This window comes from Micromonospora sp. CA-111912, assembly GCF_050948415.1.
Classification (GTDB): domain Bacteria; phylum Actinomycetota; class Actinomycetes; order Mycobacteriales; family Micromonosporaceae; genus Micromonospora.
Window position 1 is genome coordinate 335464 of the sequence record NZ_CP192007.1, and the last position, 56066, is coordinate 391529.

Here is a 56066-nt window from a genome sequence, read left to right on the forward strand (position 1 = left end):
GGCGCACCTCGACCACCTCGGCCATCCGGTCGTCGGTGAGCCGGCGGGCCACCACCGGGGCCAGCTCGTCGGTCGACACCACGTACGTGCCGGAGCCCTGACGGCACTCCAGCACCCCGCCGTGCACCAGGGCGCGGACCGCCTCGCGGACTGTGTTGCGCCCCACCCCGAGCGCGGCGACGAGCTGTGGTTCGGTCGGGATGCGCCCGCCCACCGGCCACTCCCCGCCGAGGATGCGGGACCGGAGCTGCTCGATCGTCTGCCGGACCCGGTGGCCCCGGGGCGGCACGGGCACGGAATTCACCGGCGGTGTCACTGGTTACATCACCCGTCCGAAATTCATCCCATGATTGTAGGTTGAAGGTCATGACCCCGCCACCGACCGCCATCGAGGACCCCGTCACCGTGCCCGACCGGCCCAGCCCGACCGCCGACATGACCCCGGCCACCGACGCCGCCACGGCCCCGGTCCCGACGGGGCGGCCGGTGACCGGCGGGCTGCTGGTGCTGGTCGGCATGCTGCTGGTCGCGCTCAACCTGCGCGCCGCCGTGACCAGCCTCGGTGCCCTGCTCGACGAGGTCCGCACCGGCCTCGGGCTCTCCGGGGCGATGGCCGGGTTCGTCACCACCCTGCCGACCATCGCGTTCGCCGGGCTCGGCGCGCTGACCCCGTGGCTGGTCCGCCGGTTCGCCCCGGCCCGGGTGCTGGTGGTCGCCATGGCGTCCCTGGCCGTCGGGCAGGTGCTGCGGGTGGTCACCGACTCGGCGCTGGTCTTCGTGGCCACCAGCGCGCTCGCGCTGGCCGGCATCGCGGTGGCGAACATCCTGCTGCCCATGCTGGTCAAGCAGCACTTCCCGCACCGCACCGGGCTGGTCACCGGGGCGTACACGATGGCGCTGACGGTGGGCACGACGGTGGCCGCCGCCTCGGCCGTGCCGGTCGCGCACGCCTTCGGCTCCTGGCGGGCCGGGCTCGGCGTCTGGGCCGCGCTGGCCGCGGTGGCCGTGATCCCGTGGGTGCCCCTGGCGCTGCGGGCCCGCGCCGCGCGCCGGGCCGGGACCCCGACGGTGGCCGCCGCCGCGCCGGCCCGGGTCCGGCCCGCGCGGACCCGGCTCGGCTGGGCGATGGCGGTCTACTTCGGGGCGCAGTCGCTGAGCGGGTACGCGATCATGGGCTGGCTGGCCCAGCTCTTCCGGGATGCCGACTTCGCGCCGGAGACGGCCGGGCTGCTGCTGGCCGGGGTGACCGCGCTCGGCGTGCCGGTCGCGCTGCTGATGCCGGCGCTGGCCGGCCGGCTGCGGACGCTGCGCCCGCTGGTGCTCGGGCTGACCGCGTTCTCCACGGCGGCCTACCTGGGGCTGGCGCTCGCGCCGCACGACGCCGCGCTGCTCTGGGTCGCCCTGCTCGCCCTCGGCCAGGGCGCGTTCCCGCTGATCCTGACCACCATCGGGCTGCGCGCCCGCACGGCCGAGGGGACGGTGGCGCTGTCCGCCTTCGCGCAGAGCACCGGGTACGTGATCGCCGCGCTCGGCCCGCTGCTGGTCGGCATCCTCTACGAGGCGACCGGCGGGTGGACCGCGCCGATCGGGTTCCTGCTCGCCGCCCTGGCCGTGCAGACCGTCGCGGGCCTGGCGATCGCCCGTCCCCGGTTCATCGAGGACGAGCGCTGAGGGGGCGGGTCAGGAGGAGGCCGGCGTGGGGTCGCCCGCGACGGCCTGCTCGACCGTCGGGTAGGTGTGCAGCACCTCGACCAGCCCGCTGACCTCCAGGATGCGCAGCACGCCGCGCTGCGGGGCGGCCAGCCGGACCACGCCGCCGGCCTCGTCGCAGCCGTTCTTGGCGCGCACGAACACGGACAGCCCGGTCGAGTCGCAGAACGAGACGTCGGCCAGGTCGAAGACGAGGCGGCTGCGACCCTTGTCCAGCAGATCCGTGATCTGGTCCTGGAGCTGCGGTGCCGTCGCCATGTCCAGCTCGCCCGCGACCGATACGACGACGACGTCGCCGCGCTGTTCCGTGTGTACCGTCAAGGACATTCGGACCTCCTGTGATCGGTGGAACGGTATCCCACGTTCGGGGTTCGGCGCTGAACGGAAGCGGCAGCCGTGTCCACGATCATTTCTTTGCTTTGTGGCAATTAGTTGCTGGGTACCCGGTGGTAGAGTCCGGCCGGTCCAGGTCAGAGGGAGGATGCCGTGGCATTGAACGCGGATGAAAGCGGTCGGCTGACCGGTCTGCTGAGCGAGCATGCCGAGCGGGTCACACAGCGCTGGACGGAGATCGCCACCGCGTCGCTGCGCGGCCGACTCAGTCATGCCGAGCTGCGCCGACAGGTGCAGGAGCTGCACCGTGCCATCGTGGAAGCGGGGCGGGACGGTGCGTTCGATCTTGAGTCCGAGTCGGCCGGTGAGCTGCGCGCCGTGCTCGCCGAGCTGTCCAGGGGCCGGGCCCGGCAGGGGTTCACCGCCACCGAGACGGCGGTCAGCGTGTACGCCCTCAAGGACGTCCTGCTGGAGCTGATGGAGGCCGGCGAGGGCACCGCCACCCTGCGCGACTACGTGGCCTTCTCCTCGCTGGTCGACCAGATGGGGTTGTTCACCTTCGAGAGCTTCGTCCGCACCCGGGAGGGCCTGATCGCGGACCAGGCCGAGCAGCTCCTCGAACTCTCCACCCCGGTCGTCAAGATCTGGGAGGGCGTGGTGGCCGTGCCGCTGGTCGGCACGCTCGACTCGGCCCGGGCCCAGGTGGTGATGGAGCGGCTGCTCCAGACCCTGATCGACACCAGTTCGCCGTACGCGATCATCGACATCACCGGCGTGCCGGCGGTGGACACCCAGGTCGCCCAGCACATCCTCAAGACGGTGGTGGCAGCCCGGCTGATGGGTGCAGACTGCATCATCTCCGGCATCCGCCCGCAGATCGCCCAGACCATCGTTGCGCTCGGCATCGAGTTCGGCGACATCGCCACCAAGGCCAGCCTGGCCGACGCGCTGCGTCACGTGCTGCGGCTGAGCGGGGCGGCGAACGCCCGCCGGCATCCGCGACGGGAGTTCTGATGGAGCGGGTTCCGGTCCTGAAGATCGGCGACATCCTGCTCGTGTCGATCCAGGTCGACATGTCCGACCAGACGGCGATCCAGCTCCAGGAGGACCTGGCCGAGCGGATCGTCGCCACCGGCTGCCACGGCGTGATCATCGACATCACGGCGCTGGACATCGTCGACTCGTTCGTCGGCCGGATGCTGTCCGCCATCGCCTCTATCTCCAAGGTGCTCGACGCGGAGACGGTGGTGGTCGGGATGCGTCCCGCCGTCGCCATCACCCTGGTCGAGCTGGGCCTGTCGCTGAACGGCATCCGTACCGCCCTGAACGTCGAGCGCGGCATGGAGCTGATCGCGGCGGCCGGGCACGACGACTACGACTTCGCCGTTGACCACGAGACGGACGACGAGACGACGGCCACGACATGACCGCCGGTATCGACCTGGGCCACCCGCAGGCGCAGGCGATCCAGAGCGACGAGGACGTGGTGCGGGTCCGCCAACTGGTACGGACGGTGGCGGTGGCGGCCCGGCTCTCCCTGGTCGACCAGACGAAGCTGGTCACCGCGGCCAGCGAACTGGCGCGCAACACCCTGGTCTACGGCGGGGGCGGCGAGGCCGAGGTGACCACCGTCGACAACGGCCTGCGGCGCGGCATACGAATCGTCTTCGCCGACGACGGCCCCGGCATCGTCGACCTGGGCCTCGCCCTCACCGACGGCTACACCACCGGTGGGGGACTCGGCCTCGGCCTGAGCGGCGCCCGCCGACTGGTCGACGAGTTCGACATCGTCACCGGGCCGGGTCAGGGGACCCGGATCACGATCACCAAGTGGTCCCGATGATCGCCGAAGACCTGTCCGACCACGGCCTGTGGTTCCGGGTGGAGAATGGCAGCGCGGCCAGCGCGGTCCGGCGGGCCGCCGAGCGGTTGGGCCGGCAGCTCGAGATCGGTGAGGCCCGCACGGCCGACCTGGCGATCGTCGCCGCCGAGCTGACCAGCAACCTGGTCAAGCACGCCGAGGACGGGATGCTGCTGCTGCGCCCGGTGCGCCGGGACGGACAGGCCGGCGTCGAACTGGTCGCCATCGACTCCGGGCCCGGCATGGCCGACCTGACCGTTTCCTCCAGGGACGGGCACTCCACCGCCGGAACCCTCGGCATCGGTCTCGGTGCCATCATGCGTCAGACCGACTGGTTCGACGGCTACTCCCGGCCCGGCAAAGGCACCGTCCTGGCCGTGCAGGTCTGGCCTCAGGGCCCCCACCCGGAGCTGTCCTGGGTCGGCGCGCTCACCCGGCCGATCACCGGCGAGTCGGTCAGCGGCGACGGGTACGCCCTCCGGATCGCCGAGGGGCGGCACCAGGTGCTGACCTGCGACGGTCTCGGCCACGGGCCGTTGGCCGCGGCGGCCACCGACGCGGCGCTGGCCGCGTTCCGGGCCGCCCCGGCCGGGTCGCCGGCGGCGGTGGTGCAGCACCTGCACCGGGCCATGTCGCACACCCGGGGCGCGGCGCTGGCCGTCGCCGAGCTGGACCAGGACGCCGGCCTGCTGCGGTTCGCCGGGCTGGGCAACATCTCCGCCTCTGTGGTCGCCGAGGGTGAACGGCGGCGGGGGCTGGTCTCCCTGCCCGGGATCGCCGGCCACCAGCGACCCGTCGTCCGCGAGTACGACTATCCCTTCCCGGCCGGAGCGTCGCTGGTGATGCACAGCGACGGCGTGGTGGACCGCTGGCAGCTCGACGACTATCCCGGGCTGCTCCGCAGCGGTCCGCTCGTGATGGCCGCGACGCTGCTGCGCGACGCGGGACTGCGCCGGGACGACGCCTGCGTCCTGGTCGCCCGGGCGGCATGGTGACCGGGTCGCCGCTGCTCCAGATGGCGCTGCGGGTCGAGCACGACATCTTCGTGGTCCGGCAGCGCGGCCGGGAGGTGGCCGCGGCGGTCGGCCTGGAACACCAGGACCAGATCCGGCTTGCCACCGCCCTCAGCGAGGTGGCCCGGGACCTGCTGCACGCCACCGGCGGTGCGGACGTCACCTTCACCGTCGACCTCGACGGGCAGGGCCCACCGCGGGTGCGGGTGGACCTGGCCCCGGTGCGCCCGCTGCCCGACGGCCGGTACGAGCCGCACTCCGGCGCGGTGGCGCGACTGGTGGACATGTTGGGCGTGGTGGACCGGGAGGGCGATACGGTCGTGAGGATGTCCCGACGTGTCCCCGCCAATGCACAGGTGCTGACCCCGGAGCGACTTGCCGAGCTGCGCGTCGAGCTCGGCAGCAGCGCTCCCGGCAGCGCCCTGGACGAGCTCGCCTCACAGAACGAGCAGCTCATCGCCGCCCTGGACGAGGTGCGCAGCCAGCGCGACGAGCTGGCCGTGCTCAACGAGGAACTCCAGGAGACCAACCATGGCGTGATGGCCCTGTACAACCAGCTCACCGAGGAGCTGGAGGAGACCAATCGGGGCGTGGTCGCGCTCTACGCCGAGCTGGACGAGAAGTCCGTCCAGCTCCGTTCGGCCAGCGAGTCGAAGAGCCGGTTCCTGGCCAACGTCAGCCACGAGCTGCGCGCCCCGGTGACCGCGGTCATCGGGCTGAGCCGGCTGCTGGCCGACTCCGCGTCCGACCCGCTGACCGAGGAACAGGCCCAGCAGGTCGGGCTGATCCGCTCCTCGGCCACCGACCTGCTCGCCCTGGTCAACGAGCTGCTCGACCTGGCCAAGGCCGAGTCCGGGCGGCTGGAGCCGAACTGGGCCGAGGTGGACCTGCGGGCGGTCTTCGGTCAGTTGCGCGGCACCCTGCGCGCGCTGTCCAAGACGGATGTCGAGCTGGTGGTGGAGGACCCGCCCCCGCCCGGGACGCTCCGCTCCGACGAGGTGCTGCTCGCCCAGGTGCTGCGCAACCTGCTGCACAACGGGCTGAAGTTCACCGAGCGGGGCGAGGTCCGGCTGCGGGCGGAGGTTCGCGACGAGCGGTGGCGGCTGTCGGTCGCCGACACCGGCGCCGGCATCGCCCCGGAGCAGCACGATCGGATCTTCGAGGAGTTCTACCAGGTGCCGGGGAGCACCCGGATCGGCGGCACCGGCCTCGGCCTGCCGTACGCCCGCCGGGTGGTGCGACTGCTCGGCGGCACCCTGGAACTGACCAGCGAGCCGGGCCGGGGCAGCACCTTCATGGTCACCCTGCCGATCGGCGGAGGGTGACTACGGCGGGCGGTCCGGCGACCGTACTGGTGGTCGACGACAGCCCCACGAAGCGCTACCTGCTGGTGAGCTGGCTCAGCCGGGCCGGCTTCGCGACGCTGGAGGCGGAAACCGGCGGGGAGGCGCTGGCCCGGATCGGGGTGGACCAGATCGACCTGGTCGTGCTCGACGTCCGGCTGCCCGACCTGACCGGGTTCGAGGTCTGCGAACGGATCAAGAAGGCCCAGCCGGCGATGCCGGTGATCCACGTGTCGGCGCACGCCGTCGACGTGGCGGACCGGGCCCAGGGCCTGACCCGGGGCGCGGACGCCTACCTGGCCGAGCCGATCGACCCGGAAGAGTTGGTCGCCACCACCCACGCGGTGCTGCGCTACTACCGGGCCCGGCAGCGCGCCGAGCTGCTCGCCGAGCGGCTCACCGGGCTGGCCGAGACGACCGTGGCGGTGCACGCCGCGCCGAACTTCCCCCGGTTGCTGACGTCGGCGGCGGCCGGCGCCGCCCGGATCTTCAAGGGACCGGCGGTGGTGGTGGCGGAGACCTTCGACGGTGACTGCATCGCCGGGGTCTGCGCCGGATCGGGGGACGAACCCCGGATCGTGCCGTGGGTCGTCGACGACTCCGGGGTGCCGACCGGCTCCACGGTGTGGGTGGACGACCCCGGCAACTGGGGTCTGGTCGACTGGCCCGACGGAGACCAGGTGACCGTGGCCGCGGCGAAGCTGCGCGAGGACCGGGCACCGCTCTACGTGGTGGTGCCGACGCACACCCAGACCGCCGGGACGCCGGTGCTGGTGCAGGTCGCCCAGGCCGTCGCGGCGGCGGTGGAGGCGCAGCGCTCCTTCGACGAGGAGCACCGCATCGCCGTCACCCTGCAACGCAGCCTGCTGCCCCGCCGAATCCCGGAGATCGTCGGGCTCGACCTCGCCGTCCGGTACGAGCCGGCCAGCGCGCAGACCGAGGTGGGCGGCGACTTCTACGAGCTGGTGATGCTGGACGGCCACCTGCTGATGGCGATCGGCGACGTCGCCGGGCACTCCCTGCACGCCGCGACGGTGATGGCGGAGCTGCGGCACGCGGTGCGCGCGTACGCCGTCGAGGGGCACCAGCCGGGCGCGATCCTGCACCGGGTCAACGAGCTGATGCTGACGCTGCTGCGCAACGAGCTGGCCACCATCTGCCTGCTGCTGCTGGAGCCGAACTCCGGCCACGTCCGGCTGGCCAGCGCCGGTCACCTGCCGGCGCTGATCAGCCTGGACGGCACGGTGGAGTACGTCCAGCACTCGGCCCCGCTGCTCGGCGTCCGCGCGGCCCGCCCCGAAGACCTGGAGTTCGTGCTGCCGGCCGGGGCGACGCTGGTGCTCTACACCGACGGGCTGATCGAGCGGCGGGACACCACGATCGACGAAGGGCTGGCCGCCCTGGCCAGTTGCGCCGAGGTGGTGGACGCCGACCTGGACGCGTTCTGCCAGCGGCTGCTGGTCGAGCTGGCCCCCACCGAGATCAACGACGACGTCGCCGTGGTCGCCCTCCGCCGCCGCCGGTAGGCGGGCGAGTCACCCTGTCGACGCCTCCGCCCCGGCAACGGCCCCGCGTTCAGGGCGGGTGAGCGGAGATCTACCAGTTCCGGAGCGTTCCGGGGCCGGGCGGCCTCCCGCGAACCGCGGGCGATCGGCCAGGCGTGCAAGACCGTGCTCGATCCCGGAAACTGTGGCCTCCCCCCGTAACGAGCCCACAGTTTCCCTGATCGAGCACGATCTTGTTCCCTGAGCCAGTGTGATCCAGCGTGATCGCGTGCGCTCGTACGGACCCAGACCACGTCTAGGGGGTTCGTCAGGGCCCGCCCGGCAGGGGGCAAGCCTGATACTCCCGGAGCGGGCGAACCCCCGCCCCGCTGCCCTACTCCCCGGCCGCCTGGCGGGCCTTCCTCACCGGGCTGACGCCGGCCGGCTGAGCGACCGGGCGTACGCGGTCGGGGAGATCCCGGTGGCGGCGGTGAACTCGCGGACCAGGTGGGCCTGGTCGGCGTAGCCGAGGTCGGCGGCGAGGGCCGCCCAGTCCACCGGCCCACCGGCGGCCTGTTCGATCGCCTCCTGGACCCGGTACCGACGAATCACCCACTTCGGGCCGACGCCCACCTGGTCGAGGAAGAGCCGTTGCAGCCGCCGGGTGCTGGTCCCGTGTCGCCGGGCCAGGTCGTCGACCCGCAGCACGCCCCGGTCGACGCGGATCTCCTCGGCCAGCGCCATCGCCTCCGCCGTCAACGGCTCGGGGCGCGGGTCCCAGGCGGTCAGCAGGTCGTCCAGGGCGGCGCAGCGCTCGTCGTCCGTACCTGCGCAGGGCCGCCGGCCACCGACGAGGCCGGCGGCGAGCGGGCGGCGCTCGCCGGTCAGTTCGGCGACGGGCCGCCGCCAGAACGGCCGGAAGCCGCCCGGCCGGAACTGCACCCCGCTGACCCCGCCGGTGCCGGTCAGGGTGATCCGGAACAGCTCCCGCCCGACGCCGGCCACCTCGGCGGTCTCCCGACCGTCGCCGTCGCGCTGGAACACCACGTTGACCGCCGGGTGCGGGAGCACCCGCTGCTCGAACGGCTCGTCCAGCTCCCAGTCGATCAGCCAGTAGAGCTCGACGTACGGGCGCAGCGCGGCGGCGGGCAGCCGGCGGCGGAAGCGGACCTCGCGCAGCAGCCGACGGGGGTCGAGGATGCCCCGGCTGTCGCCGCGCGGCTGGTGTCGCATTTCTTCAAGACCACCCTCATACGCTGCTCCTATGGCCACGAAGACTAGTGAACTGCTGTCCGAAGCCGCGCCGCGCGCCGTCGCGGTGGCCCGGGCGATCCGTGACGACCAACTCGACCTGCCGACCCCGTGCGCGGACTACTCCGTCCGGGACCTGATGAACCATCTGTACCAGGTGGTGGTCAACTTCCAGGAGTTGGCAGCAAAGCGGCCGGTGAACTGGGACAAGATCGACTACCTGACCGACGGCTGGCAGGACCGGTTCGCCGCCGAGACCGAGCGGTTGATCGAGGCGTGGGCGGACCCGGCCGCGCTGGAGGGCGTCTCGCCCGGGATGGGGCTGCCCCCGGAGACCGTCGGGGAGATGGGGCTGATCGACCTCACCGTGCACGCCTGGGACCTGGCCCGAGCTACCGGCCAGCCGTTCGAGGCCGCCCCGGACGCGACCGCCGTCCTGCACGCGTTCATGGACCGGATGGGGGAGACGGGCCAGCGGATGGGGGCGTTCGCCGCCCCGGTCGCCGCCCCGCCGGACGCCGCCCCGCTCGACCTCGCCCTGGCCCGGATGGGCCGACACCCCGGCTGGTCGCCGCGCTGACCCGGTAGCCCCGGCTGCCCGCCCTCGCGAACGCGCAAATTCAGAGAATCAGTGGCCTCAGCGACGGGGGATGCCACTCTTCCCGTGAATGAGCGCGATCCTGGCGGCGGCGGCAGGATGGCGGGATGGACCTCGTGACGCTCGACGACATCCGGGTCGCCGCCGCCGACATCGCCCCGACCGTGCTCCGCACGCCGCTGCTGCGCGCCCCCTGGGACGACGCGCTGTGGCTGAAGCCGGAGAGCCTGCAACCGGTCGGCTCGTTCAAGCTGCGCGGCGCAACCCACGCGGTCGCCCGCCTCGACGCGGCCGGGCGGAGCCGGGGCGTGGTCACCCACTCGTCCGGCAACCACGGGCAGGCCCTCGCGTACGCGGCGCGGGCGGCCGGCGTGCCGTGCACGGTGGTGGTGCCGGAGGGCGCCCCGGAGGTGAAGATCGCCCGGATGCGGGCGTTCGGGGCAATGGTGCTGCTCGTCCCGCCCGCGCGGCGGCTGGCCGAGGCGCAGCGGATCGTCGCCGAGTCCGGGGCGGTGCTGGTGCCACCCTTCGACGACCGGCGGATCATCGCCGGGCAGGGCACCGTCGGCACGGAGATCGTCGACGACCTGCCCGACGTGGACGTGGTACTGGTGCCGGTCGGCGGGGGCGGCCTCGCCTCCGGGGTCGCCACGGCGCTGCGGGCGCTGCGCCCGTCGACCGCCGTGATCGGCGTCGAGCCGGAACTCGCCGCAGACGCCCGGGAGTCGCTCGCCGCCGGCCGGGTGGTGCCCTGGGACGTCGAGCTGACCTACCGCACCTGCGCGGACGGGCTGCGCACCAACCTGTCCGAGCTGACCCTGGCCCACCTGCGGGACCGCCTCGACGGCATCGTCACGGTGACCGAGGAGGAGATCCGGGCGGCGGCGGGCCGGCTGATCAGGGACGCCCGGCTGGTGGTCGAGCCGAGCGGGGCGGTGGCGACGGCCGCCCGGCTGTTCCGGGCCGGCGAGCTGCCGGCGGGCCGTACCGTCGCGGTGGTGACCGGCGGCAACGTGGACCCGGCCGCCCTAGCCGACCTGGTCACCGCCCCCTGACGACGCGCCCCACCCGGCCTCCGCCACGCGGCGGAGGCCGGGTGGGGAGAGCTTTCCCTACGCCACCTTCAGCCGGTCGAGGACCCAGGCGTTGATGAACGCCTCCTCGCGCCAGGAGTCGTACCGGCCGCTGGGGCCGCCGTGGCCGGCGCCCATCTCGGTCTTGAGCAGGTAGTCCCCCCGGGGCGCGACCGCCCGCAGCCGGGCGATCCACTTCGCCGGCTCGTGGTAGAGCACCCGCGTGTCGTTGAGGCTGGTCACCGCGAGGATGGCCGGGTAGTCCACCGCGGCCACGTTCTCGTACGGGGTGTACGACTTCATGTACGAGTACACCTCCGGGTCGTCGAGGGGGTTGCCCCACTCCTCCCACTCGGTGACGGTCAGCGGCAGCGACGGGTCGAGGATCGAGGTGAGCGCGTCCACGAAGGGCACCTGCGCGACGACGCCGGTGAACGCCTCCGGGGCCAGGTTGGCCACCGCGCCCATCAGCAGGCCGCCGGCCGAGGCGCCCCGGGCCACCAGCCGGTCCGGCGACGTCCAGCCCGAGCCGGCCAGGTGCCGGGCGCAGGCGACGAAGTCGGTGAAGGTGTTCTTCTTGGCCAGCATCTTGCCCTCGTCGTACCAGCGGCGGCCCAGTTCGCCGCCACCCCTGATGTGGGCGACCGCGAAGATGACGCCCCGGTCCAGCAGGGAGAGCCGGGCGATGGAGAACCACGGGTCCATGCTCGCCTCGTACGAGCCGTACCCGTAGATCACGCAGGCGGCGGAGCCGTCGCGCGGGGTGCCGGCCCGGCAGACCAGCGAGATCGGCACCCGGGTGCCGTCGTCGGCGAGCGCCCAGTCCCGGTGCTGCTCGTAGCCGGCGGGGTCGTACTCCCGGCCGTCCGGACCGGGCCGGACCGGCTTGCGCCGGCGCAGCGTCAGCTCCCGGGTGACCAGGTCGTAGTCGTACACGGAGTCGGGGCTGACCAGCGAGGCGTAGTTCAGCCGGACCTGCCGGGTGCGGTACTCCGGGTTGTTGTCCAACCCGACGCTGTAGATCGGCTCCGGGAAGTCGATGTCGTGGCCGTCGCCGCCGCCGACCGGCAGCACCCGCAGCCCGGTCAGCCCGTTGCTGCGCAGCGAGACGACCAGGTGGTCGGCGAAGGCGTCCACCTCCTCCAGCCGGGTGCCGGGGGTGTGCGGGATCAGCGGCACCCAGTCGCCCGGCGCGTCCGCCGAGGTGAACGCCAGCGCGAAGTCCTCGGCGTCGTGGTTGTGCAGGATCAGGAAGCGGTGCCCGTGGTGCTCGACGCTGTACTCGACGCCCTGCCGGCGGGGGGCGACGAGGGCCGGCTCGCCGGTGGGGTTGCCGGCCGGGATGACCCGCACCTCGCTGGTGATCTTGCTGTGGCTGTCGATCAGGATGAACTTCTCCGACCGGGTCAGCTCGACGCCGACCCAGAAGCGCTCGTCGTCCTCCTGGTGGACCACGACGTCCTCGGCGGCCCGGGTGCCGATCAGGTGCCGCCAGACCCGGTTGGGCCGCCAGGCGTCGTCCACGGTGACGTAGAACAGCACCGAGGCGTCTGCCGACCAGGCGGCACCGTAAGAGGTGTCGGGCACCTCGTCGGGCAGCACCTCGCCGGTGCTGAGGTCCTTCACCCGCAGGGTGAACCGCTCGTCGCCGGAGAAGTCCGTCGAGTACGCCAGCCACCGGCCGTCGGGGCTGACGTCGAACGCGCCGAGCGAGAAGAAGTCGTGCCCCTCGGCCAGCAGGTTGCCGTCGAGCAGCACCTCCTCGCCGTCGAGCGGGGCGCCGTCGGCGCTCACCGGCGGCTCGGTCTCGCCGGGGTGGACGGCCCGGCGGCAGTGCACGCCGTACTGCTGGCCCTCGACCGTGCGGGTGTAGTACCAGTGGCCGCCCTTGCGGGTCGGCACCGACAGGTCGGTCTCCTGGGTGCGGCGCCGGGTCTCCTCGAACAGGGTTCCGCGCAACTCCTCCAGGTGCGCGGTGCGCGCCTCGGTGTACGCGTTCTCCGCCCTCAGGTGGGCGATCATCTCCGGGTCGTCCTTGGCGGCCAGCCAGGCGTACTCGTCGACGACCGTGTCGCCGTGGTGGATGCGCTCGGTGGGAACCTGCTTGGCGACGGGCGGGATCTCGGTGGTCACGCCGGTCAGGCTACCGGCCGGCCGGGTTGCCGTCGGGGCGCTGCGGCGGCCCGGCGAGGTGTTCTCCGGATCGTTCGAACACCTGTACGATAACCGGCATGGCGGCAGCAGCGCGGTCGACCGACCGGTCCGGGGCAATGGGCATCACTCGTCGACTCACCGAGATCTGCGGTTCCTCCTTCGCCCGCTTTGCCGGGGCGGCCGACGAGGTCGCCGGGCGGCCGGCCCGGTGGGTGGCGGTGCCCGGCGACCCGTCCGCCGCGGCCGAGGTGCTCCGGCTGGCCGCCGCCCACGACCTGAAGGTGGTGCCCCGGGGCGCCGGCACGAAGATCGACTGGGGTGCCGCCCCGGAGCAGGTCGACATCATGCTCGACACCGGCCGGCTGGCCGGCATCGGCCACCAGCCGGCGGGCGTCCGGGTGGCCGAGATCGGCGCGGGCACCCCGCTGCGCGCGGCCCAGGCGATCCTGGAACGCACCGCGCAGCGCCTCGCCCTCGACGCGCCCTCGCCCGGTGCGACGGTCGGCGGGGTGCTGGCCGCCGACGAGTCCGGCCCGCTGCGGCATCGCCACGGCGGCCCCTGCGACCAACTGGTCGGGGTGCGCTACCTGGCCGCCGACGGCGAGCTGACCAGCGCGGGCGGCGGCACGCCCGGCTTGGAGCTGGCCCGGTTGCTCTGCGGGTCGCAGGGCGGCCTCGGGGTGCTGGTCTCGGCCACCCTGCGGGTGCAGCCGGTGCCGGCTAGTCAGGTCTGGGTCACCCGCCCGGTGGGGAGCCCGTTGGAGCTGCCCGACCTGGTCCGGGCGGTGCTCGCCGCCCGGCTCGACCCGGCGGCCGTCGAGCTGGACCTGCCGGCCCGGGCGAACCGGGTGCGCCCGGCGCCGCACCCCGACGACCCGGCGGCGGCTGCTCGCGCCCGGCACCCCTCGATGTTCCGCCGGGCGCCGCCGCCGGCCGGGGCGGGCACCCTGACGGTGCTGCTGGAGGGCGGCCCGGCCGACGTCTCCGAACGGGTGGACAGCCTGCTCGCCCTGCTGGGCGACGAGGCAACCGTCGGCCACTCGGCGCCGACGTGGTGGCGGAGCTATCCGTTCGGCCCCGGCGAGACCGCGCTGCGCATAGAGGTGCCGACCACCGACCTCCACGCGGCCGTCTACGCGCTGCGCGACGCGGCCGGCGGCCCGGTCCCGATCCGGGGCTCCGCCGGGCAGGGCGTGGTGCACGCGGCCCTGCCCGGCGCCCTGCCCGCCGAGCGGGTGGCGTCGATCGTCACCGGGGTGCGCCGGGTGCTGCTCGCTCGGCGTGGCCGGTGCGTCGTGGTGGCGGCGCCGCCACCGGTGCGCCAGGCGGTCGACCTCTGGGGCGAGCTGGCCTCACTGCCCAGGCTGCGGGCGGCGAAGGAATACCTCGACCCGCACCAGCGCCTGGCCCCCGGCCGCCTCCCCGGCGGCCTGTGAACCCGGGCGGCGTGACCCGAAGCCGCCCCCGGGCTCAGAGCCGGTCGTTGCGCAGCACCAGGATGGCGATGTCGTCGCGGGGGGCCTCGACCGAGAACCCGATCGCGGTCGAGCGCAGCCGGGCGGCCACCACGTCGGCCGAGTACCCGGCCAGTGGCGCGGCGGACTCCCGCAGCCGATCGGTGCCGAACAGTTCCCGGCCCCGCCTGCGCTCGGTCACCCCGTCCGTGTAGAAGATCAGCGAGTCACCGGGGGCGAGCGTGATCTGTGCCGTCGGCGAGCTGATCGCGTCGAGCAGGCCGAGCGCGGTGCCGGTGGCCCCGACGAATTCGGCCCCGTCGCCGGCCCGCAGCAGCACCGGCCGGTCGTGTCCGGCCAGGTGCAGGGCCACGTCCAACCGGTCGCCGTCGCCCGGCCTGACCGCCGCCAGCGCCAGCGTGCAGTAGCGCCCGCCGCCCCGCTCGACCAGCGTCTCGTTGAGCCGGCCCAGGACCTCCGGCAGCGGCTTGCCGTCGCCGACCAGCACCCGGATGACGTCCCGGACCAGCCCGGTGACCGCAGCCGCCTCGACCCCCTTGCCGGACACGTCGCCGACCACCACCAGCCAGCGCCCGTCGGGCAGCGGGAGCACGTCGTAGAAGTCGCCGCCGACCTCCGCGTCGTCCCCGGTCGGCACGTACTCGGCGGCGAAGCCGATGCCCTCGACGACCGGCAGGGCCGGCGGCAGCAGCGACTGTTGGAGGGTCTGCGCCACCCTGCGCCGCTCGGCGTGGATGCGGGCGTTCTCAATGGCCAGCGCGGCCCGCCGGGCCACGTCCTCCAGCACGGCGACCTCGTCCGGGTCGTGCCGGTGGCGCTGGTGCCGGCCGACCGCCAGGGTGCCCAGCCGCTGGCCGCGCGCCACCAGCGGGACGGCGAAGCCCTCCATCGGCCCGCCGAGCGGCACCTGCGACCCGGTCCGGGACGCCTCGCGCAGCCGGGCCTGCACCGAGTCCGTCCCCGTCTCCCGGAGCACCTTGTGCAGCTGCGGCAGCACCGACTCGTCGGCGTGGGTGGCCGCCGCGAGCCGCAGCTGCCCCCACTCGTCGGCGGTGTGCACCGCGCACCACTGGCCGAGGCGGGGGACCACGAGCTGCGGGATCAGTGCCATGGTCAGCTCGACGTCCAGGGACTGGGCCAGCAGCTCGCTCGCCTCGGCCAGGAACGTCAGCCAGGCCTGCCGGCGGACGTTGGCCCGGCGCAGCCGGTCGTTCTCCAGGTGCAGCGAGAGCCGCTCGGCGGTCAGCACCGCCAGCGGCCGGGCGTACGTCGAGGGGGCGGCGTCCAGCTCCAGCTCCCCGGCGTACGGCCGGTGCACCGCCAGCGGCACCCGGAGCAGCTCGTTTCCGGCCCGCGGGGCGCGACCGTAGCGGGCCAGCACCTGCGTGCCCTGCCCGTCACCCCGGTCCAGCCGGACCACGCCGCCGGCCGCGCCGACCATCTCGGCCAGCCGGGTGAGCAGGTCGGTGGTGAACTCGGGCAGCGGGTCCTCGGCGTACTGGTCGGGAGCGGTCTGCATCAGCTCGCTCATCGCCCCGGCGCTCGGCCCAGGGTGCTCGGTTTCCGGACCGCCGCCGGAGCGGATGGTCGCCAGGCCCCACCCGCCAGCGGGCGGCGGGCCGGGGGCGACCGGCCGCCCGGCGGCGTCGCGCCGGTCGAGCCGGAACCACACCCCCTTGCCCGTGGGCAGGTATGTGGTGCCCCACCGGCTGGCGAAGTGGTCGACCAGCAGCAACCCGCGGCCCCGCTCGGAGACCTCGTTGATCTCGGAGCTGTCGTTGCGGACGCCCACGGTCAGCTCGTCGACCGTTCTGGCGGCGAAGTCGGAGACGGTGACGGTCAGCCCGACGTCGTCGGCGACGACCTCGATGTCCAGTTCCGTGCGGGCGTGCTCGACGGCGTTCGTGGTCAGCTCGGTGGTCAACAGCAGGGCCTCGTTGAGCAGGTCGTCGAGGCTCGCGGCGGCCAGCACGGACCGGACCAGGGCGCGCGCGGCGGCCGGCGTCCGCCGGTCGGCGGGCAGCCGTACCCGGCGGACGCGCTCGTCCGGACCGCCTGAGGTCGCCGGTCCCGCCTCCGCTGACACCTTCGTATCCTCCACCGCGGCCCGGCCGTAAGCCAAGCCGACCCGGATGCTGCCACGAGGGGCGTACCCCGCCCGGGGGACCGCCCGGGCGACGCGGGATCCGGCGGCCGTCGTCCCGGCCGGCCGCGTTGCCCTGAGCCGTGAGCTGCTTCGACGCGTGGGCGACCCGGCGGGCGGCGCGGCGCGGCATCGACGCTCGGCCGGGCACAATGATGGGATGGCCGGTGTGCCGGCAGGCCCCGGCGGTCCCGAACTGAGCGAGGAATGATGACCACGGCGAAACACTCGGTAGCCGCGGACCCGTCCGCGCCGGACCAGGCCGCCCTGCTCAGCGAGCTGGCGGAGGCGCTGCGCCGGGTGCGCGGCGGTGACCTGAAGGTCCGCCTGCCCCGGCGGGCGGGCGCGGCCGGCGAGGTGGCGGACGCGTTCAACGACGTGGTGGCCCTCCAGGAGCGGCAGCACCTGGACCTGCGCCGGATCAGCCGGATCGTCGGCCGGGACGGCCGGCTCACCGAGCGTCTCGACGAGGAGGGGCTGGAGGGCTTCTGGGCGGAGGGGCAGCGCGCCGTCAACTCGCTGATCGACGACCTCGGCCGCCCGACCACCGAGATCGCCCGGGTGATCGTGGCCGTGGCCGACGGCGACCTCTCCCAGCACATGGCGCTGGAGATCGACGGTCGGCCGCTGCGCGGCGAGTACCTGCGGATCGGCCGCACGGTCAACACGATGGTCGACCAGCTCTCGTCCTTCTCCAACGAGGTGACCCGGGTGGCCCGGGAGGTGGGCACCGAGGGCAAGCTCGGCGGCCAGGCCGACGTGCGCGGGGTGGCCGGCACCTGGAAGGACCTCACCGACTCGGTGAACACCATGGCGTCGAACCTGACCGGCCAGGTGCGGTCGATCTCGCAGGTGGCGACGGCGGTGGCCAAGGGCGACCTGTCGCAGAAGATCACGGTCGGGGCGCGCGGCGAGGTCGCCGAGCTGGCCGACACGATGAACTATCTCACCGACACGCTGCGACTCTTCGCCGAGCAGGTGACCCGGGTGGCCCGGGAGGTGGGCACCGAGGGCAAGCTCGGCGGCCAGGCGGAGGTGCCGAACGTCGCGGGCACCTGGAAGGACCTCACCGACAGCGTCAACTCGATGGCGTCGAACCTGACGGCCCAGGTCCGCAACATCGCCCAGGTGTCCACGGCCGTCGCCCGGGGCGACCTGTCGCAGAAGATCACCGTCGCCGCGCAGGGCGAGATCCTGGAGCTGAAGGACACCGTCAACACGATGGTGGACCAGCTGTCGTCGTTCGCGGACGAGGTGACCCGGGTGGCCCGCGAGGTCGGCATCGAGGGCAAGCTCGGTGGCCAGGCCCAGGTGCGTGGGGTCTCCGGCACCTGGCGGGACCTCACGGAGAACGTCAACCAGCTCGCCGGCAACCTGACCAGCCAGGTCCGCAACATCTCCCAGGTCTCCACGGCCGTCGCCAAGGGCGACCTGAGCCAGAAGATCACCGTGGATGCGCAGGGCGAGATCCTGGAGCTGAAGAACACGGTGAACACGATGGTGGACCAGCTGTCGTCGTTCGCGGACGAGGTGACCCGGGTGGCCCGCGAGGTGGGCACGGAGGGCAAGCTGGGCGGTCAGGCGCAGGTGAAGGGCGTCTCGGGCACGTGGCGGGACCTGACGGACAACGTGAACTCGATGGCGTCGAACCTGACGTCGCAGGTGCGTAACATCGCGTCGGTGACCACGGCCGTCGCGAAGGGCGACCTGTCGCAGAAGATCACCGTGGACGCCCGGGGCGAGATCCTGGAGCTGAAGTCGACGGTGAACACGATGGTGGACCAGCTGTCGTCGTTCGCGGACGAGGTGACCCGGGTGGCCCGCGAGGTGGGCACGGAGGGCAAGCTCGGCGGCCAGGCCCAGGTGCGTGGCGTCGCCGGCACCTGGCGGGACCTGACCGACAATGTGAACTCGATGGCGTCGAACCTGACCGCCCAGGTCCGCAACATCGCCCAGGTGTCCACGGCGGTGGCGAAGGGTGACCTGTCGCAGAAGATCACCGTGGACGCCCGGGGCGAGATTCTGGAGCTGAAGTCGACGGTGAACACGATGGTGGACCAGCTGTCGTCGTTCGCGGACGAGGTGACCCGGGTGGCCCGTGAGGTGGGCACGGAGGGCAAGCTGGGCGGCCAGGCGCAGGTGAAGGGCGTCTCGGGCACGTGGCGGGACCTGACGGACAACGTGAACTCGATGGCGTCGAACCTGACGTCGCAGGTGCGTAACATCGCGTCGGTGACCACGGCCGTCGCGAAGGGCGACCTGGGCCAGAAGATCACCGTGGACGCGCAGGGCGAGATCCTGGAGCTGAAGAACACGGTCAACACGATGGTGGACCAGCTGTCGTCGTTCGCGGACGAGGTGACCCGGGTGGCCCGCGAGGTCGGCATCGAGGGCAAGCTCGGCGGCCAGGCGCAGGTGAAGGGCGTCTCCGGCACCTGGCGGGACCTCACCGAGAACGTCAACCAGCTCGCCTCCACGCTCACCACCCAGCTCCGGGCCATCGCCCAGGTGTCGACCTCGGTGACCCGGGGCGACCTGACCCAGCGGATCGCGGTCGAGGCCCAGGGCGAGGTCGCCGAGCTGAAGGACAACATCAACCAGATGATCGTCACCCTCCGGGAGACGACGAAGAAGAACGCCGAGCAGGGCTGGCTGGACTCCAACCTGGCCCGCATCGGCGGCCTGCTCCAGGGGCAGCGGGACCTCGGCGAGGTCTGCCGGATGATCATGATGGAGGTGACCCCGCTGGTCGACGCGCAGCTCGGCGCGTTCTTCCTGGTCGACACCTCCGACGGCAGCATGCGGCTGCGGCTGACCGCCTCGTACGGCTACGTGGCTCGGGGGCACGACGTCACGTTCGGCCCCGGCGAGGGACTGGTCGGGCAGGCCGCGCTGTCCCGCCGGACGATCCGGGTGAGCGCCTCCCCGGACGGCCGGCTCACCCTGCGCTCGGGGCTGGCGGACACCCCGCCGGCCGACCTGGTGGTGCTGCCCGTGCTGTTCGAGGGCGAACTGCTCGGCGTGATCGAGTTCGCCAGCGTGGCCGCCTTCTCCGAACTGCACCTGTCGTTCCTGGAGCGGCTGGTGCTGACCATCGGCGTCGCGGTCAACACGATCCAGGCCAACCGGCGCACCGAGGAGCTGCTGGCCCAGTCGCAGCGGCTGGCCCACGAGCTCCAGGAGCAGTCGGCCGAGTTGCAGCGCACCAACGCCGAGTTGGAGGACAAGGCCCAGCTGCTGTCCGAGCAGAAGGCGAACATCGAGACTCAGAACCGGGAGATCGAGCTGGCCCGGCTCGGCCTGGAGGACAAGGCCCAGCAGCTCACCCGGGCCTCGGCGTACAAGTCGGAGTTCCTGGCCAACATGAGCCACGAGCTGCGTACGCCGCTGAACTCGCTGCTGCTGCTGGCCCGGCTGCTGGTGGAGAACTCGGAGGAGAACCTCACCCCGAAGCAGATCGAGTTCGCCCGGACCATCCACAACTCCGGCTCGGACCTGCTGCGTCTGATCGACGACATCCTCGACCTGTCCAAGATCGAGGCGGGCCGGATGGACGTCGAGCCGACCGAGGTCCGGTTCGACGAGATCCGCGGGTTCGTAGAGCAGGCGTTCACCCCGCAGGCCGAGGACAAGGGCCTCGACCTCCAGGTCCGGGTGGCCGAGGATCTGCCCCCGGCGCTGGTCACCGACACCGGGCGGTTGCAGCAGATCCTGCGCAACCTGCTCTCCAACGCGGTGAAGTTCACCGACAACGGCACGGTGACGCTGCGGATCGCCCCGGCGTCCGAGAACGTCGTCTTCGACGTGCCGGCGCTGACCAACGCCCGACAGGTGATCGCCTTCACGGTGATCGACACCGGGATCGGCATCTCGGACGACAAGCTGTCGCTGATCTTCGAGGCGTTCCAGCAGGCGGACGGCACGACCAGCCGGCGGTACGGCGGCACCGGGCTGGGGCTGTCGATCAGCCGGGACCTGGCCCGCCTGCTCGGCGGCTCGATCGTCGTGGCCTCGGCGCCCGGGGAGGGTTCCACCTTCACCTTGTACGTACCGGACGTGCTGGCTCCGGATGCGGTGGTCGCGCCCGCGCCACCGTCGCCGGCCCGCGCGGGCCTGCCCGCGTCGCTGCTGATGTCCCCGCCGGAGCTGTCGGGGGTGGCCGAGACACCGGCCACCCGCCGGCTGGAGGGCGTCACCGTGTTGATCATCGACGACGACGTGCGGAACGTCTTCGCGCTGACCAGCGCATTGGAGTTGCACGGTATGACCGTGTTGTACTCGGACAACGGGGCGGACGGCGTCCGCCGGCTGGCCGAGCATCCGGAGGTGGACATCGTGCTGATGGACGCGATGATGCCCGACCAGGACGGCTACGAGACCACCCGGCAGATCCGCCGTAACCATCGCTTCGCCGACCTGCCTATTGTCTTCCTTACCGCGAAGGCGATGCCGGGCGACCGCGAGTCCGCGCTCGCGGCGGGCGGCAGCGACTACATCACCAAACCTGTTGACCTGGACGACCTGATCGAGCTGATGGCGTCCTGGGTGGGCGGCAGCCGAGGCGAGGAGAGAGCGTGACCCAGACGGCCAAGGCGCTGTTGGTCGACGACCGGCGGGAGAATCTGATGGCCCTGGAGGCGATTCTCCAGGGGCTGCCGGTGCAGTCGGTCGCTGTGGAGAGCGGCGAGGCGGCGCTCAAGCAGTTGTTGGTGGACGACTTCGCGGTGATCCTGCTGGACGCGCAGATGCCCGACATGGACGGCTTCGAGACCGCCAGCCACATCAAGCGGCGGGAACGCACCCGGCACGTGCCGATCATCTTCCTCACCGCGGCCGACAAGGATGCCCAGCTCGCCCTGCGCGGGTACGCGGTCGGCGCGGTCGACTACCTGACCAAGCCCTTCGACCCGTGGGTGCTGCGGGCCAAGGTGTCGGTCTTCGTCGAGCTGTGGGTCAAGACCCGGCAGCTCGCCGCCCAGTCGGACCTGGTCCGGGAGCGCGAGACGCAGTGGCGCACCCTCACCGACGCCGTCGACGAGGCCACCGCACTGCTCCGGGCGGACGGCCCGCAGGCCCGAACCCGGGCCGTCGACCTGCTGGAACAGGCCCGCTGGGGCAACACCCGCTGACCTAGCCGGGGGACGACCCGCCGTGGCCCGTGACGGCGCGGCGGGCCCGCCAGCGCTCGCCGAGCGAGTCGATCTCCTCCTGGATGAAGATGAAGAAGTCGCGCATCTCGGCGACCCGCTCGCCGGCCGGGGTGCTCCGGCCGACGAGGGCGTCCACCCCGCCGTCCGCGATGTCGATGAAGTTCTTGTAGAGGCCGGTCTTCGTGATCGTCCCCTCGTACCAGGGGTTGTCCGGGAGCCCGTAGCGGTCCCGGCGGGAGCCCTTCACCGGCTCGCGGACCAGCATCCCGAACTGGGTCAGGTAGCGGACCGCGCCGGAGACCGCCGCCGCGCTGACGTCGAGCCGTTCGCCGATCTCGGCGGCGGTCAGCGTCTCGTCCGCGCTCATCACCGTGAACAGCACCCGGGCGGCCATCCGGGGGAAGCCGACCTCCGCGAAGGCCATCGCCATCCGCTCGACGAAGAGGTGGACCGCCTCGTCGTTGCGGCTGGGCGGGTCGGCGGCGGTCATCCGGCTCTCCTCGGCGTAGGTCGGGTATCTGATCGTGCACCAACTTCCACAGGCTTCACAACTTTGTGAAACGACTGTAGCTTCTGAAGCATGGAAACTCCGATAGCGGTGTCCGGCCTGGTGAAGACCTTCGGCCGGACCCGGGCGCTCGACGGGCTGGACCTGACCGTCCGCGCCGGTGAGGTGCACGGCTTCCTGGGGCCCAACGGCGCCGGCAAGTCCACCGCCATCCGGGTGCTGCTCGGCCTGCTGCGGGCGGACGCGGGGGCCGCCCGCCTGCTCGGCGGCGACCCGTGGCGGGACGCCGTCGCCCTGCACCGCCGCCTGGCGTACGTGCCGGGCGACGTGACCCTCTGGCCCAACCTCACCGGAGGCGAGGTGATCGACCTGCTCGGCCGGATGCGCGGCGGGATCGACCGCGCCCGCCGCGACGAGCTGCTCGCCGCGTTCGAGCTGGACCCGCGCAAGAAGGGCCGGGCGTACTCGAAGGGCAACCGGCAGAAGGTCGGGCTGGTCGCCGCCCTCGCCTCCGACGCGGAGCTACTGATCCTCGACGAGCCGACCTCCGGCCTCGACCCGTTGATGGAGGAGGTCTTCCAACACTGGGTGGGCCGGGCCCGCGCCGACGGCCGCACCGTCCTGCTCTCCAGCCACATCCTCGGCGAGGTCGAGGCCCTCTGCGACCGGGTGACGATCATCCGCAACGGCCGCGCCGTGGAGACCGGCACCCTGGCCGAGCTGCGTCACCTCCAGCGCACGGCCGTCGACGCCGAGCTGGCCGGGCCGCCGCACGGGCTGGCCGAGCTGGCCGGCGTGCACGACCTGCGGGTGGACGGCGACCGGGTCCGCTTCGACGTGGACACCCCGGCGCTCGACGCCGCGCTGCGCCGGCTCACCGAGATCGGCGTACGGAGCCTGGTCAGCCGGCCGCCCACGCTTGAGGAGCTGTTCCTGCGGCACTACGGGGCGGCCGGGGCCGCCGGCGCACCCGCCGGGGTGGCCCGGTGACCGGCACCCGGCACCTGGTCCGGCTGATCCTGCGCCGGGACCGGGTGCTGCTGCCGATCTGGGTGCTGCTGATCGCGGTGCTGCCGGCCAGCTACGCCGAAACGTACGCCGGGCTGTACCCGACCGCCGCCCAGCGCGCCGAGTATGCGGCCAGCACCGCCGGCAACCCGTCGATCGAGGCCCTGCTCGGCCCGGCGTACGGGGACAGTGTCGGCGCGCTCGCCGCCCAGCGGTCCGGGCTGCTGCACCTGATCGTCGGCCTGATCAGCCTGCTCGTCGTCATCCGGCACACCCGTACCGAGGAGGAGGCGGGCCGGCGGGAGCTGCTCGGCGCGACCGTCCTCGGCCGGTACGCCGGGCTGGCCGCCGCGCTGCTCGTCACGTACGCGGCGGACCTGCTGCTCGGGCTGCTCGCGGCCGGCGGGCTGGTCGCCGCCGGCCTGCCGGCGGCCGGCTCCCTGGTGTTCGGGCTCTCGGTCACCCTCGCCGGGGCGGTCTTCGCCACCGTGGGCGCCCTCGCCGCGCAGCTCACCGAGAGCGCGGGCGGCGCCCGAGGGCTGGGCGTCGCGGCCCTCGGGGCGGCGTACCTGGTCCGGCTCGCCGGGGACGCGGGCGGGACGGAGTGGCTGAGCCGACTCTCCCCGCTGGGCTGGGCCCAGCGCACCCACCCGTACGCCGGCGAGCGCTGGTGGCCGCTGGCGCTGCTCGCCGGGCTGGCCGCGCTGGTCGGCGCGGTGGCGTTCCGGCTCTCGGCGCGGCGCGACCTCGGCGCGGGCGTGCTGCCTCCGCGGCTCGGCCCGGCCGCCGCAGGCCCCGCCCTCGCCGGTCCGTGGGGGCTGGCCTGGCGGCTGAACCGGGTCGCGCTGCTCGGCTGGACGGTCGGCGCGGCGGCCCTCGGCGCGGTGCTCGGCGGCGCCGCCGAGGCGGCCGGGGACGCGGTGGACGGCAACGAGACCGTCGCCCGGCTGATGGAGCGGCTCGGCGGCTCGGCGTCGATCGCCGAGGCGTACCTCGGGGCGACCCTGAGCATCGTGGCGCTCGCCGCCGCCGGTTACGGCATCCAGGCCGTGCTGCGGATGCGGACGGAGGAGACCGGCCAGCGCGCCGAGCCGGTGCTCGCCACCGGGACGAGCCGGTCCCGCTGGCTGCTCGGCCACCTGGCCTTCGCCCTGCTCGGCCCGGTGGTGATGCTGGCGGTGACCGGCGCGGTCACCGGGCTCGCCTACGGCCTCAGCAGCTCCGACGTGACCGGCAAGGTGCCCCGGCTGGCCGGGGCGGCGCTGGCCCACGTGCCGGCGGTCTGGGTGCTGGTCGGCCTGGCGGTGCTTCTGTTCGGCCTGCTGCCCCGGATCAGCGTCGGCGCGGCCTGGGCGGCGCTCGCCGGCTGCCTGCTCCTCGGCCAGCTCGGCGCGGTGCTGGAGCTGAGCCAGTGGCTGCTGGACCTGTCCCCGTTCACCCACACCCCGCAGGTCCTGGGCGGGTCGGTTCCCGCCACGCCGCTGCTGGCCCTGGCCGGCACGGCAGCCGCACTGGCCACGGCGGGCCTGCTCACCTTCCGCCGCCGCGACCTGTCCGGTTAGGCGGCGACGGGGCGGGCGGAGCGGTCAGTCGGTGGGGGCGCCGTTGCGGATCATCAGGGCCGAGCGGAGTCCGGTGATGTCCAGGACCCGGAGCAGGAAGTCGCCGACGCCGGTCAGGATGAGCAGGCTCTGCGCGTGGCTGGTCTTGCGGCTGAGCACGACCAGGGTGCCCAGACCCTGGGAGTCGCAGAAGGTGACCCCGCCCAGATCGAGGACGATCCGCAGGGGCGGATCGGCGAGCACCTCGTTGACGACGGTCGAAAGTTGGGCGGCCGTGAGCATGTCGATCTCACCGGCGAGGCGAAGCACCACTTCATCGCCCGTCCGGTGTAGCGTGATGGACAGTTCGGCACGATCCACCCGATCAGCCTAGCGTGAACCGGGCCCTCCGGCCCGTCGAGGCGCTCGCAGCCCGCCCGGCCAGCCGTTCCGGGTGAGCCCGGTAACCCCGACCAGGGGTGGCTGCCGATTCGCCGTCCGGCGCTGACACAATGGCGGCATCGTGACCGATACCTTTTCCGCCGGATCCGGCCGTTACCCTGCCGACGCGCCGGCCTCCGAGGCCCTGTTCGACCGCGCCCGCGCCATCGTGCCGGGCGGGGTGAACTCCCCCGTGCGCGCGTTCCGCGCCGTCGGCGGCACCCCGCGCTTCATGGTCCGGGGGGAGGGTCCCTGGCTCCACGACGCGGACGGCCGGCGCTACGTCGACCTGGTCTGCTCGTGGGGGCCGCTGCTCCTCGGGCACGCCCACCCGGAGGTGGTCGAGGCCGTCCAGGCCGCCGCCGCCCGGGGCACCAGCTTCGGCGCCCCGACCCCCGGCGAGGTCGAGCTGGCCGCCGAGATCGTCGACCGCACCCCGGTCGAGCAGGTCCGGCTGGTCAACTCGGGCACCGAGGCCACCATGTCGGCGATCCGGCTGGCCCGGGGCTTCACCGGTCGTTCGAAGATCATCAAGTTCGCCGGCTGCTACCACGGGCACGTCGACGCCCTGCTCGCCGCCGCCGGCTCCGGCGTGGCCACCCTCGGCCTGCCCGACTCGCCCGGCGTGACCGGTGCGGCGGCCGGCGACACCATCGTGCTGCCGTACAACGACATCGCCGCCGTCGAGGAGGCGTTCGCCGCCGAGGGGCCGCACATCGCCGCGGTGATCACCGAGGCGGCGGCCGGCAACATGGGCGTGATCGCCCCCCGCGACGGGTTCAACTCCCAGCTCGCCCGGATCGCCCACGCGCACGGCGCGCTGCTGGTCGTCGACGAGGTGATGACCGGGTTCCGGGTCTCCCGCTCCGGGTGGCACGGCCTCGACCCCTCCGACGCCGACCTGTGGACGTACGGGAAGGTCATGGGCGGTGGCCTGCCGGCTGCGGCGTTCGGCGGGCGCGCGGAGATCATGGCGCGACTCGCCCCGGCCGGCCCGGTCTACCAGGCCGGCACCCTTTCCGGTAACCCGCTCGCCTGCGCCGCCGGCCTGGCCACGCTGCGGCTCGCCGACGACGCCGTCTACCGCAGGCTCGACGAGACGGCCGCCGTGGTGGGCAGGCTCGCCGCCGACGCGTTGACCGCCGCCGGGGTTCCGCACCGGCTGTCGTACGCGGGCAGCATGTTCTCGATCTTCTTCACGGACGCCGACGTGGTCGACTACGACAGCGCCCGGACCCAGCAGGTCCCGGCGTTCAAGGCGTTCTTCCACTCGATGCTCGCCGACGGGGTCTACCTGCCGCCGAGCGCGTTCGAGTCCTGGTTCGTCTCGGCGGCGATCGACGACGCCGCCATGGAGCAGATCGCAGCGGCCCTGCCCGCGGCGGCGAACGCGGCGGCAGCGGCGGGCAACGGGGGGTAGTGGTGAGCGCGAGGAGTGAGCCGGTTCTGCGAGCCCCGCAGTCGCGAACGAAGGGGGCGCTGCGGTGAGCAAGACGGTGGTCCACGTGCTGCGGCACGGCGAGGTGCACAACCCGGATCAGATCCTCTACGGCCGGCTGCCCGGCTTCCGCCTGTCGGAGCTGGGCGTGCAGATGGCCAAGGCGGCGGCCCAGGGGCTCGCCGAGCGGGACGTGGTGCACGTGGTGGCCAGCCCCCTCGAACGTGCCCAGCAGACCGCCGAGCCGATCGCCGGGCAGTTCGGCCTGCCCGTCGGGGTGGACGAGCGGCTGATCGAGAGCGCCAACTGGTTCGAGGGCAAGAAGGTCTCCCCGGGCGACGGGTCGTTCCGCGACCCGCGCAACTGGTGGGTGCTGCGCGACCCGGTCACCCCGTCCTGGGGCGAGGCGTACCGGGCCATCGCGGAGCGGATGTTCGCCGCCCTGCACGCGGCCCGGGTCGCCGCCGAGGGGCGCGAGGCCGTGCTGGTCTCCCACCAGCTCCCGATCTGGACGCTGCGCCGCCACGTTGAACGCAAACGGCTCTGGCACGACCCGCGCCGGCGGCAGTGCGGCCTGGCCAGCCTCACCTCGTTCCACTTCGACGGCGCGAAGATCGTCGGGATCGGCTACAGCGAGCCGGCCGCCCACCTGGTCGCCACATCGCCGACCGCCCGGACGGCCAAGGGGGCCTGATGCGAGCCCGGAGGTGGATCGCGGGACTCCTCGCGGCCGTGGCCACCACGGCGGCGCTGGCCGGCTGCTCCTCCGACAGCCAGGAGCAGCGCTGCACCACCACCGACGGCGTCATCGAGTGCGCCCCCGACCAGCGGTCCACCGCGCCGAAGCTGTCCGGTGAGCTGCTCACCGGTGGCAGCTACGACGTCACGACGGACCGCGGCCAGGTGGTCGTGGTCAACTTCTGGGGCTCCTGGTGCTCGCCCTGCCGGGCCGAGGCCGACGACCTGGAGGCCACCTACCAGGCCACCAAGGCTTCCGGGGTGACCTTCCTCGGCATCAACGTGCAGGACAACCGGGACAAGGCGCTCGCGTTCGAGGAGGGCCGGGTCACCTACCCCAGCCTCTTCGACCCGCCGAGCCGGCTCGCCCTCGCCTTCGACATCTCGCCCACCACCATCCCGGCCACCGTCGTGCTGGACCGGGACGGCAGGGTGGCCGTGGTCATCCGGTCGCCGGTGACCCAGGAACGGCTGCAACCGATCGTCGCGCGGATCGCCGCCGAACAGCCCCCGCCCAACGGCTCCCGCTGATGGGCGGGACCTTCCACGACATCGCCCAGAGCGGGCCGCTGCTGCTGGCCATCGGCGCGGCGGCACTCGCCGGGCTGGTCAGCTTCCTGTCCCCGTGCATCCTTCCGCTGGTCCCCGGCTACCTCTCCTACGTCACCGGCCTGGCCGGCGCAGACCTGGAGGGCCGGGACGCGCCGGCGACGCCCCCCGCCGGCGCCCCCGGCCCCGGACAGGGCGCCGACGGCGGCGGCGTGGCGGTGCGGGAGCGGACCCGGGAACGGGGCCGGACGGCGGCGGCGGTCAAGGGCCGGGTGCTCGCCGGGACGCTGCTCTTCATCGCCGGGTTCACCGCCGTCTTCACCGCCACCGCGATCCTCTTCGCCAGCGTCGGCCGGGTCTTCATCCAGTACGAGCGGGCGCTGGAGATCGGCGCCGGTGCGCTGGTCATCGTGCTCGGGCTGGCCTACGTCGGGGTGCTCCCCGGCCTCCAGCGGGAGTTCCGGATCCACCGGCTGCCCGCCGCCGGCCTGCTCGGGGCCCCCGTCTTCGGCGCGGTCTTCGCCCTGAGCTGGATGCCCTGCACCGGCCCCACGCTCGCGGCGGTCCTCGGCATGGCCACCCCCGGCGGGCAGACCGACCGGGCCGTAGTGCTCGCCGTGGCGTACTGCCTCGGGCTGGGGATACCGTTCGTCGTCTTCGGGCTGGCCTTCCACCGCCTGCTCGGGGTGTTCCGCGCCGTCCGGCGCAACAGCCGCTGGGTCACCCGGGTCGGCGGCGTACTGCTGGTGCTGATCGGCCTCGCGCTGGTCACCGGCGGGTGGACCAACTTCGTCATCTGGTTGCAGACGACGTTCGGCGTGGGCGAGGTGAGCATCTGATGACGATCGTGAAGGACCGGCCCGTGCCCCCGGCCGAGGCGCCGCGCCGCCGGCCCAACCGGGCGCTGGCCCTGCTGCGAAACTCGTGGCGGCAGCTCACCAGCATGCGTACGGCGCTGATCCTGCTCTTCCTGCTCGCCGTCGCGGCCATCCCCGGCTCGGTGCTGCCGCAGCGCGGGGTGAACCTGGAGAAGGTCAACCAGTACTTCGTCGACCACCCCGAGCTGGCCCCGAGGCTGGACCGGATCGGCGCGTTCGAGGTGTTCGGGTCGGTCTGGTTCTCCGCCATCTACCTGCTGCTGTTCACCTCGCTGATCGGCTGCATCCTGCCCCGGCTGCGCGACCACGTCCGCGCCCTGCGCACGAAGCCGCCGGCCGCGCCCAAGCGCCTGGAGCGGCTGCCCCAGCACGCCGTGCGCACCGGCGTCGTCACCGACGCCGAGGCCGTCGCCGCCGAGCTGCGCCGGCGACGCTGGCGGGTCGTGGTACGCGGAAACGAGGTCTCCGCCGAGAAGGGGTACCTCAAGGAGACCGGCAACCTGCTGTTCCACACCTCGCTGATCGCCGTGCTGATCGGGGTCGCCCTCGGCTCCTGGTTCGGCTGGCACGGCAACAAGCTGCTGGTGGCCGGCGGGGAGAACGCCTTCTGCAACACCCGGCAGCAGTACGCCGAGGCCAAGCTCGGCCCCCAGGTGGACAGCGCCGACCTGCCGCCGTTCTGCCTGACCCTGAACCACTTCGACGCGCGGTTCCTGGAGTCGGCCCAGCCCGAGTTCTACCGGGCCACGGTCGACGTGCAGGAGGCCGGCCGGGCCACCCGCACCGAGACCTTCTCAGTCAACTCCCCGCTGCGCCTCGGCGACGCCAACGTCTACCTGCTCGGCCACGGCTACGCCCCGGTGCTGCGCTACACCGACCGGTACGGCAAGACCCAGACCAGCGCGGTCCCGTTCCTGACCAGCGGGGACGCCACCCTGACCAGCGAGGGACTGGCCGCGTTCCCGGACGTCAACGTCGACCCGAAGACCGGCAAGCGGGACCCGAACCTCCAGGTCGCCTTCGAGGGGCTCTACCTGCCCACCGCGCCGCAGCAGGGCCCGTTCAACCGGTCGGAGTTCCCGACCGAGGACAACCCGGCGGTGGTGCTCGTCGCGTACCGGGGGAACCTGGGCATGGACGCCGGCATCCCCGGCTCGGTGTACAAGCTCGACCAGCGCCAGGTCACCAACGGCAAGCTCAAGCAGGTCGGCGACAAGAAGCTGGCCCGCGGCGAGAAGTGGACGCTGGACGACGGCAGCGTGCTGGAGTTCGTCGGCACCAAGCCGTACGTCACCCTCTCGGTGCGCTACGACCCCGGCTCGATGCTGCTGCTCGGCAGCTCGACGGTGCTGCTGGTCGGCCTGATGGGCTCCCTGTTCGGCAAGCGCCGGCGTGTCTGGTTCCGGGTTACGCCGACCGGATCGGGTGAGGCGGCCGACCCCGCCGACGGATCTCCGACGGGCGGTAGTAGCTTGTTGGAGGCCGGTGGCCTGCCGCGCACCGACTATCCGGGGTTCGCCGACGAGTTCGCGCAGCTCGTCGCTGCCGTCGGTGGCGACGGTGAGCCGGGCGAGCGGACCGGCGGGGGCCGCGACGCACGCGGCCCGGCCGGGACGCGAGAAGGAGCCGAGTGATGTCCGCACTCTCCGACCAACTGGTCACGTTCGCGATCCTGGCGTACCTGGTCGCGATGATCTGTCACGCCGTCGAGTACGCCCTGGGCAACGCCAGGGCCGTCGCCCCGGCCGCGCGCGAGCTGGTCGGCGCGGGAGTCGGCGGGGCCGGCGGCCTGGTCGACGCGCCGGCCGCCCCGGTCGCACCACCGGCCCGGGTCGACCGCTCGGCGGAGCGGGCCCGGCTGTTCGGCCTCGTCGCGGTCGGGATCACCGTCCTCGCCGCCGCGCTGCACCTCGCGGCCACGGTCACCCGCGGCATCGACGCCGACCGGATGCCCTGGGGCAACATGTACGAGTTCGTGCTGACGATCTCGTTCATCGGGACGGCGGCCTGGCTCGGCGTGCTGTGGAAGCGCCCCTCGCTGCGCCGCCTGGGGCTGTTCCTCACCCTGGTGATGGTGCTGCTGCTCGCGTTCGCCGAGCTGAAGCTGTTCGTCGAGGTGGTGCCGCTGATGCCGGCGCTCCAGTCGTACTGGTACATCGTGCACGTGTCGACGATCAGCTTCTCGTCCGGCATCTTCCTGCTCGGCGCGGTGCCGGCGATCGCGTTCCTCATGCGCAACGGGTACGAGCAGGGAAAACGCAGCTTCCCGTACACCCTGGCGCAGCGGCTGCCGGCGGCGGCCGGCCTGGAGCGGCTGACCTTCGTGCTGCACGCCTTCGCGTTCCCGGTCTTCACCTTCGCGGTGATCGCCGGCGCGATCTGGGCGGAGGCCGCGTGGGGCCGGCCGTGGGGCTGGGACCCGAAGGAGACCTGGGCGTTCATCTCCTGGGTGGTGTATGCGGGCTACCTGCACGCCCGGGCCACCCCGAGCGTGCGGCGGAACGTGGCCACCTGGCTCGCCATCCTCGGCTTCCTCACCATGCTGATGAACCTGTTCGGGGTCAACTTCTTCTTCACCGGCCTGCACTCCTACGCCGGCCTCGACTGACCCGGCACCGTCGAACCGATCCGGTGACCGCCGGGGGCCAACTGGCCCCCGGCGGTCACCGTGTTCGGGGCGGTCAGCCCAGCGTCACCGCGGCCACGTCGTTGGCCGGGTTGTCGTCGGTACGCGGGTACGGGTTGACCCGCACCTCGCCCGCCGCACCGGCCGGGCCGTCGATCCGCAGGTCGAACGCCACGGTGAAGGTCTCGCCGGCGGGGAAGACCAGCCCCGGCTTCCCGCAGTACCAGTAGACGGGCGCGCCCTCCTCGCCGTCGCTCGGGGAGCACTGGGTCGGGTGGTTCGTCACGGTCGTCCCTGCCGGCGGGACAAACCGGAAGCTGGCCGAGCCGCCGCCGGAGACGGTGTCGTCGGGCACGCCGGGACCGTCGTTGCGGATGCCGACCTGGACGTGGACGGTGTCGCCGACCGCTCCGGTGGCAGTGGCCCCGAACGCCACCACGTCGAACGCGCCCCGGACGCCGCGTAGGTAGTACTGCCCCCAGGCGTCCTCATGCTCGGCCGTGAGGACGTCCACCGGCTCGCCGACCGCCCGCAGCCGCAGCTGGCGGTCCGCCTCCCGGCGGGTGAGCTTCACCCCGGCGGGCAGCGGGCCGGCGGTGGCCAGCGGCTCGACGAACTGGGTGATCCGCTTGTTCCCGAGAGCGGCCGGGGTGACCCTGGTGGGGATGCCGCCGCGCGCCTCGTAGCGCTGGCCCGGGGCGAAGCCGCCGCGCACCGTGCAGACCATCACGGTGGCGAGCACCATCGGATCGGTGCCGTAGCGGCAGTTGCGGTACGCCTTCGGGGCGAGCCCGACCGGGAAGCGCAGAGTCACCCGCAGGTCCTCGATCGGCTGGTCGCCGCCGTTGACCATGGCCACCGGCACGCCGATCCGGTCGCCCACAGCTGGCCCCGGCACGTACGCGTCGACCAGGTCGACCGCGGCCGGGCCGGTGGCCACGGTGACCGTGGCCTGCTGCGTGGCCGGCTCGACCTGGTCGGCGGCGACCGTGTAGCCGAGCGTGCCGGTGACGCCGTCGGCGGCCCCCGGCACGGCCCGCAGCACCACGGGCACCGTGCCGTCGATGGTGCCGAACTCGTCGGGCGTCGCCGTCGGGGGCATCGGGCAGGTCGCGACGGTGGCCCCGGTGACGCACCAGTCCGGGAAGGTGGCGGTGGCGACGCCGGCCAGCCCGGTCAAATCGAAGCTGACCCGGGGGGCGACCGCTCCGACGCTGGTCATGCTCAACGCGGCGGTCCGGCCCGGGGCGCCGGCCGCGCCGATGGTGGTGTCATAGAGCACGGCGCTGACCCAGCCCGGGTCGCTCTCGGCCGCCGCCGGGGCGGCGACGCTGGCCACGGCGGTCGCCGCGACCAGCCCCACCACGCCGAGGCGGGCCGCCAGGGAGCCGCTGCCGGACGGGATTACGGTCACCCGGCCGCGTGGAACGCGTACAGATCCCATCGATCTCCTTCGTCAGGGAAACCGACCCGGAGAAACCGGCGGGCACCCCGCAGGCCGGATCGGTGCCCTGATCCTAGGGACCGGGGGTGACAGTCACCGCTTCCTTTATCAGGGCCGGGCAGCCCTCGTCGCGGTGAGGATCCGGTCCACCTGCCGGGTGACCTGGTAGGCCACCTCCGGCACGTCGGGCAGCTCGATCCGCTCGGCGCGCATGGTGAGCTGGGCGTGCAGTTCCCGGGCCACCGCGTCGCGGATCCGGACCAGCAGGGGGGAGAGGCCGTCCGGGTCCCCGGACACGTACGCGTCGCTCATGCCCTCATCGTGCCCCCTTGAGCGGTTCCTCGGCCCGCCGTGCCCGGCGCTGCGATATGTATAACTACAGAGCCAAGAACGCCAGTTGTGCGAAATGCGGTGGCAGTCGACTGAGTCGGGATCGGGTCAGGTGCCGAACCAGCCCGGGACGTCGAGGCGGAAGATGTCGGCGGCAGCGACCGTGTGCAGGTCGTCCTCGATGGCGGCGACCCGCTCCGGGCCGAGGACGGCCGCCCAGCGGTCGCGTAGCGCGTCGAAGGTCACCGCCGAGCGGGCCAGCCCGTCGCGACCCCGCGCGGTCATCCGGACCAGCTTGCGGCGGGCGTCGCGCGGGTCGTCGGCGCGTTCCAGGTAGCCGAGGGCGACCATCCGGTCGACCGTCTTGCCGGCGGCCTGCTTGGAGACGCCGAGGCGCTGGCCCAGCTCGGTGGCGGTGGTGCCGTGGGGGCCGACGGCTTGGAGGACGAAGCCGTGCAGCGGGCGCATCTCGGGGTGCCCCTGCCGGGCCAGCTCCGCGTGCAGGTCGTCGATGAGCGTGCGGAAGCCGGCCAGCAGCAGCAGGGGCAGTGCGAAGCCGGGGCGGACGGGATCAGTGGTTGCCATGTTCGACAACCACGTTTACTGTTTGGACAACCACGTTGACGATCGTACGTCACGGCCGGTGTCACGTGCCTACCGGAGAGCAGGTTCCCCATGCCCAGTCCCGCCTTCACCGCCCACACCCCCGACACCGCGCCCGCCGCCGCCCGGCCGACCATCGAGGGGGTACGGCAAAAGTTCGGCTACCTGCCGGCGCCGGTTGCCCTGATGGCCGAGTCGCCGCAGCTGCTCAAGGGCTTCCTCACCATCAACGGGATCTTTGAGCAGAGCAGTCTCGACCCGTTGGAGCGGGAGGTCGTCGTACTGACGGTCGCCACCCGCAACGAGTGCCACGTCTGCGTGGCGATGCACACCGGCACGCTGACCGGGCAGGGCGCCGACCCGGTGCTGATCGGTGCGCTCCGCTCCGGCACCCCGCTGCCCGAGGTGCGGCTGGAGGCGCTGCGGCTGTTCACCCTGGCTGTGCTGGACCACCGGGGCGCGGTCCCGGACGACACGATGCGCGCCTTCCTCGCCGCCGGCTACCGCCCCGGTAACGCCCTCGACGTGGTTCTCGGCGTCGGCACGTACACCATCTCCACCTTCGCCAACCGGCTCATCGACGCTCCGCTCGACCCCCAGCTCGCCGACCACGCCTGGACGCCCACCCCGGTGGCCGCCGGCGGCTGAACCGGCCGTCGCCCAGACCGCCGGACCGCTGGGCCGGGCACGGGCCGGTGGGTCAGGCCGGGCGGAGGAAGTCCAGCAGCAGCGCGAGGAGTTCGTCCGGCCGCTCCTCGTACAGCCAGTGACCGCAGTCCTCGACCACCTCGCCACGGACCGTCGTGGCGTACCGGCGGACCTGCTCGGCCACCTGCTCGCCGAGGCTGGCCCGACCGCCGACGGCCAGCACCGGCATGGGCAGCGGCGTCGCCTGGTACGCGGCGTTGTCTTCGATGTCCTGACCGAACGCGCGGAAGTGCGCGAAGCTCGCCCGCAGGTGCGCCTCGTCCCGCAGGTGCCGGGCGTACTCCTCGACGTCGTCGGGGCCGATGCTGCCCTTGTGGACCATCAGGGCGTCGGTGAACCGGTCCACCCAGAGCGTCTCCCGGCCGCTGACGAGCTGCTCGGGCAGCCCGTTGGTGAGACTGAAGAAGCCGAAGTTCCACACCCCCGGGCCGGCCGGGGTCAGCGCGGGGAACGCGTAGACGCTCTCGTCGGGGATCGGCGCCTCGCTGAGCACCAGCCGGCTGACCCGGTCCGGGTGGGCGGCGGCGTACGCGTAGGCGACCATGGTGCCGACGTCGTGGCCGACCAGCCGGATGTCGCCGGCCACGCCCAGCTCGGCGAGCAGCCCGTGCAGGTCGGCGGCGAGGGTCTTCTTGTCGTACCCGGCGGCCGGGGCATCGCTGTCACCGAAGCCGCGTAGGTCGGGGGCGATCACGTCGAAGTGCCGGGCCAGCCCCGGCAGCAGCGCCCGCCACATGTACCAGGACTCCGGGTAGCCGTGCAGCAGCACCAGCGGCGGCCCCTGCCCGCCCCGGACGTGGTTGATCATTACCTCGCCGACCGGCACCCGTCGCTCGCCGAACCCCTCGGACACCCGTCCCCCACCCACCTGATCCCCTCCCTGGCACCCCAACCCCACCCACTGCAGAGGTCACCGTGGGTTACTGAGAGATTACCGTTCGGCGGGGGTTCGGGGGGAGCTGTAAGCGGGGGAGGGCCTGCCCGCCGTACCTTGGCCGGGGCGGGAGGGAGGTCCGCCGAACACGGCGACGGGTGATCTGCGTCGGCACGGGGCACCCGGAGCGGCGGTTCCGGCGGCCGGTGGGGGAGACTGGCTGTCATGGCGGCTCGTGGCTTCCCGTACACCGATCTGAAGGACTTCCTCGCGGCCCTGGAACGGGCGGGGGAGCTGCGCCGCGTGAGCGTGCCGGTCGATCCCACGCTGGAGATCAGCGAGATCGTCACCCGGACCGTGCGGGCCGGCGGGCCGGCGCTGCTCTTCGAGCGGCCCACCCGGGGCGAGATGCCGGTGGCGCTCAACCTGTTCGGCACCGAGAAGCGGATGGCGATGGCGCTCGGCGTCGAGAACCTCGACGAGATCGGCGAGCGGATCGGCAACATGCTCAAGCCGGAGCTGCCGATGGGCCTCTCCGGGATGATGGACGGCCTCGGCAAGGTCATGCAGCTCAAGTCGATGCCGCCGAAGAAGGTCAAGACCGCCCCCTGCCAGCAGGTGGTCTACCGCGGCGACGACGTCGACCTGAACCGGCTGCCGGGGTTGCAGGTATGGCCGGGTGACGGCGGGATCTTCCACAACTTCGGTCTGACCCACACCAAGCACCCGGAGACCGGCAAGCGCAACCTGGGGTTGTACCGGTTGCAGCAGCACTCGCGGAACGCCGTCGGCATGCACTGGCAGATCCACAAGAACTCCACGGCGCACCACGCGGTCGCCGAGCGGCTCGGCCAGCGGCTGCCGGTGGCGATCGCCATCGGCACCGAGCCCGCGGTCGCCTACTCGGCCAGCGCACCGCTCCCCGCTGACATCGACGAGTACCTGTTCGCGGGGTACCTGCGCGGCGAGCGGGTCGAGATGGTGGACTGCCTGACGGTTCCGCTGCAGGTGCCGGCGCACGCGCAGATCGTCCTGGAGGGCTACATCGAGCCGGGCGAGCGGCTCCCGGAGGGCCCGTTCGGCGACCACACCGGCTTCTACACGCCGGTGGAGCCCTTCCCGGTGATGCACATCGAGTGCATGACCATGCAGCGCGACCCGGTCTACCACTCGATCGTCACGTCGCAACCACCGCAGGAGGACCACGGCCTCGGCAAGGCCACCGAGCGGATCTTCGCGCCGCTGCTGCGCTTCCTGATCCCGGACATCGTCGACTACGACCTGCCCGCCGCCGGGGTCTTCCACAACTGTGTGATCGTGTCGATCCGCAAGCGCTACCCGAAGCACGCGCAGAAGGTGATGAACGCCATCTGGGGCGCGCACATGATGTCGCTGACCAAGCTGATCGTGATCGTCGACGAGGACTGCGACGTGCACAACTACAACGAGGTCGCGTTCCGGGCGTTCGGCAACGTCGACTACGCCCGCGACCTGCTGCTCACCGAAGGACCCGTCGACCACCTCGACCACGCCTCGTACCAGCAGTTCTGGGGCGGGAAGGCGGGCGTCGACGCCACCCGGAAGCTGCCCACCGAGGGCTACACCCGGGGCTGGCCGGAGGAGATGACCATGGCCCCCGAAGTCGTCTCCCTGGTCGACAAGCGCTGGAAGGAGTACGGGATCCGATGACCGCCGCCGTCACGGAACCCGTCGAGCGCCCCAGCCGGGTCAAGTCCTTCCTCAAGCTCGTCGCGATCGAACACTCCGTCTTCGCGCTGCCGTTCGCGTACCTGTCGGCGCTGACCGCGATGCAGGTCCACGGCGGGCGGGTGCGCTGGGGTGACCTGCTGCTGATCACCGTGGCGATGGTCGGGGCGCGGACGTTCGCGATGGCCGCCAACCGCATCCTCGACCGGCGGATCGACGCGCGGAACCCGCGTACCTCCTCCCGGGAACTGGTCACCGGGGCGGTGAGCGTGCGGACGGCCTGGACCGGCGCGGCCGTCGCGCTGGTGGTCTTCCTCGCCGCCGCCGCCCTGCTCAACCCGCTCTGCCTGGCGCTCGCGCCGCTCGCCGTGGTGCCGCTAATCGTCTACCCGTACGGCAAGCGGTTCACCAACTGGCCGCACGCGATCCTCGCGGTCGCCCAGGCGGTCGGCCCGGTCGGCGCGTGGTTCGCGGTCACCGGCACCTTCGCCGGCTCGTGGCCGGCCTGGCTGCTCGGCGCGGCCGTCGGCCTGTGGATCGGCGGCTTCGACCTGATCTACGCCTGCCAGGACGCCGACGTGGACCGGAAGATCGGCGTGCACAGCGTCCCCGCCCGGTACGGGCTGCGCTTCGCCCTGCACGCCTCCACCGTCACGCACGTGGTGACGTTCGCGCTGTTCATCTGGTTCGGGGCGCTGGTCGGGTTCGGCTGGCTCTGGTGGATCGGGCTGGCGCTGACCGCCGTCGCGTTCGGCTACCAGCACCTGGTGGTGTCGCCGACCGACCTGAGCAAGGTCAACCGGGCGTTCTTCACCGCGAACGGGTTCGTCGGCATCGCGCTGTTCGTGCTCGCCCTGCTCGACCTGGTGGTACGGCTCGGCCTGCGCCCCTGAGCTGGCCTGCGCCCCTGAGCCGTTCCGCGCCCCTGAGCCGGCTTCTGGCCGGGCCGGCGGGCGCCGTCAGTCCCGGGCCGCCGGGGTGGGGTAGCGGGCGCTCTCCAGGGTCCACTCGATGGTGCCCCGGACGGCGTCGGCGACCCCGTCGAGGTAATCGGTGACGGCCCTGTCCAGCGCCGGGCCGAACGACGGCACGGTCGCGCGGAGCTCCACGAAGCGGCGCATCGCCGCCCGCCAGCGCTCGGCGGCCAGGTCGATCGCGGCGGCGACCGGGACGCCCCGCTCGGCGGCCAGCGCGAGCACCAGGTTGTGCCCGCCCGAGGTGGCCCGGTCCCGCTCCAGCGAGGCGAGGTCGTTGTACCAGGAGAGCAGGTCGTTGCCGAGGTCGGCGATCTCGCGCAGCAGCGGATGGTGGTACACCGCGTCGGGCAGCGAACGGCCGGTGACGAACTCGGTCAGCGGGTACGACACGTACGCCGCCGAGGTGGCCCGGCGCAGCTCGACGTACCGGGCTACGTCCGGCGGCCGACCGGCGGCCTTCTCCACCGCCTCCTGCCACGTCCCGTGCAGGTGGTGGCCGACCGCGTCGGAGAACCGCAGCCGCCAGCGGGCCGGCATCCGGCGGCGCGGCTCCCGCCAGGCCCGCACCAGCAGCCGGCGCAGCGGGCCGGTGAGCCCCGGGTGGCGGATCCGGTGCCCCTCCCGCAGCAGCCACAGCGTCCCGTCGCGCAGCTCCCGGATCTGCTGCGGGGTCAGCCGGTGCGGGCCGTCGCAGGCGTCGTCGACCAGGAAGAACCAGGTGAACAGGGCGGCCACCACCCGCAGGTCGGCCTCGGTGGCCTGCGGGTAGAGCCGGCTGGCGTAGCGGGCGAAACCCGCGCGGGACAGCCGGTCCAGCGCCGGGCCGTCCAGCGGCAGTCCGAGGCCGGGCAGCCGGTCGTCGAGCCACCGCTGCACCCGCTCGGCGTGCGGGGACAGCCTCGGCGCAATGGGGCAGTGGGAGCGAAGCGACCAGAGGATGTCGCCGGTCATCATCGATTCCTCCCAGGGGCGTGGGATCGCGCCCACGGCAGCATGGCAGGTCGATGCCGTCGGCGGGAGGCCGGCCTGCGGAACCGGGGTCGGCCGACGGACGCCCAACGTGACCAGGCAGGCTGGACGGTATGCGTGAACCATGGGTGGTGGGAGTCTCCGGTGCGTCGGGCACGCCGTACGCCGCCGCGGTCCTGAGCGGGCTGCTGGACGCCGGCGAACCGGTGGACCTGATCGTGTCCCGCGCCGCGCGGCTGACCATCCTCGACGAGACCGGGCGGGTCTTCCGCGACGGGCACTGGGCCGAGGACCTCGCGGCCTGGCTCGGCCGGGACCTGGGCGACGCCGACGTGCGGCACTGGCCCGCCGGTGATCTCGCCGCCGGCCCCAGCAGCGGCTCCTACCGGGTACGCGGCATGGCGGTCGTGCCGGCCAGCACGGCCGCCTGCGCCGGCATCGCGATCGGGCTGTCCAAGGACCTGTTGCAGCGGGCCGCGGAGGTCAACCTCAAGGAGCGCCGGCCGCTGGTGGTGGTGCCCCGCGAGACGCCGGTGACCCGTAGCCACCTGGAGCACCTGATCGCCCTGCACGACGCCGGGGCGGTGGTGCTGCCCGCCAGCCCGGGCTTCTACGGCGTCGGCGCGTCCGCCTCGGCACGGCAACTCGTCGACTTCGTGGCGGGGAAGGTGCTCGACGCCCTGGGCGTACCGCACATGTTGTTCCGGCGCTGGTCCGGCGAGCTGGGCACCGGCCGTACCGGCGGTCCGGACGCCGACCGCCGCTGAGCGGAGACGGTGTCGTCGGGACGCGGACCGGACGGGCCGGTCCGCGTGCCCCGTCAGTGCACCTGGTCAGTACATCCCGGCGTTGGCCGGGCCGGGGCCGGTCGATGCCGCGGGGCCGACGTTATGTGTCTTTCCCATATCGTCCGCCTCGTCCAGCATGCCCTCCCCTTCCAGCAGGGCCCGCACCTCGGATTCCCGAAACCGGCGATGCCCGCCTGGAGTCCGGATGCTGCCTATCCGGCCGGCCGCCGCCCATCGCGTCACCGTCTTCGGGTCAACCCGAAACAGTGCGGCAACCTCACCCGGTGTCAGCAGGCGATCTCCAGTGTCCACAGCCCCCTCCTCGCGTCGACGAAGCCCTCGGCTGAACACACTGCCCCCGGCCGGTGCGAGCCCAGAGCCGTCATGAGGGACGTATGGCAATTACAGCACCAGCGACCTGGCCTGTCCGCCAAACGCGAAAAAAGCACTGAGTGGGAAGTTAGTAAATGCTACCGGCGCGGTTCTCCCTTGACCGAAGGTCTGCGAACACTCACCTGCTGTCAGGTGCAACGTATGTCGAGCGCCGGACGTTACGCCCGAACGACTAGGGTCACAGTCCGTGGACGCCATCGACCGGAGCCTCGTCGCGCTGTTGCAGGGCAATGCCCGACTCTCGTACGCCGAGCTGGCCCGCCAGGTCGGCCTCTCCGCCCCCGCCGTGCACGAACGGGTCGGGAAGCTGGAGTCCGGCGGGGTGATCCGGGCGTACCGGGCGGAGGTGGAGCCCGAGTCCATCGGCCTCGGGGTGACCGCGCTGATCAGCATCGTCGAGGACTCCGGCGGGGACACCGACGACGTGCTGGAGGCGTTCCGACGGATGCCCGAGATCGAGTCCTGCTACTTCATGGCGGGGGTCGAGTCGTTCCTGCTCAAGGCCCGGGTCGGCACCATCGCCGAGCTGGAGCAGCTCATCGTCCGACTGAACCGGACCCCCGGGGTGGCCTCCACCCGTACCGGGATCGCCCTGTCGACGAAGTGGGAGAACCGTCCCCAGTCGATCGAACCGCCCACGGCCTGAGCGGCGGCTCTGGTGCGCGGCGTGCCACGGCGGTAGGTTGCGCCGGTGACGTCGCCCGTGCGCGGAACGGCCGTGGTGACCGGCGCGGCCGGTGGCCTGGGCCGCGCGCTGGCCGCCGCCCTGCACGCCGACGGCTGGCCTGTCCTGCTCACCGACCTGGACGCCGACGCCGTCGCCGCCGTGGCCGCGCCGCTCGGCGGCTGGTCCCGGCCGCTGGACGTGCGCGACGAGACGGCCTGCGCGGCGGTGGCCGCCGAGGCGGCCGGGCGGTCGCCCGACGGCCTCGGCCTCTGGGTCAACAACGCCGGCATCCTGGCCACCGGCCCCGCCTGGGAGCAGGACGAGCGGACCCGCCGCCGGATCATCGAGGTGAACGCCCTCGGCGCGATGGCCGGCACCCTCGCCGCGCTGGCGGTGATGCGGGCACAGGGGCGCGGGCACGTGCTCAACGTCGTCTCGCTGGCCGGGCTGGTCGCCGCCCCCGGCGAGACGATGTACGCCGCCAGCAAGCACGCCCTCCTCGCGTTCAGCCTGGGCACCCTGGCCGACCTGCGGGCGGCCGGGCACCGGGACGTACACGTCTCGTGCCTGTGCCCGGACGGGATCTGGACGCCGATGCTGCACGACCGGCTCGACGACCCGGGGGCCGTGGCGTCGTTCACCGGGACGCTGCTGACCCCCGAGCGGGTCGCCGCGCGGGCGGTCCGGCTGGCCCGGCGGCCGCGGCCCGTGGTGGCGCTGCCCCGCTGGCGCGGCGCGCAGGTCCGGCTGCTCGACGCGCTCCCCGGGCTCGCCGTGGGGTTGACCCCGCTGATCCGGGCCACCGGTCGGGCCGGGCAGCGGCGGCAGCGCCGCCGGGGCGGCTCCGGCCGGGCCTGACCCGTCTTGCTACGTTTTCGCACGTGACTCATCTCGACCGGTGCGACGAAGCCAGCCGGACGTGGGTGACCGGGGCGATCGCCACGGTCGAAGCGGACGCCAACCGGTCCGCCGACACCCACCTGCTGCCGTTCCCGCTCCCCCGGGAGTGGGGAATCGACCTCTACCTCAAGGACGAGTCGTCGCACCCGACCGGCTCGCTCAAGCACCGGCTCGCCCGCTCGCTGTTCCTGTACGGGCTGTGCAACGGCTGGATCGGCCCCGGGACGACCGTCATCGAGGCGTCCTCCGGTTCCACGGCGGTCTCCGAGGCGTACTTCGCCCGGATGCTGGGGCTGCCGTTCATCGCGGTGATGCCGGCGTCCACCTCACCCGAGAAGATCGCCCAGATCGAGTTCCAGGGCGGGCGCTGCCACCTGGTCGACGACCCGGCGAAGGTGGTGGTCGAGGCGCGCTGGCTGGCCGAGGACTCCGGCGGCCACTACATGGACCAGTTCACCTACGCCGAGCGGGCCACCGACTGGCGGGGCAACAACAACATCGCCGAGTCGATCTACGCGCAGCTCACGCTGGAGCGGCACCCCGTGCCGGCCTGGATCGTGGTCGGCGCCGGGACCGGCGGCACCAGCGCCACGATCGGCCGGTACACCCGGTACCGCCGGCTGCCCACCAAGCTGTGCGTGGTCGACCCGGAGAACTCGGCGTTCTACCCGGCCTGGCAGGCGGCCGACTGGTCGGTGTGTACCGGCCGGGGCTCCCGGATCGAGGGCATCGGCCGGCCCAGCGTCGAGGCGTCGTTCCTGCCCGCCGTGGTGGACCGGATGGTCCGGGTGCCCGACGCCGCCTCCCTGGCCGCCATGCGGGCCGGCTCGGCCCTGCTCGGCCGCCGGGTGGGCGGCTCCACCGGCACCAACCTCTGGGGCGCGTTCGGGCTGATCGCCGGCATGCTCGCCGAGGGGCGCGCCGGTTCGGTGGTCACCCTGATCTGCGACCCCGGGGACCGGTACGCCGACACGTACTACGCCGACGACTGGGTGGCCGGGCAGGGGCTCGACCTCGCCCCGCACCTGGCCGCCGTCGACCGTTTCCTCGCCACCGGCGCCTGGCCCCGGTAGGAGAACGGCCCCCGGCGGCGGGGCCGGCGGGTGACCGGCCGGCGGGCCGGGGCTGCGGGGGACGCCGACGTGCGCGTCAGCGCCCCGGGATCCGCTCCGCGAGGCCCGGGTAGCGCAGCACCCAGCCGTCCGGGTCGACGTCCAGGTCGGCGGTGAAGGTGCCGCTGGCGAACCGGACCCGGCCGGCGCTGAGCGCCGAGTAGACCTGTTCGGCGGGGACCACCGCCAGGCTGGGCACCAGCACCCACGCCACGGTGATCCGGTGCGTGGTGTCCGCCGTCGCCGAGGCCAGCCGCAGCCGGCGTACCGGGAGGGTGTTGAACAGCGGCGACCCGCCGAGGTCGACGTCGACCGCGTCGGCCAGCCGGTCCGGCTCGTCGGTGCCCGGCAGCCCGGCCGGGGGACGCCCGGCGGCCCGCAGCGCGGCGTCCAGGTCGCCCTGCTCGGAAGTGGTCACCCGCCACCGGTCACCGGCCGGTTCCAGCCGTACGCTCCGCTGCCAGCCCGCCCCTTCCGCCTCGACCTCCAGCCGGCGGACCGTCCAGTCCGGCCCGGTGGCCAGTTGGTAGCGGCAGGTGTAGGCGATCGGGTCGACGGCCACCGCGACACCTCGCGCGGTCAGCCCGTCCCGGTCGTCCAGCAGGGCGTGCTCGGCACCGGCGGTGTCCGTCCGGGCCCAGAACAGCGACTTCGGCATGGTCGGCATGAACCGGACGTTACGCCACGACGCGAGCGCCGGCAGCGCATGCGGAAACGCCGCCGCGGAGCGTGGGCTCCGCGACGGCGTTCCGGTCTTCGTCAGATCAGTGGGTACGCGCCGGCGGCCGTCCGCCGAACCCGCGCCGGTCGTCGCGCGGCCGGTCGTCCCGTCCGCGTCCCTCGGGCCGGAAACCGCCCCGCCGGTCGCCGGTGCGCGGGTCCCCGCCGGACTCGCCCCGCTCCGGGAAGCGGCGCTCGCCGTGCGGACGGTCCCCGAACCGACGCTCGCCGCCGAAGCCCTCACCGGTCGGTCGGTCGGCGAACCGCCGCTCGCCCCGGTCGTCGAACCGGCGGTCCCCGGTGGGACGGTCCCCGGTGGGACGGTCACCGAACCTACGCTCGCCGGTGGGACGGTCGCCATAGCGTCGCTCGCCGGTGGGGCGGTCGCCGTAGCTACGCTCACCGGTGGGGCGGTCCCCGTAGCGTCGCTCACCGGTGGGGCGGTCCCCGTAGCGTCGCTCGCCGGTGGGGCGGTCGCCGTAGCGGCGCTCGCCCCGGTCCTCGAACCGGCGCGGTCCGGACGGGCGGTCGCCGTTCCGGCGGGTCGCCGACGGCTCGGCGCGGACCGGCACGCCGCTGGGCTCGCGGGCCCCGGTCAGCTCGGCCAGGACCGGGTCGCCGGCCCGGACCCGGCTCTCCGTCGGCTCGACCCCGGCCTTCTCCAGCATCGCCAGGGTGGTCCGGCGCTGCTTCGGCAGCACCAGGGTGGCCACCGCGCCGGACTCGCCGGCCCGGGCGGTACGCCCCGCGCGGTGCAGGTAGTCCTTCGGGTCCTTCGGCGGGTCCACGTGCAGCACCAGGGACACCCCGTCGACGTGGATGCCCCGGGCCGCCACGTCGGTGGCGACCAGCACGTCCATCCGACCCTCGCGGAACTCGGCGAGGGTGCGGGTCCGCATGCTCTGGGTCTTCCCGCCGTGCAGCCCACCCGCCCGCACGCCGACGGCGGCGAACTGCTCGACCAACCGGTCCACGCCGAGCTGGGTCCGGGCGAAGAGCATGGTCCGGCCGGACCGGGCCGCGATCGAGGCCGTCACGGCGAACTTCTCGTGCGGCGGGATCAGCAGCAGGTGGTGGTCCATGGTGGACACCGCGGCGGTGGCCGGGGCGGTCGAGTGGGTGACCGGGTCGGTCATGAACCGCCTGACCAGCGAGTCGACGTCACCGTCCAGGGTGGCCGAGAAGAGCAGCCGCTGGGCGCTGGCAGGAGTCTTCGCCAGCAGCTCGGTGACCTCGGGCAGGAAGCCCATGTCGGCCATCTGGTCGGCCTCGTCGAGCACGGTCACCTCGACGTCGTCCAGCTGGCAGACGCCCCGGTTGATCAGGTCGCCCAGCCGTCCGGGCGTGGCCACGACGATCTCCACCCCGCGGCGGAGCGCGTCGATCTGCCGGTCGTACGGCACGCCGCCGACAGCGGTCTTGAGGAAGATCCCGACCGCCTTGCCGAGCGGCACGAGTGCGTCGTTGACCTGCATGGCCAGCTCCCGGGTGGGAACCAGCACCAGGGCCCGCGGGCGCAGCGGGCGGGCCCGGTTGCGCTCGGCGAGCCGGGCGATCAGCGGCAGGCCGAAGGCGAGGGTCTTGCCGGAACCGGTCTGGCCCCGACCGAGGACGTCCCGGCCGGCGAGCGCGTCGGGAACGGTGGCCCGCTGGATCGGGAACGGCGTGGTGATGCCCTGCCGGTCGAGCGCCCGGACCAGCGACTGGGGCAGCCCGAGGGCGGCGAAGTCGGCCTTGGGCTCCGGCGTGGCGTCGACCTCGGCGGCCGAGGTCGCGTCGGCGGCGGCGTCAAGGTCGACGGCGGCCGGGGTGGGCTCTTCGGGTGCGGTGGTGACGGCGGCGTCACCGGTGCCGGCCGGATGGGTCTGTCCGGCCGAGGCGTCGAAGGCGGACGGGAACGTGCTGGCGTCAGCAAAGGTGGTCAAGAAATGCCTTTCGAGCGGGGCGCATCTTCGCGATGGCCTGCCGCAGCTGTACGCCGCCGGATCGCCCGCAAGATCGCCCAAGGGCGCGCCTCATGCGCGCCAAGGTCAGTGATCGACACAAGTGTACGGCGGACCGGCAAACCCGCCACCGCGCCGCGAGGGGTAGTGGTCGGGCTCACCATCGCCCGCGGCGTCACTTGTTGAGGAAACCCCCCACCAGCCCGTCCATGGCGTCGCCGGCCACGAGGACGACCAACACGCTGATCGCGACGAGCAGGCCGAGCGACACCGCCAGGACGGCCACGACCTTGGTGGTGCTCGACCGGGGCGTCGGGACGTCCGTCCAGCCCTGGGCGAGGATGTGCCCGGTCAGGGAGCCCGAGTTGTCCAGCGCGGCCCCCGTCGGCAGCGCGATCGTGGCGAACCCGGGACCTTCGGTGCCGTACGCGGTGCTGGCCAGATCGGCGGTCCCCGGCTCCGGCAGGCCGGGTGGCCCGGCGGGGGCCCTGCCGCCCGGCACCCCGGTCGTCGGCGTCGCCGGCCAGGCGGTGGTCGCGGCGGCGCCGTACAGGCCGGGGGTCGGTCGGCCGGCGGTGGGAGCGGGTACGCCGGAGACCGGCCGGCCCGGCGTCGACGACCCCGGCGCGCCCGGACGGCCTGTGGGACCGCCGCGGTGGGAGGCCGGCTCGGACGGCGGCCAGGCCGGCAGCGCGGGAGCCGGGACCACCGGGGGCGGTGCGGAGGCCGGCGGTGCGGACGACGGTCGGCTCGCCGGTGGCGGCCCTCCCGCGATCGGGCCTGTGGTGCCCACCGTCGGCGCAGGCCAGTCCGCGCCGGCGTCCGGAGCCGGCGGTGCGGAGGCCGGCGGTGCGGAGGCCGGCCGGCCGGGGAGGAACTGCACCGCCGACGCCGACGCCGACGACGCCGCGGTCAGCGGCGGCGGCGGGAACGGCGGTGCCGGCATCGGGCCGGGGGGTGGTGGCGGTGGCACCGGCGGCCCGGGTACGGGTGGGATCGGGCCGGGTGCGGGTGGGATCGGGCCAGGGCCGGGTGCGGGTGGGATCGGGCCAGGGCCCGGCGGCGTCGGCTCGGGAACCGGGGGATTCGGCGACGGCGGGGTGGGGCCGGGGACCGGCGTCGGCGGGGCCGGCGCCGGCACGGGTACCGGGGCGGGCTCCGGCTCCGGGACGGGCGGCGCCGGTGGCTCGGCCGGCTCCGGTGGACGCGCCGGCTCGGGAGGCTCGGGGCTCACCGGGGTCGACCCGTACACCTTGGCGCTGCCCTGCGTCGTCCCACCGGAGCCCCGGGAAGAACCGGCGTTCCTCGCAGCCCCGGCCACCTCGCGCGTGGAGATCCGGTTCAGGCCAGGCACCGAGGCGCTGGCCCGGGCGGTCGCGGGCGCGGCGTCGCCGCTGCGCTGGGCCGGCACGACGGGTGCTGGCCGGGCGGTCGCCGGGCCGGCCGTAGCGGCGTCGGAGGCGTCGCTGTGGCCCACGGCGAGGTTGCCGGCCGGGGCTGCCGGGGTCCCGTCGGCGGGCTCCGGAGCGGGGACGCCGTCACCCGTCGCGGGCGCGGTGGTGCGCCGCTCGGCCGTGGCGGCACCCGACCAGGACGACGGTGTCGCCGGCGCGGCGGGGCGGTGCTGGTCCGGCGGCGTGGCCGAGGGCTGTGCCGGCGCCGGCACAGGGGCGGCACCGGACGACGACGTGCCCGTGCGGTAGGTGGTCCCGCCGCCCGATGCCGGCAGCGTGACCCCCTGCGGCGGGGCGGCGGCGGTGGCGACGCTCACCCGGGCGCGCGCGGCTCCGGCCGGCACGGCCGCCCGCCCGGTCGGCCCGGACGGGTCGCGGGTGCGGCCCGGTGTCACCGCCGGGTCGTCACCCGATGTCGCACGGGCCCGGGCGTCCTCCGTGCCGGCCGCGCGGTCGGCGGGGCCGGGCGTGGATCCGGGGCCGACCGTCTCCGCCGGAACCTCTTGCTCGCCCATGGTGTTCCTCCGTGCCCGCGCTCGCCCCCGCACCCGTGGCGCCGGGCCGGAAGTGTCTGGGTGTCACGGTGCCACATTCCTGCCCGGCCGCACAGCCGGAGTGGACGGTTGGCCTCAGCCGGCCTCGGTCGTCGACGCCGTCGGCGAGGCGCTGCTGCTCGGCGCCAGGCTGCTGGACTGGGTGGTCGGCACCGGCGGCGGGGTGTCCGACGGGCTCGGCGACGGCGAGCGCGACGGGCTCGGCGACGAGCTGGACGGCGGCGCGGACGGGGTCGTCGGCTTGGGCGTCGTCGGCTTGGGCGTCGGGGACTTCGTCGGCGTGGGGGAAAGCGTGGGCTTCGGCGTGGTCGGCGGCTTCGTCGGCTTCGTGGGCTTCGGAGTGGGGAACGTGGGCGTGGGCGCGGGCGTGCCGGGCACCGCACCGACCACCCGGGTCGCGGCGTAGAGCCGGGACCAACCGACTGTGGAGATCTTCACTGTCTGACCGGTGGTCGGGGCCTGGACCATCTTGCCGCCGCCGATGTACATCCCGACGTGGTGGATTGTCGTCCAGCTACTGCCGGATGCGAAGAAGAGCAGGTCACCGGGGAGTAGGGCTCCCTGGCTCACCGCCCGGCCCCGGGTCGCGTAGTACTGGTCGCGGGAGACCCGGGGGAGCTGGCGGTAGCCCGCCGACCGGTAGGCGGCCCACATCAGGCCGGAGCAGTCGAAGGCGTCCGGGCCCTCCTCGGACCAGACGTACGGGTCGCCGAGCTGAGCCAGGGCGTAACGCACCGCGGCCAGCGCGACCGGGCTGGTGGTGAGGCCGTTGGTGCTCTGCCCCTGGACGTACGACGCGCCGAGCCGCTGCTCGACCGCCTCCTGTTGACGCTCCAGCTCGATGAGCTGCGCGGCGTTGTCCTTGCGCAGCTTGAGGAGATTCGCCTCCTGCTCGCGGCGCGACTTCTCCACGGCGGCGTACTGCTCCCGGACGGTGCCCACCCGGGTGTCGGCGGCCATCCACGCCTGGTAGGCGAACTGTTCGGCGGCGCGGGCCCGGGCCAGCTCGCCGGCGGCGCCGGTGGTGGCGCCGTCGGCCTGCTCGCCCCGGGTGATCTGCGTGAGCATGCTGAGGCCGTGCAGGTCTCGGGCGAACTCGCCGGGCGGCAACGCGGCTGCGGCCTTGAACGCGCCCGCGGCGGCGGTGTCGGCGCCGTCCTGCGCCTTGGTCAGGCCGTCGCGGGCCGTCTTGAGGCCCTGGTCGGCGGTCGCGAGCTGGGCCTCGGCCTCGGTGCGGGTCTGGCGCAGCCCGAGTAGTTGGTCGCCGAGGAGTCCCACCTGGGCCTCGGCGGCGGCGATCACGGCGGCGAGCGGACCGTTGCCGAGGGGCGCCAACGGCGTGGCAGGGCTGCCCGTGCCGGGGAACCCGCCGGAGCCGTTCACGCCGGGCAGCTGGAACCCGACGGCGGGGACCGGGCGGGACCCGGTGTCGGGGACGACGTTGGGCAGCGGCGGCTCGGCGTACGCGGGGGTGGCGAGCGCGGCCGTGACGACCGCGCTGAGCAGGGCGGACCAGAGCATCGGTCGAAGCACCGGAGAGAACAGCGGACGCCTCCGTCGTTGGCTCTGCTGGCTCTGCACCATTCCGCTCCCCGTCCGGCGTGCCTGTGACCGCGCGCGGTCGGCGCGGCGGCGGTGGCGCGCCCTGGCTTGTGGCGAGCCCCACCCTGTCTTACCGCACGGGAGCAAAGATGTCGATGCGGTAACGGGTAACGACCGGCTGTGAGTTCGGTGAACTACGTCGCTGTGCCCGACCGGGCAGACATCCCGTCGGAGACCCGACGTAGGCTCGACCGGACCGCAGGTGGAAGGGACGTGGCTTTCGATGGACGCCGGACTCAAGCGTGAGCTCGAAGCGAAGGTGTACGCGGGGGAGCGGCTGACCCGCGAGGACGGGATCGCCCTCTACGACAGCGACGACCTGACCTGGCTGGGCCGGTTGGCCCACCACCGGCGCACCGAGCTGAACGGCGACCGGGTGATGTTCAACGTCAACCGGCACCTCAACCTCACCAACGTCTGCTCGGCGTCGTGCGCGTACTGCTCCTTCCAGCGCAAGCCCGGCGAGAAGGACGCGTACACGATGCGCATCGACGAGGCGGTCCGCAAGGCCAAGGAGATGGAGGACGAGCAGCTCACCGAGCTGCACATCGTCAACGGCCTGCACCCGACGCTGCCCTGGCGCTACTACCCGAAGGTGCTGCGCGAGCTGAAGGCGGCGCTGCCGAACGTCAAGCTCAAGTGCTTCACCGCGACCGAGGTGCAGTGGTTCGAGAAGATCAGCGGCCTGTCCGCCGACGAGATCCTCGACGAGCTGATGGATGCCGGCCTGGAGTCGCTGACCGGCGGTGGCGCGGAGATCTTCGACTGGGAGGTCCGCCAGCACATCGTCGACCACGCCTGCCACTGGGAGGACTGGTCGCGGATCCACGCGCTGGCCCACTCGAAGGGCATGAAGACCCCGGCGACGATGCTCTACGGCCACATCGAGGAGCCCCGGCACCGGGTCGACCACGTGCTGCGGCTGCGCGAGCTTCAGGACGAGACGGGCGGCTTCGCGGTCTTCATCCCGCTGCGCTACCAGCACGACTTCGTGGACTCGGCGGACGGCAAGGTCCGCAACCGGATCCAGGCCCGCACCACGATGGCCTCACCGGCCGAGTCGCTGAAGACCTTCGCGGTCTCCCGGCTGCTGTTCGACAACATCCCGCACGTGAAGAACTTCTGGGTGATGCACGGCCTCTCGGTCGCCCAGCTCTCGCTGAACTTCGGCGTGGACGACCTGGACGGCTCGGTCGTGGAATACAAGATCACCCACGACGCCGACTCGTACGGCACCCCGAACACGATGCACCGGGACGACCTGCTGCACCTGATCTGGGACGCCGGCTTCCGTCCGGTCGAGCGCAACACCCGCTACGAGGTCGTCCGCGAGTACGACGCCGCCCCGTCGCTGGCCGAGCGCCGGTCCGAGCCGCAGCAGGTCTGGGCCTGACCGGCCCGTACCCTCGGATGCCATGAGCGAGTCGAGTCAGCCGGACCAGGGCGGGTTTCCCCGGCGCGATGCCCAGGGGCGCGTCGTCGCGCTCGGCGACCTGCTCGGGGTGAGCCTCGCCGGCATGGTGATCGGCCTGCTCGCCCTCCTGCTGCTCGACTGGGGCTTCGCCACGGTCGGCGCGGGCGACTTCGGCCGGTCCAACGGCTGGTTGGCGATCATCCTGCCCGCCTGGCTGTACTGGGAGGACTTCCGGGCCTGGGAGTTCGGCGCCGCCCGGGTGGTGGCCGCGCTGGCGGCGGCCGCGCTCGCCGTGGTCGGCGGCCTGCTGGTGGCCGGCCTGACCGACGGGCTGCCGCCCCTGGTGTCCGGCGGGCTCGCGGCCACCGCGTTCACCGTGGTGTACGCGGTGGTGTGGTTTCCTGGCGTCCACTGGCTGGCCCGGCGGACGGGCTGAACAACCCTCCCGCCCGGGTGAGCCGGCGGCTGAATCCTCCCGCCGGTGAGCCGGCGGAGAACGGAGTGCGAACGTGAGCGCGGCGGTCAAGTACACGCTGGGCCGGATCGGGCTGTTCGTGGTGGTCTTCGTGGCGCTCTGGCCGGTCGGGATGAACATCTTCCTGCAGCTGATGCTGGCGCTGGCGTTCTCCGCCACGCTCTCGTTCTTCCTGCTCAGGGGCTGGCGGGACGAGATGGCCGGGGAGATGGCGGAGGCCGCCGAGCGGCGTCGGGCCGAGAAGGAGCGGCTGCGCTCCGCGCTGGCCGGCGACGACCAGCCCGCCGAGGGCGGCCCCGGCGACCAGCGTCCCTGAGTGCGAGCCGGGCCTGAACGCGAGGGGGCCTGAGCGCGAGCCGTCCCTGAGCGCAAGCCGGGCTTGAGCGCAAGCCGGGCCCGGGCCGTCCCTGAGGACGAGCCGGGCCCGGTGCCGTTTTCCTACCAGTTGGTCGAGCCCCGGACTACCGGCCAGGGCCGGTTCGCCGGCTTGACCAGGTACGCGATGCCGCCGGATCCGCTGGCCACCGTGCCGTTGGCCCGGTAGCGCTTGGTGCGCTGCCAGATCTCCTCGAACTGCTCCCGCTTGTACACGTTGCGCACCTCCGCGTTCGACGACGACGCCGGGTCGTTGACGATCACGTCGCCGTCGGCGGTGAAGCCGACGATCACGAAGAGGTGGCCGGCGGTGCCGTAGTTCGACCCGTCCAGCTCGGTGGCGAGGAAGGACTGCGAGGTGATCACCGGGATGCCGGCCTTGATGAACCGCTCCACCTCGTCGAGGGAGTGCAGTCGGGTCACCCGGGCGTCGATGCCGGAGAAGCTACCCGCGTACGCGGTGTTGAACGGCCAGTTGCCTGCGCCCTCGTACTCGTAGTCCCAGGTCATCCGGGCGGCGTGGGCCACCTGCGGGTCGACGTAGCCGGGGGTGATCCAGGCCATGTCCTGCGCCGACGGCAGCTTGCCGTAGTACTCCAGCACCATCGTGGTGGACGTCGGGCTGCACCAGACCTGACCGCCGCCGCCCCACTCGGGGTAGTTACCCGAGTGGATCATCTGTGAGCGGGCCGGGACGGCCAGCTCGGTGCCCCAGGCGATCCCGCCCCGGCTCGGGGTGACGGTGAACCGGTCCGGGACGTTGGAGCTCATCGCGCCGAGCATCCGGACCTGGGGCGACGCCTTCAGGCCGGGCTTGCGGTAGAGGCCGACCCGCAGCTGGTACGACCGCAGCAGGACCCCGGCCTCGGCGTCGTCGATCGAGAACGTGTCGGTCCACACGCTCGACCACGGGTCGCCCTGACCGTCCAGGGTGGCCCGCTTGATGTCCTGGTCGCCGGAGGCCCAGCGGCTCATGACATACCACGGGGTCTGGTCACCGGTGTTGTACGTGCCCTGGAGTTCGACCTGGATCCAGGTGCCCGCCGGGGTCTCGGCGTTCCACGAGGCGACCAGTTCGGTGGCGTCGAAGCCGATCTTGGTGCGCGGCGAGGTCCAGGTGGCGTACTCCCAGGTGGCGGTGGTGCCGCTGTGCTCGTCGGTGAACTCGGTGGTGCCGGCGGGCCGGCCGATGGTGATCCCGGTGCGGTGACCGGGGACGGCCCGGGTGCCCTGGTGGTCGCCGGAGCGCCAGTCGGGGTAGCGGGACCACTCCTGGAAGGTGATCTCCTCGTCGTGGGCGACGGTGGGGGGATGGGCGCTGGCGGGGGCGGGGACGGCCGCGCCGCCGAGGGCGAGCGCGGCGACGCCGGCAAGGGCGACCGCGCGCAGGGCTCTGCTGACCATGGGATCTCCGCGAAGTGAGGCGGGTCGGGGGGCGTACTTGCCGGTCACTATCCCGCTTGGAGGGAAGTTTCGCCAGATGTTGAGGGATGGAAAACCGTTGCCGATGTGAGGATCAGGTCGGGATGGGGAAAGAAGCGAAACATATTGATATGACCATGTGACAGGTGGTGAAGTGTGCGTCACAGAACGGGATCACCCCGTGCCCTGAGGAGGTTGTCCATGGCCTTCCGTACTCCCGCCCGCCTGCGTCGCGCGCTGGTGCTCGCCACCGCCGCCGGCCTGGGCCTCACCGTCGCCACCGGCCCCGTCTCCGCGCGACCGACCCCGGAGAGCACTGCCGAGCAGTCAGCCGCCGAGTACCGGGTGCTCGGCCCGCGCACCCTGGCCGACCGCAACGCGGTGGCCCGCACCGGCGCCGCCATCGACTCCAGCGAGCACGGCATCCTGCACGTCTCGGCCACCACGGACGAGGCGGCGGCGATCCGGCAGCTCGGCTTCCGGCTCGAGAAGGAGGTGGTCCCGGCCGCCCCCGCCGGGGAGATCGGCACCCTGGGCTTCCCGTCCGCCGACTCGAACTACCACGACTACGCCGAGCTCACCGCCGCGGTCGACAAGGTGGTCGCCGACCACCCGACCATCGCGCGCAAGACCAGCATCGGCCGGTCGCACGAGGGCCGGGACCTGATGGCGGTGAAGATCTCCGACAACGTCGGCACCGACGAGGCCGAGCCGGAGATCCTGTTCAACTCCCAGCAGCACGCCCGCGAGCACCTGACCGTCGAGATGGCGATCTACCTGCTCAACATGTTCACCGACAGCTACGGCAGCGACTCCCGGGTCACCAACATCGTCAACTCCCGGGAGATCTGGATCGTCCCCACCGTCAACCCCGACGGCAGCGAGTACGACATCGCCACCGGGTCGTACCGGTCCTGGCGCAAGAACCGGCAGCCCAACAGCGGCTCGACGGCGGTCGGCACCGACCTGAACCGGAACTGGGGCTACAAGTGGGGCTGCTGCGGCGGCTCGTCCGGCTCCGCGTCGTCGTTGACCTACCGCGGCCCGTCGGCCTTCTCCGCCCCGGAGACTCGGGCGATGCGCGACTTCGTCAACAGCCGGGTCGTCGGCGGGGTGCAGCAGATCAAGGCCAACATCGACTGGCACACGTACTCGCAGCTCGTGCTCTGGCCGTTCGGCTACACCACGGCGAACACCACCACCGGCATGACCGCCGACCAGTACAGCACCTTCGCCACACTCGGCCAGCGGATGGCGGCCACCAACGGGTACACCCCGGAGCAGTCGAGCGACCTCTACATCACCGACGGCGACAGCCTCGACTGGATGTGGGCGACGCACGGCATCTGGGCGTACACCTTCGAGATGTACCCCGGCTCGTCCGGTAGCGGCGGCGGCTTCTACCCGCCCGACGAGGTCATTCCCGCCCAGACCTCGCGGAACAAGGAGGCGGTGCTGCTGCTCTCCGAGTACGCGGACTGCCCGTACCGGGTGATCAACAAGCAGGCGCAGTACTGCGCCTGACCGTCCTGCGGGGTGGGGTCGGACCGGGCCCCACCCCGTGACGGGGCGTGCGCGCAGAGAGATAGCCCCTAGCTCAGCCAGGTGCGCGCGGAGCGTGCGCTACCGTGGCACCGACCATTCCGCAGCGAAACCGGTGTGAATCCGGCGCTGTCCCGCAACTGTGATGCCCCACCCGTGGCGTCCCGTCCCCCTCCGGGGCGGGCGTGGGGCCGGCCACGACGGCCGGCTCCTTCCAGGCGTCGGCCGATCGGCCGGCGCTGCGGTGTGTGTGGCGAGCCAGGTCGCCTGCGGCGCGGTCGCGACACGCGCCTTCGAGGAAGGGCGCCTCGCGGACGGGCATCCGCACCACGGCTCCTGTCGGCGAAGCACCACGCTCCTCGACCGACAGGAGGACATGTGTTCCGACGTACCCCCCGGCTCTTCGCCGCGACCCTCGCGGTGGCCGCGCTCGCGCTCGGCGCCTGCGCCGAGAAGAGCTCCGACGACACCCCCGCCGCAGGCGGCAGCTCGGCGGCCGCCGCGTTCCCGGCCACCGTCGGCAGGCTGACGCTGGAGAAGCGCCCGGAGAAGATCGTCTCGCTTGCGCCGAGCGCGACCGAGATGCTCTTCGCCATCGGCGCAGGCAGGCAGGTCACGGCCGCCGACGACCAGTCGAACCACCCGCCGGAGGCGCCGAAGAGCGACCTGTCCGGCTTCCAGCCGAACGCCGAGGCGATCGCCGGTAAGAGCCCCGACCTGGTGGTGCTCTCCAACAACACCAACAAGATCGTCGAGCAGCTCACTACGCTGAAGATCCCGGTGCTGCTCACCCCGGCGGCGGTCACGCTGGAGGACTCCTACCGGCAGCTCACCGACCTCGGCACGCTCACCGGCCACCCCACCGAGGCGGCCGATGTGGTCAAGCGAATGAAGGACGACATCACCAAGCTGACCAAGGACCTGCCGCAGCGGTCGACGAAGCTGACCTACTACCACGAGCTGGGCCCGGAGCTGTACAGCGCGACCAGCAAGACCTTCATCGGTTCGATCTACGCCCTCGCCGGCCTGGAGAACATCGCCGACCCGTCGGACGCCGACGGCCGCAACGGCGGCTACCCGCAGCTCTCCCAGGAGATCATCGTCAAGGCGAACCCCGACTTCGTCTTCCTGGCCGACACCAAGTGCTGCAAGCAGAGCCCCGAGACGGTCAAGGCGCGCAGCGGCTGGGCCGGCGTCACCGCGGTCAAGAACAACCAGGTGGTCGCGCTCGACGACGACGTCGCCTCGCGCTGGGGCCCGCGGGTCGTCGACCTGCTCCGGTCCGTCGTCGACGCCGTGGCCAAGGTGCCGGCGTGACCCTGGGCGGCGGGCGTTGACCGGGCCCACCGCCGTGCGGAAAGCACCGACCCCCACCCCCGGGGGCCGGCCGGCCGGGCTGCGGCCCGGCTGGCTGGCCGCAGGGGTGGTGGCCGTGCTGGTCGCGCTCATCGCCGGGGTTTCCCTCGGCCCGGTCAGCCTGCCCCCCGGCAGCGTCGCGGCCGAGCTGCTCAACCTCCTGCCCGGGGTACGCCTGGACAGCGGCCTGACCGAGCGCGAGATCGCCATCGTCACCGAGCTGCGGCTGCCCCGGGTGGTGCTCGGGCTGCTGGTCGGCGGTCTACTCGCCCTGGCCGGCGGCTGCTACCAGGGTGTCTTCCGCAACCCACTGGCCGACCCGTACCTGCTCGGGGTGGCGGCCGGGGCCGGGCTCGCGGTCACCGCCGTGATCGCCCTCGGCGCCGGGGCGGGCGGCGCGCTGACCGGGCTGCCGGTCACCA

Annotated in this window: 51 protein-coding genes and 1 pseudogene (2 of these 52 only partly in view); 34 read left to right on the forward strand and 18 right to left on the reverse strand. The window is 73.1% G+C overall.

What is annotated here, in order from left to right:
- Positions 1–316 carry the beginning of a FadR/GntR family transcriptional regulator gene (locus ACQPZO_RS01615; RefSeq protein ID WP_433346377.1) on the reverse strand. Its footprint begins 368 nt before the window's first position, so the window shows 316 of its 684 coding nt (coding positions 1–316); its start codon is at positions 314–316; its stop codon lies beyond the left edge, outside the window.
- 119 nt (positions 317–435) lie between these two features.
- Here ACQPZO_RS01615 and ACQPZO_RS01620 point away from each other — a divergent pair, with 119 nt between their 5' ends.
- The gene (locus ACQPZO_RS01620) at positions 436–1671 is read left to right on the forward strand and encodes an MFS transporter (protein WP_433350719.1); all 1236 of its coding nucleotides are present in this window, start codon (positions 436–438) and stop codon (positions 1669–1671) included.
- A gap of 9 nt (positions 1672–1680) precedes the next feature.
- Here the strand turns inward: ACQPZO_RS01620 and ACQPZO_RS01625 are convergent, their stop codons facing one another.
- Complete coding sequence (locus ACQPZO_RS01625; RefSeq protein ID WP_350883523.1) at positions 1681–2037, reverse strand: STAS domain-containing protein; 357 nt, start codon at positions 2035–2037, stop codon at positions 1681–1683.
- Between the two features lie 159 nt (positions 2038–2196).
- On the opposite strand from ACQPZO_RS01625, the gene ACQPZO_RS01630 reads away from it, so the two are divergent.
- From ACQPZO_RS01630 to ACQPZO_RS01655, 6 genes are read left to right on the forward strand one after another with little or no spacing between them, the layout of a single operon-like run.
- The gene (locus ACQPZO_RS01630) at positions 2197–3057 is read left to right on the forward strand and encodes an STAS domain-containing protein (RefSeq protein ID WP_433346380.1); all 861 of its coding nucleotides are present in this window, start codon (positions 2197–2199) and stop codon (positions 3055–3057) included.
- Positions 3057–3470 carry an STAS domain-containing protein gene (locus ACQPZO_RS01635; RefSeq protein WP_433346382.1) on the forward strand — a complete coding sequence of 138 codons (414 nt, stop codon included), beginning with the start codon at positions 3057–3059 and terminating at the stop codon, positions 3468–3470. The genes ACQPZO_RS01630 and ACQPZO_RS01635 overlap by 1 nt, the downstream gene beginning before the upstream one ends.
- Positions 3467–3886: an ATP-binding protein gene (locus ACQPZO_RS01640; protein ID WP_396671610.1), complete on the forward strand. Its 420-nt coding sequence runs from the start codon at positions 3467–3469 to the stop codon at positions 3884–3886. Before ACQPZO_RS01635 ends, ACQPZO_RS01640 begins: the two co-directional genes overlap by 4 nt.
- Positions 3883–4899, forward strand: coding sequence for a SpoIIE family protein phosphatase (locus ACQPZO_RS01645; protein WP_433346384.1), 1017 nt, complete (start codon positions 3883–3885; stop codon positions 4897–4899). Before ACQPZO_RS01640 ends, ACQPZO_RS01645 begins: the two co-directional genes overlap by 4 nt.
- The gene (locus ACQPZO_RS01650) at positions 4893–6242 is read left to right on the forward strand and encodes a sensor histidine kinase (protein ID WP_433346386.1); all 1350 of its coding nucleotides are present in this window, start codon (positions 4893–4895) and stop codon (positions 6240–6242) included. The genes ACQPZO_RS01645 and ACQPZO_RS01650 overlap by 7 nt, the downstream gene beginning before the upstream one ends.
- Positions 6239–7786, forward strand: coding sequence for a SpoIIE family protein phosphatase (locus ACQPZO_RS01655; protein WP_433346388.1), 1548 nt, complete (start codon positions 6239–6241; stop codon positions 7784–7786). Before ACQPZO_RS01650 ends, ACQPZO_RS01655 begins: the two co-directional genes overlap by 4 nt.
- 381 nt (positions 7787–8167) lie before the next feature.
- Here ACQPZO_RS01655 and ACQPZO_RS01660 read toward each other — a convergent pair whose 3' ends face one another.
- Positions 8168–8977: an AraC family transcriptional regulator gene (locus ACQPZO_RS01660; RefSeq protein WP_433346390.1), complete on the reverse strand. Its 810-nt coding sequence runs from the start codon at positions 8975–8977 to the stop codon at positions 8168–8170.
- Positions 8978–9008: 31 nt separating this feature from the next.
- Here ACQPZO_RS01660 and ACQPZO_RS01665 point away from each other — a divergent pair, with 31 nt between their 5' ends.
- Positions 9009–9575 carry a TIGR03086 family metal-binding protein gene (locus ACQPZO_RS01665; RefSeq protein WP_433346392.1) on the forward strand — a complete coding sequence of 189 codons (567 nt, stop codon included), beginning with the start codon at positions 9009–9011 and terminating at the stop codon, positions 9573–9575.
- A gap of 125 nt (positions 9576–9700) precedes the next feature.
- Entirely contained in the window at positions 9701–10648 is a 948-nt protein-coding gene (locus tag ACQPZO_RS01670) for a threonine ammonia-lyase (protein ID WP_433346394.1), read from the forward strand.
- Positions 10649–10705: 57 nt separating this feature from the next.
- Here the strand turns inward: ACQPZO_RS01670 and ACQPZO_RS01675 are convergent, their stop codons facing one another.
- Positions 10706–12799, reverse strand: coding sequence for a S9 family peptidase (locus ACQPZO_RS01675; RefSeq protein ID WP_433346396.1), 2094 nt, complete (start codon positions 12797–12799; stop codon positions 10706–10708).
- Between the two features lie 98 nt (positions 12800–12897).
- On the opposite strand from ACQPZO_RS01675, the gene ACQPZO_RS01680 reads away from it, so the two are divergent.
- Positions 12898–14256 (forward strand): FAD-binding oxidoreductase, encoded by a 1359-nt coding sequence (locus tag ACQPZO_RS01680; protein ID WP_433346398.1) that lies wholly within the window; start codon positions 12898–12900, stop codon positions 14254–14256.
- 34 nt (positions 14257–14290) lie between these two features.
- Here ACQPZO_RS01680 and ACQPZO_RS01685 read toward each other — a convergent pair whose 3' ends face one another.
- The gene (locus ACQPZO_RS01685) at positions 14291–16381 is read right to left on the reverse strand and encodes a SpoIIE family protein phosphatase (RefSeq protein ID WP_433346400.1); all 2091 of its coding nucleotides are present in this window, start codon (positions 16379–16381) and stop codon (positions 14291–14293) included.
- A gap of 264 nt (positions 16382–16645) precedes the next feature.
- Here ACQPZO_RS01685 and ACQPZO_RS01690 point away from each other — a divergent pair, with 264 nt between their 5' ends.
- Both ACQPZO_RS01690 and ACQPZO_RS01695 read left to right on the forward strand, forming a co-directional pair.
- Positions 16646–21016 carry a HAMP domain-containing protein gene (locus tag ACQPZO_RS01690; RefSeq protein ID WP_433346402.1) on the forward strand — a complete coding sequence of 1457 codons (4371 nt, stop codon included), beginning with the start codon at positions 16646–16648 and terminating at the stop codon, positions 21014–21016.
- Complete coding sequence (locus tag ACQPZO_RS01695) at positions 21013–21567, forward strand: response regulator (RefSeq protein WP_350883499.1); 555 nt, start codon at positions 21013–21015, stop codon at positions 21565–21567. Before ACQPZO_RS01690 ends, ACQPZO_RS01695 begins: the two co-directional genes overlap by 4 nt.
- A 1-nt stretch (position 21568) precedes the next feature.
- Here the strand turns inward: ACQPZO_RS01695 and ACQPZO_RS01700 are convergent, their stop codons facing one another.
- Complete coding sequence (locus ACQPZO_RS01700; RefSeq protein WP_433346405.1) at positions 21569–22078, reverse strand: GbsR/MarR family transcriptional regulator; 510 nt, start codon at positions 22076–22078, stop codon at positions 21569–21571.
- A gap of 90 nt (positions 22079–22168) precedes the next feature.
- Here ACQPZO_RS01700 and ACQPZO_RS01705 point away from each other — a divergent pair, with 90 nt between their 5' ends.
- Together ACQPZO_RS01705 and ACQPZO_RS01710 are read left to right on the forward strand one after the other, a co-directional pair.
- On the forward strand, positions 22169–23086 hold the full coding sequence (locus ACQPZO_RS01705) for an ABC transporter ATP-binding protein (protein ID WP_433346407.1): 918 nt from the start codon (positions 22169–22171) through the stop codon (positions 23084–23086).
- Positions 23083–24666, forward strand: a complete 1584-nt coding sequence (locus tag ACQPZO_RS01710) for an ABC transporter permease (protein ID WP_433346409.1) — start codon at positions 23083–23085, stop codon at positions 24664–24666. Before ACQPZO_RS01705 ends, ACQPZO_RS01710 begins: the two co-directional genes overlap by 4 nt.
- Before the next feature lie 24 nt (positions 24667–24690).
- On the opposite strand, the gene ACQPZO_RS01715 is transcribed toward ACQPZO_RS01710, so the two are convergent.
- Positions 24691–25026: an STAS domain-containing protein gene (locus ACQPZO_RS01715; protein WP_405114605.1), complete on the reverse strand. Its 336-nt coding sequence runs from the start codon at positions 25024–25026 to the stop codon at positions 24691–24693.
- 142 nt (positions 25027–25168) lie between these two features.
- Between ACQPZO_RS01715 and hemL the strand changes: the two genes are divergently transcribed.
- The 6 genes from hemL to ccsB all read left to right on the forward strand — a co-directional run bounded on the left by hemL (position 25169) and on the right by ccsB (position 31297).
- The gene (gene hemL / locus ACQPZO_RS01720; protein WP_433346411.1) at positions 25169–26506 is read left to right on the forward strand and encodes a glutamate-1-semialdehyde 2,1-aminomutase; all 1338 of its coding nucleotides are present in this window, start codon (positions 25169–25171) and stop codon (positions 26504–26506) included.
- 64 nt (positions 26507–26570) lie between these two features.
- On the forward strand, positions 26571–27218 hold the full coding sequence (locus ACQPZO_RS01725; RefSeq protein WP_387020633.1) for a histidine phosphatase family protein: 648 nt from the start codon (positions 26571–26573) through the stop codon (positions 27216–27218).
- Positions 27218–27793, forward strand: a complete 576-nt coding sequence (locus tag ACQPZO_RS01730) for a TlpA family protein disulfide reductase (protein WP_433346414.1) — start codon at positions 27218–27220, stop codon at positions 27791–27793. Before ACQPZO_RS01725 ends, ACQPZO_RS01730 begins: the two co-directional genes overlap by 1 nt.
- Positions 27793–28650 (forward strand): cytochrome c biogenesis CcdA family protein, encoded by an 858-nt coding sequence (locus tag ACQPZO_RS01735; protein ID WP_433346416.1) that lies wholly within the window; start codon positions 27793–27795, stop codon positions 28648–28650. Before ACQPZO_RS01730 ends, ACQPZO_RS01735 begins: the two co-directional genes overlap by 1 nt.
- The gene (resB, locus tag ACQPZO_RS01740) at positions 28650–30323 is read left to right on the forward strand and encodes a cytochrome c biogenesis protein ResB (RefSeq protein WP_433346417.1); all 1674 of its coding nucleotides are present in this window, start codon (positions 28650–28652) and stop codon (positions 30321–30323) included. Before ACQPZO_RS01735 ends, resB begins: the two co-directional genes overlap by 1 nt.
- Entirely contained in the window at positions 30323–31297 is a 975-nt protein-coding gene (gene ccsB, locus ACQPZO_RS01745) for a c-type cytochrome biogenesis protein CcsB (protein ID WP_433346419.1), read from the forward strand. Before resB ends, ccsB begins: the two co-directional genes overlap by 1 nt.
- A 73-nt stretch (positions 31298–31370) precedes the next feature.
- On the opposite strand, the gene ACQPZO_RS01750 is transcribed toward ccsB, so the two are convergent.
- The 3 genes from ACQPZO_RS01750 to ACQPZO_RS01760 all read right to left on the reverse strand — a co-directional run bounded on the left by ACQPZO_RS01750 (position 31371) and on the right by ACQPZO_RS01760 (position 33674).
- Complete coding sequence (locus tag ACQPZO_RS01750) at positions 31371–32759, reverse strand: hypothetical protein (RefSeq protein WP_433346421.1); 1389 nt, start codon at positions 32757–32759, stop codon at positions 31371–31373.
- A gap of 108 nt (positions 32760–32867) precedes the next feature.
- The gene (locus tag ACQPZO_RS01755) at positions 32868–33071 is read right to left on the reverse strand and encodes a hypothetical protein (protein ID WP_350883477.1); all 204 of its coding nucleotides are present in this window, start codon (positions 33069–33071) and stop codon (positions 32868–32870) included.
- A gap of 126 nt (positions 33072–33197) precedes the next feature.
- Positions 33198–33674, reverse strand: a complete 477-nt coding sequence (locus ACQPZO_RS01760) for a MarR family winged helix-turn-helix transcriptional regulator (protein WP_433346423.1) — start codon at positions 33672–33674, stop codon at positions 33198–33200.
- Positions 33675–33764: 90 nt separating this feature from the next.
- On the opposite strand from ACQPZO_RS01760, the gene ACQPZO_RS01765 reads away from it, so the two are divergent.
- Positions 33765–34340 (forward strand): carboxymuconolactone decarboxylase family protein, encoded by a 576-nt coding sequence (locus tag ACQPZO_RS01765; RefSeq protein ID WP_433346425.1) that lies wholly within the window; start codon positions 33765–33767, stop codon positions 34338–34340.
- 52 nt (positions 34341–34392) lie between these two features.
- Here ACQPZO_RS01765 and ACQPZO_RS01770 read toward each other — a convergent pair whose 3' ends face one another.
- Positions 34393–35253, reverse strand: coding sequence for an alpha/beta fold hydrolase (locus ACQPZO_RS01770; RefSeq protein ID WP_433346427.1), 861 nt, complete (start codon positions 35251–35253; stop codon positions 34393–34395).
- 246 nt (positions 35254–35499) lie between these two features.
- On the opposite strand from ACQPZO_RS01770, the gene ACQPZO_RS01775 reads away from it, so the two are divergent.
- Both ACQPZO_RS01775 and mqnP read left to right on the forward strand, forming a co-directional pair.
- Complete coding sequence (locus ACQPZO_RS01775; protein ID WP_433346429.1) at positions 35500–36963, forward strand: menaquinone biosynthesis decarboxylase; 1464 nt, start codon at positions 35500–35502, stop codon at positions 36961–36963.
- Positions 36960–37874 (forward strand): menaquinone biosynthesis prenyltransferase MqnP, encoded by a 915-nt coding sequence (mqnP, locus tag ACQPZO_RS01780; protein WP_433346431.1) that lies wholly within the window; start codon positions 36960–36962, stop codon positions 37872–37874. The genes ACQPZO_RS01775 and mqnP overlap by 4 nt, the downstream gene beginning before the upstream one ends.
- Positions 37875–37940: 66 nt before the next feature.
- Here the strand turns inward: mqnP and ACQPZO_RS01785 are convergent, their stop codons facing one another.
- Positions 37941–38909 carry a terpene synthase family protein gene (locus tag ACQPZO_RS01785; RefSeq protein WP_433346433.1) on the reverse strand — a complete coding sequence of 323 codons (969 nt, stop codon included), beginning with the start codon at positions 38907–38909 and terminating at the stop codon, positions 37941–37943.
- Between the two features lie 131 nt (positions 38910–39040).
- On the opposite strand from ACQPZO_RS01785, the gene ACQPZO_RS01790 reads away from it, so the two are divergent.
- Positions 39041–39694 carry a UbiX family flavin prenyltransferase gene (locus ACQPZO_RS01790; protein WP_433346435.1) on the forward strand — a complete coding sequence of 218 codons (654 nt, stop codon included), beginning with the start codon at positions 39041–39043 and terminating at the stop codon, positions 39692–39694.
- Positions 39695–39760: 66 nt separating this feature from the next.
- On the opposite strand, the gene ACQPZO_RS01795 is transcribed toward ACQPZO_RS01790, so the two are convergent.
- Entirely contained in the window at positions 39761–40027 is a 267-nt protein-coding gene (locus ACQPZO_RS01795) for a BldC family transcriptional regulator (RefSeq protein ID WP_387020667.1), read from the reverse strand.
- Positions 40028–40295: 268 nt separating this feature from the next.
- Between ACQPZO_RS01795 and ACQPZO_RS01800 the strand changes: the two genes are divergently transcribed.
- From ACQPZO_RS01800 to ACQPZO_RS01810, 3 genes are read left to right on the forward strand one after another with little or no spacing between them, the layout of a single operon-like run.
- Positions 40296–40754 (forward strand): Lrp/AsnC family transcriptional regulator, encoded by a 459-nt coding sequence (locus tag ACQPZO_RS01800; protein ID WP_396671581.1) that lies wholly within the window; start codon positions 40296–40298, stop codon positions 40752–40754.
- 45 nt (positions 40755–40799) lie between these two features.
- Positions 40800–41633 (forward strand): SDR family NAD(P)-dependent oxidoreductase, encoded by an 834-nt coding sequence (locus ACQPZO_RS01805; protein WP_433346438.1) that lies wholly within the window; start codon positions 40800–40802, stop codon positions 41631–41633.
- 23 nt (positions 41634–41656) lie between these two features.
- Positions 41657–42748, forward strand: coding sequence for a PLP-dependent cysteine synthase family protein (locus tag ACQPZO_RS01810; protein WP_433346440.1), 1092 nt, complete (start codon positions 41657–41659; stop codon positions 42746–42748).
- Positions 42749–42824: 76 nt separating this feature from the next.
- Here ACQPZO_RS01810 and ACQPZO_RS01815 read toward each other — a convergent pair whose 3' ends face one another.
- From ACQPZO_RS01815 to ACQPZO_RS01825, 3 genes are all read right to left on the reverse strand, one after another.
- A complete protein-coding gene (locus tag ACQPZO_RS01815) occupies positions 42825–43454 on the reverse strand; it encodes a putative glycolipid-binding domain-containing protein (protein WP_433346442.1) in 630 nt (209 codons plus the stop codon).
- Positions 43455–43551: 97 nt separating this feature from the next.
- A complete protein-coding gene (locus ACQPZO_RS01820; RefSeq protein ID WP_433346444.1) occupies positions 43552–45432 on the reverse strand; it encodes a DEAD/DEAH box helicase in 1881 nt (626 codons plus the stop codon).
- A 193-nt stretch (positions 45433–45625) separates the two neighbouring features.
- A complete protein-coding gene (locus ACQPZO_RS01825; RefSeq protein WP_433346446.1) occupies positions 45626–46159 on the reverse strand; it encodes a hypothetical protein in 534 nt (177 codons plus the stop codon).
- 76 nt (positions 46160–46235) lie between these two features.
- Between ACQPZO_RS01825 and ACQPZO_RS01830 the strand changes: the two genes are divergently transcribed.
- Positions 46236–47153 carry a hypothetical protein gene (locus ACQPZO_RS01830; protein ID WP_433346447.1) on the forward strand — a complete coding sequence of 306 codons (918 nt, stop codon included), beginning with the start codon at positions 46236–46238 and terminating at the stop codon, positions 47151–47153.
- Between the two features lie 380 nt (positions 47154–47533).
- Here the strand turns inward: ACQPZO_RS01830 and ACQPZO_RS01835 are convergent, their stop codons facing one another.
- Complete coding sequence (locus ACQPZO_RS01835) at positions 47534–49042, reverse strand: C40 family peptidase (RefSeq protein ID WP_433346449.1); 1509 nt, start codon at positions 49040–49042, stop codon at positions 47534–47536.
- A gap of 241 nt (positions 49043–49283) precedes the next feature.
- Between ACQPZO_RS01835 and mqnE the strand changes: the two genes are divergently transcribed.
- The 3 genes from mqnE (at position 49284) to ACQPZO_RS01850 (ending at position 51265) form a co-directional block, all read left to right on the forward strand.
- A complete protein-coding gene (mqnE, locus tag ACQPZO_RS01840) occupies positions 49284–50453 on the forward strand; it encodes an aminofutalosine synthase MqnE (RefSeq protein ID WP_161689024.1) in 1170 nt (389 codons plus the stop codon).
- A gap of 22 nt (positions 50454–50475) precedes the next feature.
- Positions 50476–50910: a hypothetical protein gene (locus ACQPZO_RS01845; protein WP_387020694.1), complete on the forward strand. Its 435-nt coding sequence runs from the start codon at positions 50476–50478 to the stop codon at positions 50908–50910.
- Between the two features lie 73 nt (positions 50911–50983).
- The gene (locus tag ACQPZO_RS01850; protein WP_387020696.1) at positions 50984–51265 is read left to right on the forward strand and encodes a DUF4229 domain-containing protein; all 282 of its coding nucleotides are present in this window, start codon (positions 50984–50986) and stop codon (positions 51263–51265) included.
- 122 nt (positions 51266–51387) lie between these two features.
- Here ACQPZO_RS01850 and ACQPZO_RS01855 read toward each other — a convergent pair whose 3' ends face one another.
- The gene (locus ACQPZO_RS01855) at positions 51388–52728 is read right to left on the reverse strand and encodes a C39 family peptidase (RefSeq protein WP_433346452.1); all 1341 of its coding nucleotides are present in this window, start codon (positions 52726–52728) and stop codon (positions 51388–51390) included.
- A gap of 219 nt (positions 52729–52947) precedes the next feature.
- On the opposite strand from ACQPZO_RS01855, the pseudogene ACQPZO_RS01860 reads away from it, so the two are divergent.
- From ACQPZO_RS01860 to ACQPZO_RS01870, 3 genes and pseudogenes are all read left to right on the forward strand, one after another.
- Positions 52948–54264, forward strand: a pseudogene (locus ACQPZO_RS01860) (M14 family metallopeptidase); the annotation flags it as partial.
- A 402-nt stretch (positions 54265–54666) separates the two neighbouring features.
- Positions 54667–55605, forward strand: coding sequence for an ABC transporter substrate-binding protein (locus ACQPZO_RS01865; RefSeq protein ID WP_433346454.1), 939 nt, complete (start codon positions 54667–54669; stop codon positions 55603–55605).
- A 34-nt stretch (positions 55606–55639) separates the two neighbouring features.
- Positions 55640–56066, forward strand: the beginning of a protein-coding gene (locus ACQPZO_RS01870; protein ID WP_433346456.1) for a FecCD family ABC transporter permease. It continues 650 nt past the right edge of the window; the window shows 427 of its 1077 coding nt (coding positions 1–427); the start codon lies at positions 55640–55642; the stop codon falls past the right edge of the window.

What these genes read in the sequence shown, in the direction of transcription:
- ACQPZO_RS01705 (WP_433346407.1), top strand. Translation starts at nt 22,169, where the DNA reads ATGGAAACTCCGATAGCGGTGTCCGGCCTGGTGAAGACCTTCGGCCGG.
- resB (WP_433346417.1), top strand. Translation starts at nt 28,650, where the DNA reads ATGACGATCGTGAAGGACCGGCCCGTGCCCCCGGCCGAGGCGCCGCGC.
- ACQPZO_RS01635 (WP_433346382.1), top strand. Translation starts at nt 3,057, where the DNA reads ATGGAGCGGGTTCCGGTCCTGAAGATCGGCGACATCCTGCTCGTGTCG.
- ACQPZO_RS01815 (WP_433346442.1), bottom strand. Translation starts at nt 43,454, where the DNA reads ATGCCGACCATGCCGAAGTCGCTGTTCTGGGCCCGGACGGACACCGCC.
- ccsB (WP_433346419.1), top strand. Translation starts at nt 30,323, where the DNA reads ATGTCCGCACTCTCCGACCAACTGGTCACGTTCGCGATCCTGGCGTAC.
- ACQPZO_RS01670 (WP_433346394.1), top strand. Translation starts at nt 9,701, where the DNA reads ATGGACCTCGTGACGCTCGACGACATCCGGGTCGCCGCCGCCGACATC.
- ACQPZO_RS01855 (WP_433346452.1), bottom strand. Translation starts at nt 52,728, where the DNA reads ATGGTCAGCAGAGCCCTGCGCGCGGTCGCCCTTGCCGGCGTCGCCGCG.
- ACQPZO_RS01785 (WP_433346433.1), bottom strand. Translation starts at nt 38,909, where the DNA reads ATGACCGGCGACATCCTCTGGTCGCTTCGCTCCCACTGCCCCATTGCG.
- ACQPZO_RS01625 (WP_350883523.1), bottom strand. Translation starts at nt 2,037, where the DNA reads ATGTCCTTGACGGTACACACGGAACAGCGCGGCGACGTCGTCGTCGTA.
- ACQPZO_RS01640 (WP_396671610.1), top strand. Translation starts at nt 3,467, where the DNA reads ATGACCGCCGGTATCGACCTGGGCCACCCGCAGGCGCAGGCGATCCAG.
- mqnE (WP_161689024.1), top strand. Translation starts at nt 49,284, where the DNA reads ATGGACGCCGGACTCAAGCGTGAGCTCGAAGCGAAGGTGTACGCGGGG.
- ACQPZO_RS01660 (WP_433346390.1), bottom strand. Translation starts at nt 8,977, where the DNA reads ATGCGACACCAGCCGCGCGGCGACAGCCGGGGCATCCTCGACCCCCGT.
- ACQPZO_RS01650 (WP_433346386.1), top strand. Translation starts at nt 4,893, where the DNA reads ATGGTGACCGGGTCGCCGCTGCTCCAGATGGCGCTGCGGGTCGAGCAC.
- ACQPZO_RS01735 (WP_433346416.1), top strand. Translation starts at nt 27,793, where the DNA reads ATGGGCGGGACCTTCCACGACATCGCCCAGAGCGGGCCGCTGCTGCTG.
- ACQPZO_RS01730 (WP_433346414.1), top strand. Translation starts at nt 27,218, where the DNA reads ATGCGAGCCCGGAGGTGGATCGCGGGACTCCTCGCGGCCGTGGCCACC.
- ACQPZO_RS01680 (WP_433346398.1), top strand. Translation starts at nt 12,898, where the DNA reads ATGGCGGCAGCAGCGCGGTCGACCGACCGGTCCGGGGCAATGGGCATC.
- ACQPZO_RS01845 (WP_387020694.1), top strand. Translation starts at nt 50,476, where the DNA reads ATGAGCGAGTCGAGTCAGCCGGACCAGGGCGGGTTTCCCCGGCGCGAT.
- ACQPZO_RS01835 (WP_433346449.1), bottom strand. Translation starts at nt 49,042, where the DNA reads ATGGTGCAGAGCCAGCAGAGCCAACGACGGAGGCGTCCGCTGTTCTCT.
- ACQPZO_RS01690 (WP_433346402.1), top strand. Translation starts at nt 16,646, where the DNA reads ATGATGACCACGGCGAAACACTCGGTAGCCGCGGACCCGTCCGCGCCG.
- ACQPZO_RS01665 (WP_433346392.1), top strand. Translation starts at nt 9,009, where the DNA reads ATGGCCACGAAGACTAGTGAACTGCTGTCCGAAGCCGCGCCGCGCGCC.
- ACQPZO_RS01750 (WP_433346421.1), bottom strand. Translation starts at nt 32,759, where the DNA reads ATGGGATCTGTACGCGTTCCACGCGGCCGGGTGACCGTAATCCCGTCC.
- ACQPZO_RS01765 (WP_433346425.1), top strand. Translation starts at nt 33,765, where the DNA reads ATGCCCAGTCCCGCCTTCACCGCCCACACCCCCGACACCGCGCCCGCC.
- ACQPZO_RS01760 (WP_433346423.1), bottom strand. Translation starts at nt 33,674, where the DNA reads ATGGCAACCACTGATCCCGTCCGCCCCGGCTTCGCACTGCCCCTGCTG.
- ACQPZO_RS01755 (WP_350883477.1), bottom strand. Translation starts at nt 33,071, where the DNA reads ATGAGCGACGCGTACGTGTCCGGGGACCCGGACGGCCTCTCCCCCCTG.
- mqnP (WP_433346431.1), top strand. Translation starts at nt 36,960, where the DNA reads ATGACCGCCGCCGTCACGGAACCCGTCGAGCGCCCCAGCCGGGTCAAG.
- ACQPZO_RS01775 (WP_433346429.1), top strand. Translation starts at nt 35,500, where the DNA reads ATGGCGGCTCGTGGCTTCCCGTACACCGATCTGAAGGACTTCCTCGCG.
- ACQPZO_RS01620 (WP_433350719.1), top strand. Translation starts at nt 436, where the DNA reads ATGACCCCGGCCACCGACGCCGCCACGGCCCCGGTCCCGACGGGGCGG.
- ACQPZO_RS01790 (WP_433346435.1), top strand. Translation starts at nt 39,041, where the DNA reads ATGCGTGAACCATGGGTGGTGGGAGTCTCCGGTGCGTCGGGCACGCCG.
- ACQPZO_RS01645 (WP_433346384.1), top strand. Translation starts at nt 3,883, where the DNA reads ATGATCGCCGAAGACCTGTCCGACCACGGCCTGTGGTTCCGGGTGGAG.
- ACQPZO_RS01700 (WP_433346405.1), bottom strand. Translation starts at nt 22,078, where the DNA reads ATGACCGCCGCCGACCCGCCCAGCCGCAACGACGAGGCGGTCCACCTC.